Genomic DNA, 56,110 nt, shown 5'->3' on the forward strand with positions numbered 1-56,110 from the left:
ATCAATCGCGTCGACGAACTTACGCCTTGGCGCGTTGCTGATCAGCTCCGCGTAGACCGATAGCTCCAACGTCGCGTCAAGACGTCACCGGCTACACGCTTACGCAAAGTCCGTGAAGTTTGATTCGCTGAAGGCATGCATCACGCCCGACACGTCTGGATAGTTGAACGTCGTCGCTCCTCCCGGAAAGCCCTTGCCAGCGTTCAGGCTGGTCTCAATCGCGACAATGTCGGCTTGGCTCAGCGAATCACAAGCGAACGTGCCATCGAGCGTCGGCGTACTGGTGCTGACGATTTGAATCCCGCTCGCTAGTTGCATTGCTGCCTGCTGCACAAGCGGAATCGCCGCCGGGTTGTGAGCGGCATATACGGCCTCGATTGCACTGATTTGTTCTGTGGTGAGCGTGGCACCGAAAGCGATGTTGCCTTCGCTATCCCATGTAAAGGGAAGTCCGGACACGCCAGCTGCTACGAGCTCATACTGAAAGTCAGGCCCGATTGCTTTTTGAGACATTTGAGATACTCCTTATTTGCGGGGTGCAATATAGACTTTGACGCTAAAGCGCACGCCTTGAGTTGCAGTCCCCGCCCAGGTGGCCGTCCCGCCACCCACCAAACCAACCGCGGTAGCATAGTGAAAGCCCTCCGACAAACCCGTTTTGGGAACGCTAAGCGCGACTGACATGTTGGCGTTTGCTACTGCTGAAGTAGTAGCGCTGGAAGCCTCAGACGGAGCCGTGCCGTCAAATGCAATCGATGTGTTGGTGCCGGCAGATGTTCCGGCTGTATTGGCTACCTGTCCATCCGCCGCTGCGATCGGGATCTCACCGGCCCACAGCAGGAAGCTTGTTCTCAGCGTTGAGCTGATCTCCACAAAGCTCATGCTGGTGGTCGAAATGCTCGACGTCAGTGGCGTCACTGCCGCGAACCCCGGATCATTCATCCACGACCGAAGCGTGCCTTCCCATGTCCCCGAAAGCACCCGACCCATGCCCACCAGAGCCTTGGTGTTGTCACCGGTCATGATTTCGACGCCGGTTGCATCCGTGCTGTGGCCGGTGGTCGACGGCAGCAACGTCAGACTTCCAGCTGCGATAGTCGCGTAGATGTAATACAGCGAGCCGACGGTCAAACCTGCGACCGATAGCGACGCGCCTCCGGCCGGAATGGTTGCGATACCTTGGCCAGGGATAAATAGCAGGTTGCCTTTATAAGGCAACAGCAGCGCATTTCCCCCGGAAAGCGAGAGTCTTCCCTGTTGCCCACTGACTAGCTGCATTGCACGAATTGCGTCGCGCAACTGCGTGTTTTTTGTTCGATCTGGCGTCAAGCTACCGCCGATGATCGCCCCAATCATCTCCTCCTGAAAAGCGTTGTACTGGTACGCGGGCCATTGTGTGGCCAACTGCTGGGATGCTGGGTTGCCATCCGTAGCAAAGCCGGGTGTGCCGCCAGCGGGGGCAGTATCAGCCTGCTCCGCGGCGACAGTTCCAGATGCGATAAGTCGATCCATTATTCTTCGTCCTGCGTTGGCTGCTGGTTGGTGGACGCATCGTTTTTCGTAACACCGAATGCGCTGCCGAATCCGCTCGTTCCGAATTCATACGGCGCGTCGTTGCTCGTCTCGGGCGCTACTGGTTTTGCAGTGTTTTCATTCATCGAATGGATCCTGATTGAACAGCGGCTCAGGGCACGCCTCGAACCTTGCGTATGCTCGAGGCACCCCCCGGTGAGCTGCTCGGTAAGTGAGTGTGACGAATATCAGACGCCGCCCTCATTGGGTCCCAACGCACCTATGCGGCGCCACTCATCGGAAAGCGTCCCGCTTCCGTCGTGCGAGAAACCGCGATCCACCGAGCCAGAGTTAGCAACACTGCGCGCCGCCGGCGAACCGGGTTCTCGGACCAACGACCTTGCCTGATAAGGCTCTCGACCTCTCGCTTCGCGCTGCTCCAGTTCTTCGTCATAGCGCCTCTGCCGTTCTTCGTTCTCACGGACGCGCGCATCGAATCTTCGTTGCTCAACTTCTGTGCGCTTCGACTGCTCGACTGAAGGGACCTTCGGTGGCTGATAAACGCGATGCTGCCGGAGCGCCTTCGCAACGGTGACGATCTCCTGTATCGCTGTTGCAACGCCGACCGGCAATGTCGGCAGCGGCTCATCTGTCGCGAGGAGATCAGTACCGCTCAAGCGAACATGGCCCGATAGATGGTCGGAGCGATAACCAACCGGGCTGATCAGTTTTGCGCAGTCAAGCCAATCGCGCGCAAAGCCGCCGTTGGGCATCTGCGCGTCGATCGCGGTAATCGCTGCAATTATGGGAACGAGTGGCGGGCACGCCGCAATGAGATCCTCATTGAGTGCGGCGAGAATCTGTTTGTCGTAGCTGGTCATTGCCGCCCGAAGCCGCACTTTCAAATCGGGAATCGTTGCGTCGATGGTCTGCGCTTCGGCGTTCAGGTGTTCGACAGCCCTGGTGCGCCGCTCGTGAGCCCGTCGTGCGTCAGCGAGCTCGGCAGCCGCCCTGTCCGACGCTTTCACAGCCTTCGTGACGTCACCTTTCGGGATCTCGTCTGCGGCCGCTCTCGCCTCCGCCTTCACCGCGGCGGCATCAAGCTCTTCCAATGTCGCCTCGAGCTCCGCGATATGGATCTCGCTCGCCGCTAGCGCGTCGCGATTCACGACTGCAGCGCGCTCAGCGCTCGCACGCGAGTCGAGGGTATTCGTGATGTCGTCCAGAACGGCCCTCAATTCAACGGGAAAGCTCTTAGCTGCGTCGAAAATATTCATGACGCGTCCTCCGCTCAGCCACCGCGCACGCGGCGGAATGCAGCGTCCCAGCCCGGATGTAATTTCACCCCGGTGGGCGCCGCGCGCCGCGCGTTGCCCATTGCGCGATCCCAACTGGACGCTACTGCCTGCTGTCGGGTGGCGTCAGCAATGGCCCCATAGTGCGCAGTCCGCTGCTCGCGAATCTTCTTCGTCACGTTGACTGGCTGCTTTTCCGACCGTCGTTCTGTACTCATCGTGCTCTCCGTCCCACACGCTCAACGTCAGGCACGTTGATATCTCAGCGGGTAAGCACAAGGTGCAGCGAGACAGGGGTGGACGGCAAGTGGACGGCGGAAAGACTCTTGAGATGGCCGCTGGGTGGGGCATTGGATTGCAGGTGGACGACGACACGTCCGGTCAGGAGGACGACCCTTTGTATCGAGAACTAGGGAAGACCGATGACGTCGAGACCTTGGGCGCCTTCGAAGCTTTCCTCGCCTTCGTGCAAGCGTCTTTTATCGTGCGCGCCTTGACGTTGTATTTTTTGCCAAGTCGTTTGTTGCAATCCGTCACGCCTGAGCGCTTCACCTCTTCCTGCTCGAGGAGGAGCTCTTCGTCGCTTGGCAGCCCACCCAAGGCTGGATTTCCGAGCGGGGTATCGTCAGGTACGGACGCCGAATCACGCACGCGAACGCCGATACCAATCACGGCAAGCCATTCATTGAGGTCAGCTTCGCTGATGAGGCAACCACTCAATGCGATTGCGCCAGCAAGATTCCGATATCCGATCGGAAGCCTTGTATCCGGATGCGCGATCGGCAGGTGCAAATCCGGGTCTCGACCGACCAGCTGACCGGAACAGAGGGCGTTATAGATAACGGGGCCGAGCCGGTCTACGGCATCCGCGCGCCTCCCTTTCTCATCTGGATAGAGTTGAGTCGCAATCGCGAAGGCCGCTTTCGCTCGAGTGAAAAATCCAGAGGGCGGCAGCGGGGTGAAGCTGCCTTCGATTTCTCGGTTACCCATTCGTTGACGCTCCCGAAGCATCCCGGCCGAGGAACCGCGCCAGCGGGCCCGGGTAGCCCGCGTTTCGCCTGGCCGGGCTAGGCGCGACTCATCGATTATGCGGTGTCGTGCTACCGTTCACCAGCGCACTCTTCGTCAATCCTTGATTTGCTTGACGCATGCCGCGTCAAAGATCGTCGATCCTCCACCAATACCTATGTCACTTGATCCGTCTACAGCTGTCGTGCACCTTCGCATGCGACGAGCAGAGCAAGAACTGTCCGTTGGCAGCGGAGTTCTCTATCGCCGAAATGATCAGGTATTCATCGTTACCGCTTGGCACAACCTCTCGGGACGCCACGCTTTAACGATGAAGCCCATCAGCCGCATGGCGGCCTTCCCTGATAACGTCGTCGCGACAATTTGCTGCTGCAACGAAGTGACCCCGGAAAAGAAGCTCTATACACGGATGCCTTTCCGCGTCGAGCTCGAGGCAAACGGTGCGGCCACGTATCTTGTGCACCCTCAGCCGTTTCCTCGCGTCGATGTCGCGGTTATTCCACTTCGAGTGGATGAGCCTCATGAAATGGTGATACCGCTGTCCGATGGCACGACGCGCACTCCGTCGCTCCCCCCTCGCGATCGGGAAGGCGCCAGCGGCGTCGTCCGAGAGATCGAATGCATTCAAGACATGGAGGCCGCCTTTCTTGAGCATCAGCCGTTGCCAACTACGGAGCTGTGGCTCGGCGATGATCTTTTCATACTGGGTTATCCACGCGCTCTTTCGGACCTGTACGGGCAACCGCTCTGGAAACGAGCGACCGTTGCCTCGTCTCCTGAACTGGGCAAGCGGGTCAGCCAATTTCTCGTCGATTGTGCCTCCCGCGAAGGGATGTCCGGCGCACCGGTTGTCTCCTATAACCGGCTCGGTTTCTCGAAAAGTCAGACCGCTTTCCCGGTGGGAATGCCAACTACCGTCTTTCGTGGCATATATACGAGCCGCGTTGGCAAGACCGATGACTTCGAGGCTCAGATTGGCACAGTCTGGCAGCGGCATGTCGTGGACGAAATTATCGACAGAAATTTGAGGGCTCCGTTGTCAGAGTCAATCTTGGCGACCAACGTTGAGATCGAAGCTGCAATCGAAGACAGCTGGAAAACAGACTCAGACTTTGTGCAACGTCTCACCGAAGGCGCAGCGCCGCTTGATCTTTTCGTACAAATCGTCATGAGGCGATTGGAAGGAAGAGCGGATCCGGCTGAAATTCGACTGACAGTGTTGGAAAAGGCGCGGCGCTCCACTGGGTAGCGCACTACGGATTCACGATTAGGAAACCAACTTTGAAACCTGGTCACCACGTTGCATCAGGCGTGGTGCCGCCATGCAAACACTGCCGCGCCGGCGGCCGGGTGCGACGCTGCGATCACGCACAATATCAACAACGTTGAACCACTACGCTTCCAATTCGCGGTCTGGCCAGTCGCGCGACGGTGGATGTCCTTCACAAGCTCAAGCTGCATAGCACCGCTGGGAAAGGCCTCGAGAATGAGGTGCGCATCGGGAAAATCAAGAGACTTCACGCCATCGAAAAATGCTTTCAGAGTCGGCGCACGCCTGCCGGGAAGGTCTACTGGAAAACCTAAGTCCCGGCGACCGATGCGCGGCGCGCAGTTACGCCGGACCTTTTGTGTGCCGTTCCCGTCAAGCCTTGTCCAAACCGATCCAAGAGCTATGTGGCGCTTGGCTCGTGATGATCGAGTACTTCGACCACACCGATTTGGCAGCATCGACCGCATGGTTGCGGACCTGCTCGGTCGTCTGATTGGATTCGATGAAATATTCCGCTGTCGGCAGCTTGTAAACGATGCCGTCATTGCTCTTGATAGTTCGCGAAAAGTCCTCTGCTTCCATCGCCGCGTGCAGCTTATCGTAGTCCTTCGAGGTAGGTTTGTTGGGGTTTTCGTGTAGTTCAACCCGTGTCATATAGCGCGTCATTTTCAATCCCCTTGCTGATAGGTTAGCGGTGGCAGTTCGGACATCGTTGACGTACGTAATGCTGGTTGCACGATCTTCAATTCGGCGTAAACCCTGATTTTTAGCTTCGCCGCTGCGCCCCTTGTACGTTCCGCGGGAACAGGGAGAACGCAGGGAACAGAACCCAGAATTGTTCCCTCGGTTCCCTTTAACATTTCATGTGTCAGACCAGCATTATTCGGCGCCAGCGAGCGCACCGGGATCGATGTGATATAGCGAAACGGCGCGGCAAGGTTTGCAATCCGCGCGCGCTCACCAGTCGACGGGTCATTCAGTCGATTCGTACACTACGCGCCAGTACCGGCGAATGCCGAGTAGCTCCCTCTCCATCGATGCTCACGCCCGACAACGCGGGCGCATTGTTTTTGTTCATCCTCACGCCCCTTTGCGGATGACTTTGTATCTATATTCATTCCGAGTCGTGTCAGATGTGTCGGACGCGTCAGGCCTTTATCTGGCAAGGGTTTCATGGATGACATAACGCGTGTCTGTCATGTCTGGTGCGTCAGGTGCGATGCTTGCCATGCCTGACATGACTGACATCTGATCCGCAACCCGTGTCAGGAGCAAAAGCGTTGTCACAAAAGGATCTGACATGAATGACATGACCGACACAATAAAAACATTCTCTTGGACTTCTCTAGTCACATAGGAGCTTGGCAGGCACGATACGATAAAGGCGCTTTGAGTCCTTCTCATCGGCAATCCAGATCGTTTTCGGATGGCCCTTGCCGTCAAGATTTAGTACCGCTCCAGACTCCTTGAGCGCACGGACCACACGATTGATGTCGTAGCCCTTGGTCGCCTCACGAAGAGCTCCCGACGTGAAAAGGTACAGTCGGCGCTCGCCATCCTGTTCCCACCAGCCAGCCCGGTCGCGAACGGGATCCGCGCTGCCCTCACGGCTCGAGAAGCGCGCGCTGCCATGGCGGTCGATGAAGTCAGAAATAGCACGCAATATCGCCGCGTGCTCCGCTCCATGCCCGTTGCCGCCGCGCTGCTGACGCCAAAGATTGAACGCATGGCGTGCTGCACCGACTGCATCCCCGGCCTTCCACGGGACGATGCTCCAGCGCATGGCAAGCTCGCCGGCGAGGCCGCAGATCGCGAACGTGCGAGCAGCCCGACGTTCCTGTCCTTCAACGTCAAAACGATCGAGGATGGTCTGCAGCTCGTCGGAGAGCTGCAAGCCCTCACGCTGGGCCTGCACCAATGCCTCGACAAAGCGCGGGCCTGCGTGGCCGTAGTGCCGAGCAGCGAGGTTTCGCACTTCGTCGGACAGGGCTGCACCCGTTGCGCGGCCGCGTAGATCATCAAACAGCCCGTACTTACCTTGCACGGGAACGTCGAGGATCCGGAGTTCCTGTCCAGCCTTCGCTTCGATGCCGCCGGCGCTCATCCGGGCTGAGATCGTCAGTTCGCCAGTCGACAACAGAAATACCCGCCAGCGGCTCGCCTGACGCGCTTCGCCGTGGCGGTTGGCGCGAGTCTTACCGGTGCCATTGATGAGCGCATACGCGGCCTCGTAGAGGGCCTTTGGGTCTATCTCGCCGAGTTCGTCCAGTGCCAGCAGTGTGTCCGAATGCAGTGAGCCCGCCCCCTCTAGGCCGTTCGCTGTCGCTCGCCAGGTGCGCTTGAACTGTGGACCTCCCCAGACACTCACCGCGGCGTGCAGCGCGGTCGTCTTGCCTGATGAAGAGTCTCCGAAAAGGTGTGCGCCGCCGCCCTCGACGTTCATTGGGCCAAGCAGTGGGCCCGCGAGCGCCGCGGAGAATGCCAGCATTAGCAACGGATTGCCGACGGCGAGCGTGGCGAGCTCGCGCCATTCATCGAACGTGCCGGCCGCCGCGTACGGCGCGGTGCGCCCCGATGCCTGAAACCAGATATCGTCTGCGCCAATCACAGCATCCGGCAATACGAATGCATCTCCGCTCCAACCCGTGATGCTTGCCGCGCGCATTTTTGTCCCGGGAACCTGCGCGGCGACGTAGCGAAGAATTGCATTCTTGTCGTTCAGATCGAATACGAGGCCCTCGCTGAGCAACACGCCGCGAGCCTCGCTCCCGTCGCCGGCGAGCATAGACATCGGCATTGCCCACTTCTTCCGGCGTCCGGCCGGCGACAGAATCTCGAGCAGGCGCCCGTACTCCGCGTCTGCGCCATTGCTGGTGGTCGCAAGCACGCGCAGGGGCGTCGATATCCATTTGTCGATAAGCACGGGCGGCGCGTCATGCTTTTCGGCCTTGGTGCCGTGCCAGTACACACCCGGCTTTACCTTCCTACCGGCGATTTCCTGCCAGCCCTCGTACACGCGATAGCACGGCCGCTCCTCGATACTGGGGAACCGAATTTCTTCAGGTTGCCGATCGGCATGCTCTGCGCTCGGATGGATCACCGCAGCGGACTCAATGGCATCCCGCACGACATCCTCGCCGCGCAGCTGGTGGAGGTCATTGAAGTCGGTCGCGTCGGCCGGCCGCTCAGTTCCGAAGTCCGGCAATGCAAAAGCGCCGCCGACCGCCTGGGCCGCGCGGATTGCCTTTTCCTGACCTTTACCGATATCCGCCAGCAAGACGATTTTTGAGTTCGGATATTTGCGACGCATTACCTCGGCAACCTTTCCGAGATTCCCACAGGTAAGCGCAGCGACGGCCGCAGCCGCAGTGCACATGTGTGCGGAAAGCACCGTGGCCATGCCTTCGCCGATCAGGATCAGCTCGGGGGATCCAGCAGGTGCATACGCCACCCAATATCCGGACTCTTTTCGGCCGTGTGACAACGCCGTTTTATGACCCTCTCCGTCGATCATTTCAATCGTCGACACTGATCCTTCAGACTGCACCGGGACAATGAGCACGCGGCCGGTGAGTGCCTGGCCTGAAGAGGATGGTGTGTAGCCAATCAGATCAGCAAGTACGTCGACGTCCATCTCTCGCAGCGTTCTGATCGCTCTTAGCCCCTTACGGGCCAAATAAGGGTGATCGTCACGTGCAGCTGCAGCCTTTTTCCAAACATCGCGCGCAATGTCTGCTGCTCGCGCGGCATCTTTGCGACGCTTACTGGCTTCTGCAGCTGAAGACGCTTTCCGTTGCGCACGCCGCCGCTCGATCTCGGAGCTATCGACCACCGCGGCCTTATGCTGGCCCGGGTCGTAACCGTATTGCTTCGCGATCGCGTACAGCGTGCCAATGCTTACGCCGCCGCCCGATTTCACGGACTTCCATGTAGTGCGTGCCGTCTCGACCGCATAGGTCGATCCTTCCGAGCTCCATGCGTCGAAAATCTCGAAGCCGTGGTTACCGAGCTCGCTTTTAATGGCCATCGCGATACGCACCCATGTGTCGCGATCGATGTCTGGAGGAATGAACGAAAGAGCCGCCTGGATTCGCTGACGCTCGTCGACGACTGCATTCACAGTTCGCCCTCCCTGCACAGGCCTGCGCGCCGCAAGATCTCGACGAAGGTATGTACGTCGCCGACCGCAGCGGTCGCATCAACGGCGAGCCGGTACACGTGCGGTGACTTCGTGCCGTTCGCCATCAGCGTCTCGAGAATGTCGGAATTCGGAAAGCCTCTCGCAGTCGCGCTCCGCAAGACGGCGCTTAAAATGCGCCGAGCGGCGAGGCGTGCCGCCACCGGCGCGAGCGGAGCCTCGTACACGAGAAAACCGGCCATCAGAAGATAATCGGCCGGCGTCGTAAATTCGCCGGCACCAAGGTCGATTCCTGCCCGATGGTCATCCGAAACGGTTTGCGTGCGATTAACCAAGGGCTTCCTCCGCAACTGCGCCAGCCCGACAGTTGGGCGATCGAGTGCGCGCAGCGCCGGCGGCGGTTCCCTCCGTGCTGACATTGGCAACCGACTTATTGCTGAGAGCCGACGCACAGTACTCGTCAGTCCAGTCTGCGGTGTGCTGGATCTCGCACGCCATCAGCTCAGATGCGACGCGGGCGAGCTCGAGCAGGTTGGCCACGCCCCCGTTGCTCAGCGGCGGCTCCACCACTTCCCCGCCGTCACGATCGGCATAGATATCGCTGCGGATCGAATTCAGCTTGTGCATGCGCAGTACAGTTGCAACCCCTTGCGACACCGAAAACGCCCGATCGAGGGCGTCCATCAGAGGCTTTGCATTGAGACCACCGAGTTTGCCAGCCTTGCGCGTGCGGTCGGCGAACAACGAGGCGACACCGTCGCTCTCGAGAAAGTTTTGTGCGTTATCCACGTCGTGCCTCCGTCCCTTCAAGAGCAGTGTCGATGCGCCGAATGATCTCGGCGAGCTGGGCTTCGATTTCGCTCGCGCCGTCTCCAGCCAGATATGAGCTGATACGGGCGAGACGGCACACGAAAGCGCCCTTGTTTTCGGTGAGGCCATTGATTGCCTCACCAAGCGCGGCGAGGTCCGCAAAGCGGTCGAGTACAGCAGGCCGCACCTCTTCGATCAGCGTCCGAAGTTCGAGCAGATTTTTGACGTTAGTGTTCATTGCGCATGCTCCCGTTTTCTGACGATCGTCCGCTTGCCTTCCGAATCCCGGATATCGACGAATGCAAGCAGAAGGACGTCGAGAATCCGATCAGCGTCATACGAGTCGATCTGCCATTCGAAGTGCATATGGCCGTCGGCACCCATCTCAATGCGCAACTCAGAAGCCAGCTCTTCAGCGGCCGAGATCCGCCGACACGAATCGCGCTCGAGGCGGTACGCCTGCAGATCGAAAACAGTGGCCGTGGTGGCCATGGCGATGGGCCTGTTATTCATGGCTCACCTCTGCATTGACGATGGCTTCTGCGATGCGGCGCTCGAACGCTTCATTGAATGCATCGCGGCGTAGCTCATCGCCCGGAAGCGTTGGCATGCCGGCTAGGAGGTTGCGGTAACGAAGATCGCGAAATTCGCCGGCGCTCAGTGGCGCTGCGATGAGCCACAGCTCGGCAGCGCGGCGGCCCGCCAGAACGAATAGGGGAAACTGGCCGGAACGCGTAGTGACTTCAGCCATGGCACGCCTCCGTCCTCGACATGCTGTGAGCAATGCTGGTGAAGGCGGCGTCGAGCACCTCCGACTGGTCACTCACAAGCGAGCGGCCGATCAGCGCGAGTTCATTGACTGGCTCATCGGTATCGCGCGTGAGGCGCTCGATCGCGGCGAAGATGCAAGCCGCGCGCTCGAGCACGCTCAGCGTTTCATCGGCGGTGCGTTGGATGGTGCAGAAAATCTCGCGGACCGATGGCTGTTCGCGCTGGGCCGGATGATCGTCGCGCGCGAGCTGCGCAATGTCGATCAGCGCGGCGCCGGCGACGTCCAGTGCCGCTGCGAGATCGGGGGCGAGCGCTGCAGTGCGCAGAGCCTTGCGAACGATAGTGGAGAGGGATTCGGATTGTTCGGGACGAGCGGTAGCTTGGCGCACCATGATGCGGCCTCCGTATGCGGGTTTGAGAACCCAGCCGCCGACGCCAATCGGGGTGGCCGGGCACATGACGAGGTTGGCGTACCGGCGCATACGGAAACCGGCGTGCGCAAGCGCACCCTCACCAAGGCCCGACCATTGAAGGTGGTGCGCAGTGAGCGGACGAAAAAATACCGCCGGGCGGCGGTTGTCCGCCATATGCAATTCTGGACGCCAATCCAGGTTCCCTGCTGTTTCAGGGACGCTTGCAGGATAGTTCCTGCGGTATACCAGCGTCAAGGAGATTTTCACCGGCATCAACGAGCTCCGGTGGGGTCCGCTGCGCGCGCTGCCAACTCGAGTCCCTGCAATAACTGTGGGATCAAAGATGGCTTGAGAGTCACGCCATTCTTTGACGGCCGGTATTCGCCAGCCGCATCAACAAACCATGTCCGGATGTTGACGTATTCATGCCCCTTGTACTGGTCGACGCTGATTCGCACGCGTTCACGTGCGTTCTTCTGCACCTCGCAAATCAGCGTTCCAGGGCGGTTGTCGTTCGCGGTGTCCGTGTTAGCGTCGGCTCGCAAGCCTGTTTGGCTAGCCTCTGGGCTGGCCATTTTTTTTGTCCGCATTGTCTACCCTTCCGCACGATAGTCAGCTGGGGAAGCGAGAAACGCGTCGATATCGCCAGCTCGCCAGCCGACCGAGCGCGGGCCAAGTCGAATAGCAGGTGGAAATGTCTTGTCGCGAATGCGGGCATAGATTGTGGAGCGACTGAGCCCCGTAACGGCTTCAACCTGCTTGCGACGCAGGATAGAAAGTGCAGTTTGGATTTGTCCGGCCATGTCTCACTCTTGGTGATCGTCCCCGGCCCTTCCGGGAACACATGGCCATATTTGCTCGCACAGTCATGGATTACGAGCCCACGCACTGAGTGCAGTGCGCTATGCAGTGAGCGCCGTACACTCAGCACTCACTGTGGAGTGCGTTCTACTCAGTTGATTGCAAACTGAGCTTGGCTTTCTCGGACTTCCTCTCAGCTCGAATCAGGTCATAGACGCGCCGATACGGAACGCCAATGTCGCCCTGCACCAGCTTTTCCGCGGCGCGCGCGGCCTCCCTCGGCTTAGGATTCATCGCGCGATAGGCCGCGAGCACCTTTTCCGCAGCACGATCAGCATTGCGTCTGTTGGCATCCTGAGTTTTACGGCCACCTTTCCCTGTTTTGTGCTGGGCAAGTCGTAGTTGCCTAAGGTCGGCTTCAGCTATGCCGATCGCGCGCGATGCAGTCACAGTCGAGTTGATCGCCTCTACCAGATCCCCAGCTGCGAGCGCCTTAGTCGCGGCAGTCGAACAAATGGAAACGACCGATAGATCGTTGAGGATCATCTGCTTCGCTGCCTTCGCCCGGTTCCCAGCTTCAATGAGAGCCTTCGCACGCATCTCCCCTTCGACCGAATGTAGCGAACACTCGAGAATCCGGGGCCCTCCCAGCGCGACACTGCATTCGTTCAAAAGAGCCGAAAATGCATGTCCCAGCGCTTTACTCTCTTCCTCCACTTTGCGGCCGAATACCTTCTCGAATATCAGCAATGCCTGTCCATCTATCCACTCGATGTTTCGAAAAATACTCTGTTCGATATCCAAAGTGCCCCCAACGAAGTCCCTGTCAGTCAGACGCCGCGCAGGTTGGGTTAGCAACCTAACTCGCAAATCATCAATATTGCCCGGCGGCGAAATATTCTATTTGATCCGCTGCGGTGCAGGGAAGACCAATATGTTCCTAGAACAACGCCGTCAATTTGGTGGTATTTTTGGTGGTATATACTTTCGCAAAAATCGTCACTCCTTTATCTGAAAAGCGTTTGCTGAAACTATTCCATTCCGGCCCTGGCACCAAATAGTCTCGGAGCAACACCCAATCACACAACAAAGCTCCGCCAAGAAGCGGCCGTGCTCGCGCGAGCAGCTGAGTCATACCGATGATCGCAGCAGCTTCCATCTGGCTCAACTCACGTTGGTCGATCAACTCGTTGAGCTTGAACGCGAGCGCGGCCTTCGCCGACAGTTCTTCAGCGTCGTCGAAACCGAGATCCTGCAGCACGTTATCGGTACCTGGCGGATTGTCTTTGCGAGCCATCACGTTCTCCCGCTCGCCCCATAACGGGCTAGCAATGTTCTCAGCCGCTGTTCGATCAATTCCATGCGCCGCCTCACCCCCGCCGCTTCACCCAATACCCACCCCACATCACCACCAGCCACACCGGCATCAGCACCACCGAAACACTCAACCCCGGCGTCATCGCGAGAATGACCAGAATCACCGCCATGAACGCGAGGCAAATCCAGTTGCTGACCGGAAACCACAGCGACCTGAACACCAGCGTCTGCCCGTCGCGCACCATCGCCGCACGCGACTTCAGATGAGTCAGACTGATCAGCGCCCAGTTCAGCACGAGCGCGGCAACTACCAGCGCCATCAGCACGTCGAGCGCTTGCGCCGGCATCAGATAGTTGACGATCACGCAGCTGAAAGTCGCGAGCGCCGACACGCCGATCGCCATAAACGGCACGCCGCGCCGGTCGACGCGCAGCAGCGCGCGCGGCGCATTGCCCTGCTCCGCAAGACCGTAGAGCATCCGGCTGTTGGCGTAGACGCAACTGTTGTAGACCGACAGCGCGGCGCTCAGCACGACCACGTTGAGCGCATGGGCGGCGACGCTCGAACCGATCTGCGCGAAGATCATCACGAACGGACTCTCGCCCGCCGCCACGCGGCTCCACGGGTATAGCGACAGCAGCACCACCAGCGAGCCAATGTAGAAGATCAGGATCCGATAGATCACCTGATTGACCGCCTTCGGAATGCTCTTGTGCGGCTCGGCCGCTTCCGCCGCGGTGATGCCGATCAGCTCGAGGCCGCCAAAGGAAAACATGATTGCCGCGAGCGTCATGAAGAGCCCGCGAAATCCGTGCGGGAAAAACCCGCCGTCGCGCCACAGATTGGCCACCGACGCTTGCGGCCCGCCGTTACCGCTGACAAGCAGATACGCGCCGAACAGGATCATCCCGATCACCGCCGCGACCTTGACGATCGCAAACCAGAACTCGGTCTCGCCATACGCCTTCACGTTGGCGAGATTGACGGTGTTGATCGCGACGAAACACACCAGTGCCGAGAGCCACGCGGGCACCTGCGGCCACCAGAAATGCAAGTAATGGCCGACCGCGGTCAATTCAGCCATGCCGACCAGCACGTACAGCACCCAATAGTTCCAGCCCGACAGGAAGCCCGGAAAATCGCCCCAGTACTTGAACGCGAAGTGGCTAAACGAGCCCGCCACCGGTTCCTGCGCCACCATTTCGCCGAGCTGGCGCATGATCAGAAACGCGATCAGCCCGCCGATCGCATAACCGACGATCATCGACGGTCCCGCGCGCTGCAGCACGCTTGCCGAACCCAGAAACAGGCCTGTGCCGATCGCGCCGCCGAGTGCGATCAACTGGATGTGACGGTTTTTTAGCCCGCGCTTGAGGCCGGCGTGATCAGTGGGTGCAGTCAAGATATGTTGCTCGATCGTGTGAAACCGGATCGCCGTTCATGCGCGCCGTTCATCCGGATAGGCCGCCGGAAAAGGCGCCATTCTAGCGTTTTGTCCGCCCTCCTACATATTGGGATAGAAAGACAGCCTGGTCCAAAACCGACGCCGCCACCTCACACGGCAGCAGGCTGCTGCGCATGGTGCGCCAGATGGTTGTCAGCGCAGCGTGGGTTCGGTATGTTGCCGTAGTTCCGGCCCGGAAATGGAGACACCATGTCGACGAAACGCCTGCTTTGCGCCGTTTTGCTGTGTCTATCGATGGCCGCCGGTGCGGCTCACGCGCAACGTGCGGCGGCCGCACCGCCCGCCGGCGCAGTGCGCAACATCGTGCTGGTGCACGGCGCGTTCGTCGACGGCTCGAGCTGGAACGGCGTGATCGCCCGGCTGCAGCGCAAGGGCTATCATGTGAGCGCGGTGCAAAACCCGCTGACATCGCTCGCCGACGACGTCGCCGCCACGCGCCGCGTGCTCGCGCAGCAGGACGGTCCGACCGTGCTGGTCGGACACTCGTGGGGCGGCGTGGTGGTCACCGAAGCAGGCGCCGACGATCCGAACGTGGTCGGCCTCGTCTACGTCGCGGCGATCGCGCCCGAGGTCGGTGAGTCGGCGCTCGATATCCTGAAGCGCGGTCCGCAAATGCCGGCCGGCGCGGCCATGAAGCGCGACAACAGCGGCTTTTTGTGGCTCGACCGCGCGCAATATCGCGCAAATTTCGCCGCCGATGTGCCGGAGAATCTGACGCGCGTGTTGTCCGCCGCGCAGCAGCCGGTCGCGGCGTCGGCTTTCGAAGAGAAGGCCACCAAGGCGGCGTGGCAATCGAAGCCGTCGTGGTACGTGGTGACCTCGAAGGATCGCGCGGTATCGCCCGAGATCGAGCGCTGGATGGCGAATCGCATCGGCGCGACGATCGTCGAAGTGCCGTCGAGCCATCTTGTGACCGTCTCGCATGCGGCCGCCACGGCGGATGCGATCGATCGGGCCGCGCGCGAGTTCGGCAAGCAGTGACGCGTGACGGCGGCGCCCGCAACGCTCTATGTTTAGTGCGGCGCCTCCGTGCCTAGCGATAAATTGCCGTGACCGGCTCCGAACCGGTTCGCGCAAAGCCGCGGTACATGCCTTCCGTGTTGAACGGCAACGTCACGTTGCCGTGCGCATCGACTGCAATCAGGCCGCCGCGGCCATCGATGCGCGGCAAGCGGTTCATCACCACATCGGCTGCCGCCTGCTCCAGCGATACACCGCGGTACGCCATCTGTGCGGCGACGTCGTAGGCCGCGGCCATCCGGATGAACATTTCGCCCGAACCGGTCGTCGATACGGCGCAGGTGGCGTCGTCGGCGTAGCAGCCCGAGCCGATCAGCGGCGAATCGCCGACGCGGCCCGGCTGCTTGTTCGTGATGCCACCCGTCGACGTCGCGGCGGCAACGTGACCGTGCGCGTCGCGCGCCACCGCGCCGACCGTGCCGAACTTGCGATTCGGGTCGATCGGTTCATGCGCGAGTGCCGCGCCCGCGCCCGCACTGCGCGCTTCGCCGGCGGCATCGGCCGCGGCCAGCGACGCGCCATCGTGATCGAGCAGCGCCCGCCTGTGTTCACGTGCAAGCAGCCATTGCTGGTAACGCGCATCCGTACGGAAGTACTCAGGCTCGACGAGTTCAAGCCCTTCGGCGGCAGCGAATGCTTCCGCGCCCTCCGCGGTAAACAGCACGTGCTCGCTGCGCTCGAGCACGCGACGCGCCGCCAGCACCGGATTGCGCACGCGTCGCACGCAACATACCGCGCCGGCGTCGAGCGTACGGCCGTCCATGATCGACGCATCGAGTTCATGCGTGCCCGCAGCGGTCAACACCGCCCCGTGGCCGGCATTGAAAAGCGGACAGTCTTCCAGCAGACGCACCGCCTCGGTTACCGCGTCGAGCGCGCTGCCGCCATCGGCCAGCACGCGCTGCCCGGCCAGCAGCACCTCGCGCAGCACGCGGTGATATTGCGCTTCGGCTTCAGACGTCAGCGACGCGCGCACGATCGTGCCCGCGCCCCCGTGGATTGCGATGACGGCGCTCGTATTCATGATGTTCTCTGGTCAGCCGGTTGCTGTTTCGCGGAAGGAGCGGCACGCGGCCTGCCGCGGCGCGCCCGTCCGCCTGTAAAGCCGCATTTTGCACCGGAAACCTGTCGATCCCGCAGCGCCGCTGCACGGGTAGAATGCACGCGTTCGCCGCGCATGCAGTTGCGCGCGCCGGACTTCTGCCTGTCGCTCTACGTCTTTTCATGGATCTCGAAAGCATCCTCTTTTCGCAAGGCTTCGGTTCGCGCCGCCAGTGCCGCGCGCTGATCGCGGACGGCCGGGTCGCCATCGCCGGCGCGCCGCTGACCGACGCCGATGCGCAGCTCGACACCGCCGGCCTCGCATTCGACGTCGACGGCACGCGCTGGCCATACCACGAGCGCGCCTATATCGCGTTGAACAAGCCGGCTGGCTACGAATGCTCGCGCGAGCCGCAGCATCATCTGAGCGTATTCAACCTGCTGCCGCCGCAATTCGCGGCGCGCGGCGTGCAATGCGTCGGGCGGCTCGATCAGGACACGACCGGCCTGCTGCTGCTCTCCGACGACGGCCAGTTCGTGCACGCATTTACATCGCCGAAGCGCAAGGTGCCGAAGCTGTATGTGGCGACCACCCGTCACCCGCTCGACGATGCGCAGCTCGATGCGCTGCGCGGCGGCGTGCTGTTGCACGGCGAGAGCCAACCCAGCGCGGCGCTCGCCGCAGCCGCGCGCGACACGCACACGCTGGAACTCACCGTACTCGAGGGTAAATACCATCAGGTCAAACGGATGGTGGCCGCCGCGAGCAACCGCGTCGAAGCGTTGCATCGCGAGCGCATCGGCGGATTCGCCCTGCCGGCTGGGCTTGCCGAAGGCGCCTGGCAATGGCTCGACGAAGCGGATCTGGCGGCATTGCGCCGCGCTTGAGGCGGCGCTTTCAGGCGCTCGCGGCGCGTTTCGTGAGCTGACTCGATCCGCCCTATCCGTCCTTGGCAAGCCCGCCACACGGCTACGTTAGACGCCGCACCAAACACACGTGAAAGCACGCCGCAGCGCCGCGCCGCAGCGTGCTCTTCATTCATGCGCCCCCTATACTCGCGTCATAAAGATTACAAGCTGCAAGGAGGGCGCCATGATCCACTACGGCAATTTTGCGATTCCCTACGTGATGATTGGTTTTGTCTGTTGTGCGATCTTGATGCTGACGGCCGTCGTCGTCGTGATGCATCTGCGGCACGAATATCGGCCGAATCTGATCGGTGCGTTGATCGGTGCGCTGCTGTGCTTTCTGCTGCTCGAGGCACTGCCGGCGCTTACCTGACAGCAGCCGCTCCTAGCCGCCGTCAGCCTGCCGCGCGCGCACCGTGCGCAGAAACTCATCGACGTCGCGATAGCGCAAGCGCACTTTCAACTCGTCGATCAGACGCACGTTCGCGAGTTGCCGCGACTCACGCATGAACGACAGCATCATCGGCTCCAGTTGCCGCTCCGCCGCTTCGCGCGAAATGCGCGGCGCACGCGCGACGCCATACGCATCGGCGACGCGGTCGAAATACTCGCCCATCTTCAGCGTGCTGTCGTCCGATGCGTGGATCACACGCGACGGCCGGCCGTGCGTCGTCATGCGCAGCAGGATTGCCGCGAGATCGTCCGCGTGAATGTGATTGGTGTAGACGTCGTCGGCATCGACGAGCGCCGGGGTGCGCTTTGCCAGCCGTGCGAGCGGCAGCCGGTTGCCCGCATAAATGCCGGGAATGCGCGCGATGCATGCGCTGAGCGCGCCACGCGCGGCCGCTTGCCGCAGTTGCCGTTCCGCCGACACGCGACGCATCGCGCGCGCATTGGCCGGTGCGACCGTGCGCGTTTCGTCGATCAGCGCGCCGCCGCAGTCGCCGTAGACCCCCGACGTACTCGCATAGACGATGCGCGGCGTCACACGCCGCAGCGCGGCTCGTAACGGGGCGTCGGGTACAATGGCGGTCTGTGCCGCGTGGCGTGGCGGATTGCCGGCGTGGTTGCCCGCGTGGTTGCCGATCCGCGCTGCGGCGCGCAGGCGGCGCTGCCGTCCGACGGGCGCATGCGCGGCCCGCGCGAAACGCGCCGTAGCGCGAACACGAGGCGCAGTAAGCGCGGCAAGCAGCGCGCGCGTGCGGCTATCTTCAGCGCCATCCTTTTGCGGAGGCGCAAGATGCAGCACGACAGGCGCGAGCCCCGCCAGACGTTTGAGGCTGCGCGGCGCGTCCAGATCGCCGACCAGCGGCGTGACGCCCGCCGCGCGCAAAGGTGCGCGACGTTCGGCATGGCTGGTCAGCGCAAAGATATGGGCGCGGTGCTGTAGTTGTTCGACGCAGCGCATGCCGACATCGCCGCAACCGACGATCAGCACGCGCGGCCGGCGCAAGGTTCGTGTCGCATTCATCGTGCACGCATTGTAGCCGCGCGCGGCCGCTGGCACCGGACACCACGCACGGGTTACTACTGACTTTAGAATCGATCAATCTTTATGGCATTTAACGTAACACTGCGGCAGAGCGGCCGGCAGTTTCAGGTAGAACCCGACGAACCGGTCCTGACCGCCGCACTGCGCCAGGGCATCGGCCTGCCGTACGGCTGCAAGAACGGCGCGTGCGGCTCGTGCAAGGGAGCCGTGGTGAGCGGCCAGGTCGAGCAGCGGCCGCATTCTTCGTCGGCGCTGTCGAACGACGAGAAAACCCGCGGCATGGCGCTGTTCTGCTGCTCGACCGCGAGCTCAGACCTCGAGATCGATATTCGCGAAGTGGCGGGCGTCGGCGACGTGCAGGTGAAGAAGCTGCCATGCCGCGTCAATGTGATCGAGCGCAAGGCCGACGACGTCGTCGTGCTGAAGCTGCAATTGCCGGCCAACGAACGCCTGCAGTATCTGGCCGGCCAGTACCTCGAATTCATCCTGAAGGACGGCAAGCGCCGCAGCTATTCGATGGCCACGCCACCGCACAGCGAAGGGCCGCTCGAATTGCACATCCGCCATATGCCGGGCGGCGCATTCACCGACCACGTGTTCAGCGCGATGAAGGAACGCGACATCCTGCGCTTCGAGGCGCCGCTCGGCACGTTCTTCCTGCGCGAGGATTCGGACAAGCCGATCCTCCTGCTCGCATCGGGCACCGGCTTCGCGCCGCTGAAGGCGATCGTCGAGCATGCGGTGTTCAAGAACCTGCAGCGGCCGATCACCCTCTATTGGGGCGCGCGCCGCAAGAAAGACCTGTATCTGCTCGAACTCGCCGAGCAATGGGCGAAAGAGATTCCCAACTTCAAATTCGTACCGGTGCTGTCCGAGCCGGACCCGGGCGACGCATGGACCGGCCGCACCGGCTTCGTTCATCGTGCGGTCATCGAAGATCTGCCAGACTTGTTGGCCTACCAGGTGTACGCATGTGGCGCACCGGTGATGGTCGAATCAGCGCAGCGCGACTTTACGCAGCATCATCGCCTGCCCGAAGACGAGTTCTATGCGGATTCCTTTACCAGCGCAGCCGATCTCGCGCATCCGGTCTGAGCGGTCGGATGCAAATTTCGGGTTTACACCGCCGCCGCCCTTGTCGTATTCTTGCGCGCATGAACCGCATCCACTCCGAACTCCGACGTCGCCGCTCACCGCTCCCCTAGGGGCGCCTGGCTTCGTTACGGATTCGCGTTGTTACAGCGTTCGCTGTTCGAATCATGAAAGCCACGGCATGCCGTGGCTTTTTTTGTTTGTACGTCCGCTTGTGCGTTTGTTTGTGCCGCCGTTCACCGTTACCCGCGCCGTCTTTGTCCGGTCTTTCATCCTTGCTGCCTGGAGCCTGTCGCCATGAATTTCAATGAGTACCCGATCGAGTCGCTGATGTACATCACGAACCGGCCCGAAATCGTCTTTACGCACGGCAAGGGCTCGTGGCTGCACGACAACACCGGCAAGCGCTACCTGGACTTCATTCAGGGGTGGGCGGTCAACGCGCTCGGCCACTGCAACGACGGCATGATCGAGGCACTGAACCAGCAGGCGCGCCAGCTGATCAACCCGTCGCCGGCGTTCTACAACGAGCCGATGGCGAAGCTCGCCGGCCTGCTCACGCAGCACAGCTGCTTCGACAAGGTGTTCTTCGCGAACAGCGGCGCCGAGGCGAACGAAGGCGCGATCAAGCTCGCGCGCAAGTGGGGCAAGAAGTTCAGGAACGGCGCGTACGAGATCATCACGTTCGATCACAGCTTCCACGGCCGCACGCTGGCCACCATGTCGGCCAGCGGCAAGCCGGGCTGGGACACGATCTATGCGCCGCAGGTGCCGGGTTTTCCGAAGGCCGATCTGAACGACATCGCGTCGGTCGAGAAGCTGATCAACGATAAAACCGTCGCCGTGATGCTCGAGCCGATCCAGGGCGAAGGCGGCGTGATTCCGGCCACGCGCGAATTCATGCAGCAACTGCGCGAGCTGACGAAGAAGCACAACATGCTACTGATCGTCGACGAAGTGCAAAGCGGTTGCGGCCGTGCGGGCACGCTGTTCGCGTACGAGCTGTCGGGCGTCGAGCCGGACGTGATGACGCTCGGCAAGGGCATCGGCGGCGGCGTGCCGCTCGCGGCGCTGCTGTGCAAGAGCGAATGCCAGGTGTTCGAAGCCGGCGATCAGGGCGGCACCTATAACGGCAATCCGCTAATGACGGCGGTCGGCTACTCGGTGATCTCGCAACTGACCGCGCCGGGTTTCCTCGAAGGCGTGCGCGAGCGCGGCGAATATCTGCGTGCGCAATTGCTGCAGTTGTCGGAGGAGCGTGGGTTCGAGGGCGAGCGCGGCGAAGGGCTGCTGCGCGCGCTGCTGCTTGGCAAGGACATCGGCAACCAGATCGTCGAGAAGGCGCGCCTGATGCAGCCGGATGGCCTGTTGCTGAATGCCGCGCGGCCGAACCTGCTGCGCTTCATGCCGGCGCTGAACGTCACGAAGGACGAGATCGACCAGATGATGAAGATGCTGCGCACCGTGCTGGATTCGCTGTGAGCAACGGGAGAATATGACGATGAGCGCACCGTCCAAGGTCTCGATCCGCTGCTTCGATGCTGGCGATACCGAGCAGGTGATCGCACTGTGGCGCGACGCGTTTCCCGAGTATCGCGATACGACGAGGCCGCAACGCGACCCGCGTCTGTCTATTGCGAACAAACTGGCGACGCAGCCCGAACTGTTTTTCGTCGCGGTGGACGGTGTGCGGGTGGTTGGCACCGTGATGGCCGGTTACGACGGACATCGCGGCTGGATGTATTCGCTGGCGGTCGATACCGCGCTGCGCCGGCATGGTGTCGGCACACGGCTCGTGCGACAGGTGGAGGCGGTGCTTGCTGAACGCGGGTGCCCGAAGGTCAATCTGCAGGTGCTGAGCGCGAAGGCCGAAGTGAGGTCGTTTTACGAACGGCTCGGGTATCGGATGGATGAAGTGGTTAGCTTGGGCAAGCGGCTCGGCGCGCTGGCCGATGTGGTTGAAGCGCGCCCTGCGTGAGTTGATGGCGTAGCGCCGATGCGACGCGGCGCAAGCAAGCAACCCAGGCGAGCCTCTGCGCACAAATAACAAGGGCCGCGTGCATTGCAGCACGCGGCCCTTGTTTTTGACATCATCGTCAAATAACTTGATCCAGCAAACTGGCGAGTTATATGTCAAACGCCACGATTACTCGCCGAGATACGCCGCCCGCACCTTCGGATCGTCCAGCATCTGCTTCGCGTCGCCGGACATCGTGACCAGACCCGAGTCCATCACGTAGCCACGGTTCGCCGCTTGCAGCGCGAGGCGAGCGTTCTGCTCGACCAGCAGCACGGTCATGCCTTCACCCGAAATCGCGCGCACCACTTCGAAGATCTTCTCGACCATGATCGGCGAAAGACCCATCGACGGTTCATCCAGCAGCAACAGCTTCGGCTTCGAGATGATCGCGCGCGCCATCGCCAGCATCTGCTGTTCGCCGCCGGACAGCGTACCGGCCAGCTGCGTCGCCCGCTCCTTCAGACGCGGGAAGAAACCGAACATCCGGTCGACGTCTTGCTTGATACCGTCGGTGTCCTTGCGCAGATAGGCGCCCATCTGCATGTTCTCGAGAATCGACATGCGCGCGAAAATGCCGCGGCCTTCCGGCACCATCGCGAGGCCGCGCTTGAGCAGCTCATGCGCAGGCAGGCCCTTGATCGACTGGCCCATGTACTCGATGTCGCCCGACGAATACGGCTTGAGGCCGGTAATCGCCTTCATCGTGGTGGTCTTGCCCGCGCCGTTCGCGCCGATCAGCGTGACCAGCTCGCCCTGCGCGACTTCCATGTCGACACCCTTGACCGCCTGGATGCCGCCATAGTTGACCTGCAGGCCCTTGATTTTCAACATTGCCGTAGCCATCAGTGGACCCCCGCGCCGAGATATGCCTCGATCACCTTCGGGTCTTTCTGCACGTCGTGCGGCAGACCCTCGGCGATCACCTTGCCGTAATCGAGCACTGTCATCCGGTTGCACAGGCCCATCACCAGTTTCACGTCGTGCTCGATCAGCAGGATCGTCTTGCCGTCGGCGCGAATCTTGTCGAGCAGCCTGGTCAGCTCGACCTTTTCGGTCGCGTTCATGCCGGCGGCCGGTTCGTCGAGCGCGAGCAGCTTCGGATCGGTCGCGAGCGCGCGAGCGATTTCAAGCCGGCGCTGGTGACCGTACGACAGGTTGCGCGACGTGTAGTCGGCGTATTGCAGCACGCCGACATATTCGAGCAGCTCGAGCGCGCGTTCCTTGATTTCGCGCTCTTCCTTGCGCTCGGCCGGCGTCTGGAACACCGCGCCGATCAGGCCGTGTTTGGTGCGCACGTGACGGCCCACCATCACGTTTTCCAGCGCGGTCATGCCGCCGAACAGACGGATGTTCTGGAAGGTGCGCGCGATGCCCGCCTTCGCGACCTGATACACCGCGGTCGGCGTGTAGTTCTGGCCATCGAGCTTGAACTCGCCCGAATCCGGCGTGTAGAGCCCGGTAATCACGTTGAAGAAGGTCGTCTTGCCGGCGCCGTTCGGGCCGATCAGGCCGTAAATCGTGCCTTCCTCGATCTGCAGTCCCACTTCGGAGAGAGCTTGCAGGCCGCCGAAGCGCTTATTGACGCCCTTGACGGACAGTCGGATGTTTTTGTCGCTCATGGTGGTCTCTCCGATCACGCGCGCACCGGCTTCTTGCCGTTGCGCTTCGACAGTCTGGCAATCTTGTCTTCGTGCTTTGGCGCGGGCCACAAGCCTTCCGAGCGGTACAGCATGATCAGCACCATCGCGAGTGCGTAGACCAGCTGGCGGATCACTTCGGTATCGACGATTTCATGGCCGAACAGGAAGTGTTGCAGCGGACCCATCGTGGAACGCAAGAATTCCGGCAACACGGCGAGCAGCACCGCGCCGAGAATCACGCCCGGAATGTGACCCATACCGCCGAGCACCACGCACGCGAGCACGACGATCGATTCCGGCAGCGTGAACGATTCCGGTGACACAAAGCCCTGGAACGCACCGAACATCGCGCCCGACAAACCGCCGAACGACGCGCCCATCGCGAACGCGAGCAGCTTCACGTTACGGGTGTTGATACCCATCGCCTTGGCGGCGATTTCGTCTTCGCGGATCGCCGCCCATGCGCGGCCGATACGCGAATGCTGCAGGCGCGTGCAGACCCAGATCACGAACAGCGCGCACAGCACGAACAGGTAGTAATACATGTACACGGTCGGGAACTTGAGCCCGAGGAACGTGTGCGTCTGCGACAGGTTGAAGCCGACGACCGTCACCGGATCGATCGCGGTAATGCCCTTCGGACCGTTGGTGATGTTCAGCGGGCGGTCGAGGTTGTTCAGGAAAATCCGGACGATTTCCCCGAAGCCCAATGTGACGATCGCGAGGTAGTCGCCGCGTAGACGCAGTGTTGGCGCACCCAGCAGCACGCCGAACAGCGCCGCCACCGCCATCGCGCACGGCACGATGATGATGAACGGCACGTGCAGCCCGTTCGGCGCGAGCGCCGCGATCCACTCGAACTGCGACGACAGATGCGGCGACGACAGCAGCGCCGCGGTGTATGCGCCCACCGCATAGAACGCGATGTAGCCCAAATCCAGCAGGCCGGCGAAGCCGACCACCACGTTCAGGCCTAGCGCGAGCATCACGTACAGCATCGCGAAGTCGAGCACGCGCACCCAGTAGTTGCCGCCTGCCGCGCCGATGATCATCGGCGCCGCGACCACGAGCACGGCGGTAATGAGGCCGACCACCAGCGTCTTCGTGATGTTCTTCTCGGGGATCAGCGTCGTGGACGGCTCGATCGGTTGAATAGAGGTCATGTTATCTGCTCCTTATCCCTGTATCAGGCGCGATCCGCGACACGCTCGCCGAGCAGACCCGACGGACGAAACACCAGCACGATGATCAGCACGATGAACGCAAACACGTCCTGGTAGTTACTGCCGAAGACGCCGCCGGTCAGGTTGCCGATGTAGCCGGCGCCCAACTGTTCGATCAGACCGAGAATCACACCGCCCACCATCGCGCCGCCGAGGTTGCCGATACCGCCCAGCACCGCCGCGGTGAACGCCTTCAGGCCGGGGATGAAGCCCATATAGAAGTGCGCGTTGCCGTATTCCGACGCAATCATCACGCCCGCCAGCGCGGCCAGAGCCGAGCCGATCATGAAGGTGGCGGAGATCACGAAGTTCGGGTTCACCCCCATCAGCGACGCATTGGCCGGGTTCTCGGCGATCGCGCGCATCGCGCGGCCGAGCTTGGTTTTGTGCACCAGCAGCAGCAGGCCGCCCATCACGAGGAACGCGACCACGATGATGACGATTTCAGTCATCGAGATCACCGCGCCCGGGTTGTTCTCGCCGGCCTTGATCACGTTCAGCGGATCGGTAGGCAGCAGTTGCGGGAACGCCAGTGGGTTGCGCGACCAGATCATCATCGCGAGCGTCTGCAGCAGGATCGACACGCCGATCGCGGTGATCAGCGGCGCGAGCCGAGGCGCGCGGCGCAATGGCCGGTAGGCGACCCGCTCGATCGTGTAGCCGACCGCCGCGCACACGATGGCGGCAATGATCAGTGCGATGATCAGCGTCGGTATGTTGCCGAGGCCGGGGAAATGGTTCTGCAGCACGCCGATCGCGGATAGCGCAACCATCGCGCCCACCATCAACACATCGCCGTGCGCGAAGTTGATGATCCCCAGAATGCCGTAAACCATCGTGTAGCCCAGTGCGATGATGGCGTAGACGCTGCCAAGCACCAGCCCGTTGATGATCTGCTGGATGAAGATATCCATTTAATGCTCCTTAGCCCGTGCGACTGGGATTCACGTTCCTCGCCACGCACCGCCCGGCTGGTGGTGGTGAAGCACGGAATCGCAACGGCACTGCGGGTACTGATGTAAAAGACCGGTAAGGGTTATTCGCGCCGCACGCTATGCCCGCTGGTTCGCAGCGGCGGTCGCGTTCGAGGCGGATGCAAAAACGGCACCGACGGATAGTTCGGTGCCGCCACGCGGTGTTCCCGTCATTACATCTTCACGACGTCGAGGACGTTCTTCTTGCCGTCCTTGAAGTCGTAAAGCGTAATGGCGCCTTCTTTCAAATCACCCTTGTCGTCGAATGCGATGTGTCCGATCACCCCGTTGTAATCGGTGGACGGCATCGCAGCCAGCACCTTGGGCGCGTCGATCGAATTGGCGCGCTTCATTGCGTCGACGATCACGTATACAGCGTCGTACGTGAACGGTGCGTAAATCTGCACCGGCGTGTGGAAGCGGTCCGTGTACTTCTTCTCGAAGTCCGCGCCCCGCTCCATTTTCGAAAGCGCCAATCCCGCTTCCGAGCAAACGAGGTTCTGCACGGCTTGACCCGCCAGTTCCCCAACCTTGTCGGTGCACACACCGTCGCCGCCAAGGATTTTTGCCTTGATACCGAGCGCCGCCGCCTGCTTCGCAAACGGGCCACCCGTCGCGTCCATGCCGCCGAACATGATGGCGTCCGGCGAGGCGCTCTTGATCTTCGTCAGGATCGACCGGAAATCCGTCGCCCGGTCGTTCGTCGCTTCGCGGGCGACGATCGTTGCACCGCCTGCTTCGGCGGTTTTTGCGAATTCGTCGGCAAGTCCCTTGCCGTATGCCGTCGCATCGTCGACTACCGCGATGCGCCGTGCGTTCAGTACCTTGGTCGCGTAGTTGGCCAGCGCCGGACCTTGCTGCGCATCGGTCGCCACTACGCGGTAGGTCGTCTTGAAGCCCTGCTGCGTGTACGCCGGGTTGGTCGACGACGGCGAGATCTGCACGATGCCCGCATCGCTGTAGATCTTCGAAGCCGGAATCGACACCCCCGAATTCAGATGGCCGACCACCCCAACCACGTGGTCGTCGACGAGGCGCTGCGCGACCTGCGTGCCCGTCTTCGGGTCGCCGGCGTCGTCTTGCGCGTCGAGCTCCAGCTGAATCTTGTGGCCGTCGATGGTCAGACCTTGTGTGTTGATTTCTTCGACTGCGAGCCGCGCCCCATTTTCATTGTCCTTGCCCAGATGCGCGATCGCGCCCGTCAGCGGTGCCGCATGGCCGATTTTTACGACAGTTGCTGCGTTTGCGTCGCTGGCCGGAACCGCGGCGGCCGATGCCGCCGATGCACCGATGCCCGCTTCGCCGTCGTTCTTCTTGCTGCACGCGGTGGTCATCACGACCGCGGCCGCGATGGACACGGCGAAAGCAAACTTGAAATGCATTAAAGAGGTCTCCCGCGCCTTGCAAAATCCATTGTTCAGAAGCGCCTGAAGCCTTAAGAACGCGCGCATTGTAACTCCAATTATGGGATGGTCAATATCGTTGAATGCGCAGGGTTTTCCTGCATTGCAACCTGATTTTGGGAGTCATACCCACGGATTGGCGCAACCAGGTTGCGATTCTGCTGCGGTGCATGAGTTGCACCGGCGGCGAGCAAGGGCCTCCTGCACTGCGGCTTGACTGGCGGGCGATTGCGCCAGCCTGCATGGATTTGCGAGCCACGCGGGCATGAGTAAACCAGATGGCAGTGGTGCGTCAATTTGGTGCATCGAACGGCATTTTCTCGCATCGCGATCCCTAATTAAAAAAGGGTACGATTACCGGCTTACGGTCAAAATACCCGTCCAAATTCACAAAGAATGTGCGTCCCGGCACATCTGGGACGACTCATTCTCGTGATGTGGCACTTATATTTTGTCGGCAATCGGAAACCGGAGGCAAAAAAAAGCGCGCCTCGAGGGCGCGCCTTATGTACATCGCCTTGCAATGATGGGGAATGATCCTGCGGCGAAACTTACGCGGTTTCAGCCCGGCAGACCCAGACCGCGCGGCAGCGGGAACGCGATGTTCTCTTCGATGCCTTCGAGCGCACGCACATTGCGCACGCCCATTTCGCGCAGACGCCCGATCACCGCCTGTGCCAGCGCCTCCGGCGCCGACGCGCCGGCGGTCACGCCGATGCGGCGTTTGTCGATTACCCATTGCGGGTCGATCTGATCCGGCGAATCGACCATATAAGCCGGCACACCGAGCTTTTCCGCCAGTTCGCGCAGGCGGTTCGAATTCGAACTATTGGGGCTTCCGACCACGATCACGACGTCGCACTGCGGCGCCATGAACTTCACCGCGTCCTGACGGTTCTGCGTCGCGTAGCAGATGTCCTGCTTTTTCGGCTCACGGATTTCCGGATATTTGGCCTTCAGCGCCGCGATAATTTCGGCCGCGTCGTCGATCGATAGCGTGGTTTGCGTAACGAGCGCAATCCGGTCCGGGTCGGCCAACTCGAGCGTCTGCACGTCTTCGAGGTCTTCGACCAGATACATGCCCTGCTCGGTCTGGCCCATCGTGCCCTCGACTTCCGGGTGGCCCTTGTGGCCGATCATCACGATATCGAAGCCTTCAGCGCGCATCTTCGCGACTTCGATGTGCACCTTGGTGACGAGCGGGCAGGTCGCGTCGTACACCCGCAGGCCACGCGCCTCGGCCTCGGTGCGCACCGCCTTCGACACGCCGTGCGCACTGAAGATCACCGTGCTGCCGGCCGGCACTTCGTCGAGTTGCTCGATGAAGATCGCGCCTTTCTTGCGCAGATCTTCGACGACATACGCGTTGTGGACGATTTCGTGGCGCACGTAGATCGGCGCCCCGTACAGCTTGATCGCGCGTTCGACGATTTCGATCGCACGATCGACGCCGGCACAGAACCCGCGTGGCTGCGCCAGCAGGATTTCCGTTTCGGCGAGAGTCGTATCCATGATGCTCATAATTACAGGATTCCGATGATTTTCACTTCGAACTCGAGCGCCTGGCCGGCGAGCGGGTGATTGAAGTCGAACAGCGCCGACGTTTCTCCCACTTCCTTCAGCACGCCCGCATAACGGCCGCCGCCCGGTGCATTGAATTCGACGAGATCGCCGGGAGAAAAATCCTCGCCGATCATGCTGTTTTCGCGCAGCGTGGCGAGCGACACCCGCTGAATCAGTTCCGGATTGCGCGGCCCAAAGGCCGCATCCGACGTTAGCCGAAAGGTCGAATGGTGGCCGACCTTCAAACCCAGCAAAATATCTTCCAGAGGCGGTGCCAGTTGGCCCGCACCCAGGAGCAACGTGGCCGGCTTGTCGGCGAAGGTGCTGACGATTTCGGCGCCATCGGCAAGCGAAAGCCGGTAATGAAGCGTGACGTGCGACCCGGGTTTCACTTCGGAGATGTCGATGATGCTCATGCAGTTCTCATTCGGTCGGAATGCACGAGGTGCGCGCCGCGGTAGCGCCGGCGGGCTTCGTGGCAACCCGGGCAGCGGCCCGGGCCGCCGGCGCAGCCCGGCGAGCGTTGCGCCGGGGCGCCCCGCGCAAAAGCTCCATTGTAAGTCACATACGCGGTGCCGGCTCAGCTCGCGCACCTGCGGCGGGAAGCCGCGCGGCGGCTGGCTGGGGAGGGCCGCATCATGAGCGACGCCGTATGTATGGCGCCAGAAGCGCGCACCCGCAAGCGCGCGCGGCGGCTGTGCGGGCGCCCGCTGAACGATATGCCACGCGAGCGCCTGCTCAAGAATGGCGCCTCGACCCTGTCCGACACCGATCTGATCGCGTTGATTCTCGGCTCGGGCCTGCCCGGCTTAAACGTATTCGAGATAGCGGCCGCGCTACGCGAGCGCTTCGGCTCGATGCGGGCTATGCTGAACGCCACTGAGAGCGACTTCGACGGCCTGCGCGGCATCAAGCGCGGGAAAATCGCGCAGTTGCTTGCGATTCTCGAAATGGCACGCCGGGCGCTTGGCGAGGAAATGGAGGAACGCTCGCTAATGGATTCGCCCGAGGCCGTACAAGACTACCTGCGCTTGACGATCGGCATGCGGCCGAATGAAGTGTTCGTCAGCTTGTACCTCGATGCGCGCCACCGGCTGATCCTGCCGGAGGAATCCACGCGCGGGTCGCTCACGCGCATGGCGGTCTATCCGCGCGAAATCGCACGCCGCGCCCTGCAACTCAACGCGGCAAGCGTAATCGTCGCGCACAACCATCCGTCCGGCGCGGTCACCCCCAGCGCCAGCGACCGTCAGCTGACGCACGCGCTGCGCGACACACTCGCGCTGATCGACGTGCAACTGGTCGATCATTTCGTGATCGGCGCACGCGAAACCTTCTCCTTTGCGCGCGCCGGCTGGCCGTGACCGTTGTAGCGCATGGTGGCGCGTTGTGCGCTGTAATGGCAGAATCCCGGCGCGGCACGGAACACCGTGCCGCCGTACTTCAGCAGCCCGGATGCCGCAAATAAGTTTGATTTTGCGGGATTTTCTCTGCTAGAATCTCGGTTTGCCTCTTTCCAAACCACCAACCCTGTTCGCAGCGGCCGTCATGGGCCACCGGGAAACGACGGGAATTATCGGTTAAGCGCTATCGGCCTTTTTGATAGCAACTGCCGGCACCTCGTTCCAGGAAACTTATATGTTGCTCGAACGCAGAATTTAAGCGTATTAGGAGTGCTCTCATGGCACGCGTATGCCAAGTAACTGGGAAAGCGCCGATGAGCGGCAACAACGTTTCCCACGCGAACAACAAGACCAAGCGTCGTTTTCTTCCGAACCTGCAAAACCGCCGTTTCTGGGTTGAAAGCGAAAATCGTTGGGTGCGTCTGCGCGTTTCGAACGCCGGCCTGCGCCTGATCGACAAGAACGGCATCGACACCGTGCTCGCCGACCTGCGCGCACGCGGCGAAGCCTAAGGAGCACATCATGGCCAAAGGCGCACGCGACAAGATCAAGCTGGAATCGACTGCCGGCACGGGTCACTTCTACACGACCACGAAGAACAAGCGCAACATGCCGGAAAAGATGGAGATCAAGAAGTTCGATCCCGTCGTCCGCAAGCATGTGGCGTACAAGGAAACCAAGATCAAGTAAGGTCTGGCTCCTGCATGAAAAAGCCCCGCACTCGTGCGGGGCTTTTTGTTTTTGCGCGTCTCACGTTGCGCCGATTCGATGTGCGGGCGCTTCGCCGCCGCCTGGTGCCCGGCCACTTTTGCCGCTTTTTGTTGCTCTGCACCTCCAGGCCCTCGCCGATTTTTCCGCCATTGGCCGTTCGGCCAGCTTTTCCTCACGGTCTGCGGCGCGTATGCTCACTGATTCTTTACCGGTGCGTGACAAAGCACGCGCGAGATCAGCGGGAATATGACGGAGATGCAGCAGATGAATTTCGATGTAGCAATTGTCGGGAGCGGCCTTGCGGGCTTGAGCGTCGCGTTGAACCTCGCGCAAACGCGGCGGGTTGCGGTCATCGCGAAGCGCTCGGTAACGGAAGGCGCGAGCGACTGGGCACAAGGCGGCATCGCTGCCGTACTCGATTCGGCGGACAGCGTCGAAAACCACGTGCGCGATACGCTGGTAGCCGGCGCCGGTCTGTGCGACGAAGCCGCCACGCGTTTTATCGTCGAGCACGGCCGCGAAGCAATCGAATGGCTGATCGAACAAGGCGTGCCGTTCACTAAAGACGACGCCGCCGAGCTAGGCTTCCATCTCACCCGCGAAGGCGGTCACAGCCACCGGCGCATCATCCATGCGGCCGATGCGACCGGCCACGCGGTCGTTGCCACGCTCACCGAGCGCGTGCGCAATCACCCGAACATCACGCTGTTCGAAGACCACTACGCGATCGACCTGATCACGTCGGACCGTCTCGGTCTGCCGGGGCGCCGCTGCCATGGGCTCTATGCGCTCGATCTGGACAGCGGCCGCACCGTCACGATCGAGGCGCCGCACACGGTGCTTGCCACTGGCGGCGCGGGCAAGGTCTATCTGTACACCACCAATCCCGACACGGCGACCGGCGACGGCATTGCAATGGCGTGGCGGGCCGGCTGCCGCGTTGCGAACATGGAGTTCATCCAGTTCCACCCCACGTGCCTGTTCCACCCGTACGCGAAGTCGTTTCTGATTTCGGAAGCAGTACGTGGCGAAGGCGGCCTGCTGAAGCTGCCGGACGGCACCCGCTTCATGCCGGCGCATGACGAGCGCGCCGAACTCGCGCCACGCGACATCGTCGCGCGTGCAATCGACTTCGAGATCAAGAAGCGCGGCATCGACTGTGTGTACCTCGATATCAGCCATCAGCCTGCGGCGTTTTTGCAAGAGCACTTCCCGACCATCCTCGCGCGCTGCCTCGAATTCGGCATCGACATCACGAAGCAGCCGATTCCGGTTGTGCCGGCCGCGCACTATACGTGTGGCGGCGTCGTCACGGACCTCGCAGGGCGCACGGATCTGGCGGGGCTGTACGCAGTAGGCGAGACGTCCTGCACGGGCCTGCACGGCGCAAACCGGCTGGCCAGCAATTCGCTGCTCGAATGTCTCGTGATCGGTCGCTCGGCGGCCGCGGCCATCGAGCAGGAAGGCTTCGGCGCAGCGGTGCACGCACCACTGCCGGACTGGGACGAAAGCCGTGTGTCCGATCCGGACGAAGAAGTGGTGGTCGCGCACAACTGGGACGAACTGCGCCGTCTGATGTGGAATTACGTCGGCATTGTGCGTACCGACAAGCGTCTCGCACGCGCCAGACATCGCATTGCATTGTTGCGCGACGAGATCCACGAGTACTACGCGAACTTCAAGGTAAGCCGCGATCTGCTCGAACTGCGTAACCTGCTCGACGTCGCATCGTTGATCGTCGAAGGCGCAAGGTCGCGGCGCGAAAGCCGCGGGTTGCACTTCAGCCGCGACTGGCCCGCAGCATTGCCGAAAGCGCTGCCCACCGTGCTGTCGCCGGAACGCGTGCCTTGCCGGCAAATCTGATCGGGCCCGGCCACAAGTAGAAAGGCCATCGCGCGCGTAGCGCAGCGATGGCCTTTCAGCGATTCCCCTTCGGTGCTAAACGTGCGAGCAAACGCACGCGGCCTGCGGCCGGATTACCGCATCAAACGATCCGCATCGAGAAATCCGTCGCGCGAACGTCCTTCGTCAACCCACCAACCGAAATGCGGTCTACGCCGGTCTCGGCAATCGTGACGATCGTGTCGAAGTTCACTCCACCGGAGACCTCGAGCACCGCTCGCCCTGCAGTGATCCTCACCGCGTCGCGCATCGCTTCGAATGAGAAGTTGTCGAGCAGGACCGAGCGTGCGCCGTGTGCAAGCGCGGTTTCGAGTTGCTCGAGCGTTTCGACTTCGATCTGAATCGGCACCTTTGCTTCGAGTGCTAACGCAGCATCCATTGCCGCGGCAACACCGCCCGCCGCCGCAATGTGGTTTTCCTTGATCAGCACGCCGTCGTACAGTGCAAGCCGTTGATTCGCGCCACCACCCACCCGCACGGCGTACTTTTGCGCAAGCCGCAAGCCCGGCAGGGTCTTGCGCGTATCGAGCACGCGCGCGTGCGTATGGCTGATCGCATCGGCGAAACGGCGCGTGGCGCTCGCGACACCGGATAGCATCTGCAGAAAGTTCAAGCCGTTGCGCTCGGCCGTCAGCAGCGAACGTGCCGGGCCGCGCAGCGTGCAGACGGTCGTGTCCGCGGTCATCCGGTCGCCCTCGCGATAGCGCCAGCGCACGTCGATACGCGGATCGACGCGGCGCATCACTTCGCCGAACCACATCACGCCGCACAGCACGGCCTCTTCGCGCACGATAATGCGCGCGTCGCGCATTTCATCGGCCGGGACGAGCAGACCCGTCACATCGCCCGTGCCGACGTCTTCAGCCAGCGCATCGGCGACATTGCGCTCCAGCGCAGCATCGAACGCAGCGCCGTACTGCGCGCGAATCTCTTCAAACAACGGCGAAACCACGTCGCCCAGATAGTTTTGCTGCCCGCTTTCGACCATCAGGCGGCTCCCACATTCGAATACAGCGCGCCGTCGCGTGCCAGGTCGCCGCTCGCTTGCACGCGCTTCTTGTGACGCGCCGCGAAATCCAGCATCCGGTCGATCGGCAAACGCGCACGCGCACCGATTGCCGGATCGACGAAAATCTCGTTATGGCCGCGTTCGAGCACGTCGGCCAGATTCGCGAGCCCGTTCATCGCCATCCACGGGCAATGCGCGCAGCTTTTGCACGTTGCGCTGTTGCCTGCTGTCGGCGCTTCGATAAAGGTCTTGCCCGGTGCCGCGAGACGCATCTTGTGCAAGATGCCGAGATCGGTCGCGACGATAAAATGCGTCGCATCGAGTCGCACCGCCGCGTCGATCAGTTGCGTAGTCGAGCCCACCACGTCCGCCTGCGCAACCACGCCCTCCGGCGACTCCGGATGGACCAGCACTTTCGCATCCGGGTACTCGGCTTTCAGCAAGTCGAGTTCGATGCCTTTGAACTCGTCATGCACGAGACACGAGCCCTGCCACAGCAGCATGTCGGCGCCGGTCTTTTTCTGGATGTAGCCACCAAGGTGACGATCCGGCGCCCAGATGATCTTTTCGCCCTTCGCATGCAGATCGGCGACGATCTCGAGACCGATCGACGACGTCACCATCCAGTCCGCGCGCGCCTTCACTGCGGCGCTGGTGTTCGCATAAACCACTACCGTGCGATCGGGGTGCGCATCGCAGAACGCCGAAAACTCGTCCGCAGGGCAGCCCAGATCGAGCGAACAGGTGGCATCGAGATCGGGCATCAGAATGCGTTTGTCCGGGCTCAGGATTTTCGCTGTTTCGCCCATGAATTTGACGCCGGCCACCACCAGAGTCTGCGCGTCGTGATCGCGCCCGAAGCGCGCCATCTCCAGCGAGTCGGCCACGCAGCCGCCGGTCTCGTCAGCGAGTTCCTGCAATTCCGCGTCGACATAGTAGTGCGCGACAAGCACGGCCTTTTCACGCTTGAGCAACGCACGAATGCGCTCTTTCAGCTCGTGCCGCTGCTGCACCGACGGCATGTCCGGCACTTTGGCCCATGCTTCGCCGACCCCACACGTCAAGCCCTGCGGACGGTCGTATTCGACGGTCCTGATTACCTGGTTCATCGTTTCCTCAGCCCGGACAAGCGGCCCCCAATTGCGATTTCGAAGGCCCAGAATGCGCAAAACCCCGCCAAGGCGGGGTTTTGACGTTTCCAAAGTTTAATGGATTTCGCCGGCTAGAGCGCAACGCTGCAAGCAGCTTGGGCGCAGCGCTGCAAAGGGGCAGCTCAGGCGTAACGCCGCAAGCGCAGTGCGAATTCCTGCAGCGCCTTGATACCGCTTTGCTCGGCGCGATGACACCAGTCCTGCAATTGCACGAGCAGTTGTTCGCGCGATGCGTTCGAGCGTTCCCAGATCGACGCCAGCTCATTGCGCAGTTCGATAAACGTGCGCAGCTTCTGGCTGTTCGCGAAGATTTGCGGCAACTGACGCTTCTGCGGCTCGTCCAGCCCGGCCTCTTCCTTGTGGAACCAGTTACGCGCGCCTCGCATCAGTTGATACTTCTCGCGCGCGCCTACTTCCTTCAGATGAGCAAGTTCCTGGCGATACGCCTGCTTCAGCGCCTTGCCGTAACGCGCCATCACTTCGTAGCGGTTGGCGAGCACGGCCTGCAGCGTGTCCTGATCGAGCACGAGCTTGCCGGAGCCGAGACGCGGCGTCGGCGCGACCTTCTTCACTTTGGCGAGCCGCAACGCAGACATGATGCGGATGTACATCCAGCCGATATCGAACTCGAACCACTTGTTCGACAGCTTGGCAGACGTCGCATACGTGTGGTGATTGTTATGCAGTTCTTCGCCGCCGATCAGAATGCCCCACGGGAAGATGTTGGTGGACGCATCGGCGGAATTGAAGTTGCGATAACCCCAGAAGTGCGCAAGACCGTTGACCACACCCGCCGCCCAGAACGGAATCCAGATCATCTGCACGGCCCATACGGAGAGGCCGACGATGCCGAACAGCGCCACGTCGATCACCATCATCACGCTGATGCCGAGAATCGGGAACTGCGTGTAGACGTTGCGCTCGATCCAGTCGTTCGGCGTGCCGTGGCTGAACTTGCGCAGCGTTTCTTCGTTCTTTGCTTCAGTGCGATAGAGCTCGGCGCCTTCGAGCAGCACCTTCCAGATGCCACGCGTTTGCGGGCTATGCGGATCTTCTTCGGTCTCGCATTTGGCGTGGTGCTTGCGATGGATCGCCGCCCACTGGCCAGTCAGCATGCCGGTGGACATCCACAACCAGAAGCGGAAAAAATGACTGGCGATCGGATGCAACTCAAGCGCGCGATGCGCCTGGCAGCGATGCAGATACACGGTCACGCCAACGATGGTCACGTGCGTGACGGCCAGCGTGTACAACACGATTTGCCACCACGAGAAGCGCAGCAGGCCGTTGGCAAGGAAATCAAGCAGGGAATTCAACAAGGCAATTTACCTGTGGAACGGAAGCGACAAGAAACAAACCGAAAACAAACCGAAACGACACGAGTGCAAGCATACACGGGCGTGTCAAACAAACGAAAGCATGTGGCAAAATTCGACCGCCATTTTACTTGAATCGTTCCAAGTCGTTGAGAAAAATAAGAAATTTGTTGTGCCGCATCAATTGAAACGACAGTCACAATGCGCGACGAGCAGCAACGCACTTCGCATTGAAGGCCAATGAAAGCGCTTGAGCCTTGTCAGGCGGCGCTTCCAGGCTCGCTCGCGGCAACACCGGTCAAGCTTACCGGCGGCAAAGCGTCACTGCTACCGACGATGCGGATCTCGCGTTGCGCATAAGGAATCGAGATTCCGTTCGCGGCGAACAGCCGCCACATATTCTGATTGACAGCAGAACGCACGCCTGAGGTTCCGGTGGCCGCATCCGCCACCCAGTAGCCGAGCTCGAAATTGATGCCGTCGGGGCCGAAGCCAACCAGATACGGCGTCGGCGCGGGGTCCTGCAACACCCGCTCGACACCGTTCGCCGCTTGCGCCAACAGGGCCATTACCTTGTCGACGTCGGCAGAAAATGCAACCTGCACGGTCGCCTTGACGTGGCCACGCGTCAGATATGACGACTGGTTCTGCACGACATCCGTGATCAGCCGCTCATTCGGAATCAGCGTCTCGATGCCATCGAGGCCGCGCACCACCGTATAGCGGGTGCGGATCTGCGTGACCTGCCCCTGCAGCCCGCCGACGTTGATCGTGTCGCCGATGCGCAGCGACCGGTCGATCAGGATGATGAAGCCCGACACATAGTTGCTGGCGATCTTCTGCAAACCGAAGCCGAGCCCGACGCCGAGCGCACCGCCAAACACGCCAAGCACGGTGATGTCGATGCCAACCAGCGACAGGCTGATCAGCACCGCAGCAAGCACGAACAACGCGCGGCCGACACGCGCCAGCACGACTTTCAGGTTCGCGTCGAGCGAACCGGCACGCATCACGCGTTCCTCGAACGCCGCGCCAAGCCACATCGCGACCACCATCGTCACGCACACCCACAGCATCCCCGACACCAGCGAAAGCAGCGTGATGTGCGTATTCGCGACCGGAAAGCGCACGCCGGCCATCCACGCGAGCACGTCGCCCTGAATGCCGGCCACGGTGAGCACCATGCCCACCCACACGACGATCGACACCAGCTTCTCGACCAGCGACAGCCACGTGTGCGTGTGCCCGTCGCCGCCGAACACGCGCCGCGCGAAGTAGAACACGATGTAGATGAGCGCGATGCCGGCGAGCGGCACCAGCGCGAGATCGAGCAGCGTCGTGTGGATAAAGCGCGCGACGATGGCGCGCGCGATCCAGACGAACAACGCACCGAGCAACGGGAAGAGCGCGCGGTTCAGCGCCTCGGCACCGAAGCGCAGCGCCTGATAAGCCTGATACCGCGACTCGCGACGCGCGTCGAGCACGCGGCGCAGCACGCGCGCGAGCAGCCACGCCGCCAGCAGCGTGCAGGCCAGCACACCGATCTGCCACAGCACGACCGGTTGCCCGATGTCTCGCAGCAAATCGCCGAGCGTTTCGAAGAGCGGAGAACTTTGCATGATCGCCAGCGTGGTTCGGAGGGCGCCGCTTACCGGTTCGCGCAGCCTGCGTCAGTGGGCAGCCGTCGGTTATCGGCGGTCAGTCGCGCCGCTCGAGCACCGCGGCGAAGAAGCCGTCGGTCGCATGCCGGTGCGGCCACAACGACAGATAGTCGCCCGTATCCAGTTCGATGCGCTGCTCGGCCAGCACGTCACGCGCCGGCACCAGCGCGAAACCCGGATGCTCCGCCAGAAACTGCTCGACGATGCCCTGATTTTCCGCGTCGAGAATGCTGCACGTGGCGTACACCAGCCGGCCGCCCTTCTTCACCAGACGCGCGGCGCTCGCCAGAATCGACGCCTGCTTCGGCGTCAGCTCCTTGATCGACTCGGGCGACTGCCGCCACTTCAGATCCGGATTGCGACGCAGCGTGCCGAGGCCGCTGCACGGCGCATCGACCAGCACGCGATCGATCTTGCCGGCGAGACGCTTGATCTTCGCATCGTGTTCGCTGTCGATCAGCACCGGGTTCACGTTCGACAATCCGCTGCGCGCAAGGCGCGGCTTGAGCTTCGTAAGGCGCCGCTCGGCGACGTCGAACGCGTAGAGCCGACCGGTCGAGCGCATCATCGCGCCGAGCGCGAGCGTCTTGCCGCCCGCGCCCGCGCAGAAATCGACGATCATCTCGCCGCGCCGCGGCGCGACCAGCGAGCACAGCAACTGGCTGCCCTCGTCCTGCACTTCGAGCCAGCCGTCCTGGAACGCGTCGAGCTTGGTGAGCGGCGGCTTGCCCGCGACGCGCACGCCAAACGGTGCGAACGGCATCGCACCGGCTTCGATGCCGGCCTTGCCGAGCGCCTGCAGCACCTCGTCGCGGCTCGCCTTGATCGGATTCGCGCGCAGATCGAGCGGCGCCGGGTAGTTGAGCGATGCCGCGAGCTGCACCAGTTCCTCAGGCTCAAAACGCGTGGCCAGCGCTTCGTAGATCCAGTCCGGCAGATTCATGCGGATCCGCTGCGGCAGGCTGGTCGGGTCGATCTTCGAAACCCGTTCCAGCCAGTCGTTCTCGGCTTCGGAAACGAACGGCTTCAATGCCGTGCGGCCCGCCGTCTGCATCAGGCCGAGCAGCGTCAGCCGGCGCGCCGGGCTGCCGCTGCCGCTTTCGGCCAGGTGCGCAAATTCCATGCGCCGGCGCAGCACCGCGAACACCGCTTCGGCGATCACACCGCGCTCGCTATGGCCGAGTTTCGGATGCGCGCGGAAAAAGCGGCTAGTCGCCGCGTCGGCGGGGCCGGTGAAGGTCAGGACCTCAGCCAGCAATGTCTCGGTCTGGCCGATCAGAAAACCGTGCAACCTCATGCTTCCTCCGCGGCAGCGCCGCTATCAGCCTGTTGTTCGATACTTTCGAAGAAAAACCACTGCGCTTCAGGCGGGGTCAGCCTGACGCGCAAATTGTCCAGTGCCAGCCGCCCTTCGACGAACCAGCGCACCGCGCGCGGATAGATCACGTGCTCGGCGGCGAGCACCCGCGCCGCGAGCGCCGCGGCGTCGTCGCCGTCGCACACCGGCACCGCCGCCTGCGCGACGATCGGCCCGTGGTCGAGCGTCGGCGTGACGAAATGCACGGTCGCGCCGTGCACACGCACACCCGCGTCAAGCGCCTGCTGATGTGTTTTCAGCCCCGCGAAGCTCGGCAGCAACGACGGATGGACGTTGAGCATACGCCCCGCGTAGCGCGCGACGAACGGATCGGTCAATACGCGCATGAAGCCGGCTAGCACCACCAGATCCGGCGCGAAGCCGTCGATCAGGTTGGCGAGCGCCGTATCGAACGACAGACGATCGGGAAAACGGCGGTGATCCACCACCGCTGTAGGAATGCCCAACGACGCTGCGACCTGCAGTCCGGCGGCATCGGGACGGTTGGCAATCACGGCCGCGACCTGCGCCGGCCAGCGCTCGCGCGAACACGCGCGTACGATGGCTTCCATGTTGCTGCCCCGTCCAGAAATCAGAATGACGAGTTTTTTCATCCGTGGATTTTATCATCCGGCACCGGTCGAACCGCGACGCGACGCCGGGCGCGGCTCCGAGCGTTTATAATCGATTGTTTTGCGGGCAGCTGGCCCGCTTCTTTCATCGCCCGCTATCGTGAGAGTTTTTCGGGGTCTTCCCAATGCCGAGAGCCGTGCACCGTGCGCGCTCACCATCGGCAATTTCGACGGTGTCCATCGCGGCCATCAGGCGTTGCTCGCGCACGTGCGCGCGGCGGCCGACGCGCGCGGTCTGCCCGTCTGCGTGATGACCTTCGAGCCGCACCCGCGCGAATTCTTCAACCCGGCCAGCGCGCCGCCGCGTATCGCGATGCTGCGCGACAAGCTCGAGGCATTGCGTACCAACGGCGTCGATCGCGTGGTGGTCGAGCATTTCAATCAGACCTTCGCGAGCCAGTCTCCTGACGCGTTCGTCGAGCGGATCATCGTCAACGGGCTGCACGCGCGCTGGGTGATGATCGGCGACGACTTCCGCTACGGTGCGAAGCGCGCCGGCGATTTCGCTTCGCTGAAAACCGCGGGCGAGCGCTTCGGCTTCGAAGTCGAACAGATGGCAACGGTGGCCGATCCGTCGGGTGCGCGCATTTCCAGCTCGGGCGTGCGCGCCGCGCTGGTGTCGGGCGATCTCGACTCGGCACGCGCCGCGCTCGGCCGCGACTATCTGATCAGCGGGCATGTCGTGCACGGCCAGAAACTCGGCCGCGACCTCGGCTTTCCGACGCTGAACCTGCCGATCGCGCACAAGCGCCCGGCGCTGTCGGGCATTTTCGTGGTCCGCGTGCATGGCCTCGCAGATGAGCCGCTGCCGGGCGTCGCGAGCCTCGGCCTGCGCCCCACCGTCGACGATTCCGGCCGCGTGCTGCTCGAAGTGCACCTGCTCGACTGGCACGGCAACGCGTATGGCAAACTCGTGCGCGTCGAATTTCTGATCAAGCTGCGCGACGAGGAAAAATTCGTCGATATCGAAACGCTGGCCAAAGCCATCGCGCAAGACGTCGCCCACGCGCATGCATGGTTCTCGGCCAACGGCATGGCGGGCGAGGCAGCGCCGGGCAGCCGCACGACCGGCTTCTCGACGTCGGCCACCGACCGAATTAGATGACCGCCGCGGTACGTGCACGCAATGCGGCACGTACCCGCAGGCCGCGCGCCTCGAACGGCCGCCGCGAGTACGCGGTGCAACCCGCCGGGCACCGCCTGCGCCCATCGCGAACCTCGCGCCCACACACCGAATTCACCGCTACGTGACCATGAGCAACAAGAAAGCCGACTCGAAACCCCAAGCCAAGTACCCGGTCAACCTGCTGGATACACCCTTTCCGATGCGCGGCGACTTGCCCAAGCGCGAGCCGCAATGGGTGAAGGAGTGGCAGGAGAACAAGATCTACGAAAAGATCCGCGCCGCCAGCAAGGGCCGCAAGAAGTTCATCCTGCACGACGGCCCGCCGTACGCGAACGGCGACATTCACCTCGGCCACGCGGTCAACAAGATCCTGAAAGACATGATCGTCAAGGCGCGCAATCTGGCGGGCTTCGACGCGGTCTATGTGCCGGGCTGGGACTGCCACGGCATGCCGATCGAAATCCAGATCGAAAAGCAGTTCGGCAAGTCGCTGCCGGCCGCCGAAGTGATGCAGAAGGCGCGCGCCTACGCGACCGAGCAGATCGAACGGCAGAAGGTCGGCTTCCGGCGCCTGGGCGTGCTCGGCGACTGGGACAATCCGTACAAGACGATGAACTTCACGAACGAAGCCGGGGAAATCCGCGCGCTCGCGAAGATCATCGAAAAGGGCTACGTGTTCCGCGGCCTGAAGCCGGTGAACTGGTGCTTCGACTGCGGCTCGGCGCTGGCCGAAGCGGAAGTCGAGTACAAGGACAAGACCGACCCGACGATCGACGTGCTGTTCACCTTCGCCGAACCGGACAAGACCGCGGCCGCGTTCGGCCTCGCGGCGCTGCCGCGCAGTGAAGGCGGCATCGTGATCTGGACCACCACGCCGTGGACCATTCCTGCCAACCAGGCGCTCAACGTGCATCCGGAAGTGGTGTACGCGCTGGTCGATACGCAGCGCGGTCTGCTGATTCTCGCCGAAGAGCGCGTCGAAGCGTGCATGAAAGACTTCGACCTGCAAGGCCGCGTGCTCGCCACCACGCCGGGCGCGAAGCTCGCGAACCTGCGCTTCAACCATCCGCTGTCGAGCGCGCATCCGGGCTACAAGCGCACTGCGCCGGTGTACCTCGGCGATTACGTCACCACCGATACCGGCACCGGCATCGTGCACTCGTCGCCGGCGTATGGCGTCGAAGACTTCGTGTCGTGCAAGGCGCACGGCATGGCCGACTCCGACATCATCAACCCGGTGATGGGCGACGGCCGCTATATCGAATCGCTCGCGCTGTTCGGCGGCCTGTCGATCTGGGCGGCGAACCCGAAGATCATCGAGACCTTGCAAGAGGCCGGTACGCTGTTGCGCAGCGAGAAGTACAAGCACAGCTACATGCATTGCTGGCGCCACAAGACGCCGATCATCTACCGCGCAACTTCGCAGTGGTTCGCCGGCATGGACGTGAAGCCGCACGACGGCGGCAAGACCTTGCGCGAAACCGCGCTCGAAGGCATCGAAGCCACGGCGTTCTATCCGTCGTGGGGCAAGCAGCGCCTGTTCTCGATGATCGCCAATCGCCCGGACTGGACGCTGTCGCGCCAGCGCCAATGGGGCGTGCCGATGGCGTTCTTCGTGCACAAGGAAACCGGCGAGCTGCATCCGCGCACGCTGGAGCTGCTCGAGGAAGTGGCCAAACGCGTCGAAGTGGCCGGCATCGAAGCATGGCAGACGCTCGACCCGCGCGAGCTGCTCGGCGACGACGCGAACCTGTACGAAAAGAACCGCGACACGCTCGACGTGTGGTTCGATTCGGGTACCACGCACTGGCACGTGCTGCGCGGCTCGCACAAGGACGAACTGCAGTTCCCGGCCGACCTGTATCTGGAAGGCTCGGACCAGCACCGCGGCTGGTTCCACTCGTCACTGCTGACCGCTTCGATGCTCGACGGCCGGCCGCCGTACAACGCGCTGCTCACGCACGGCTTCACCGTCGACGGCGAAGGCCGCAAGATGAGCAAATCGCTCGGCAACGGCATCGATCCGCATGACGTCGCCAAGAACCTCGGCGCGGAAATCATCCGCCTGTGGATCGCGTCGACCGACTATTCGGGCGAGCTCGCGATCTCCGACGAGATCCTGAAGCGCGTGACCGAAAGCTATCGCCGCATCCGCAACACGCTGCGCTTCCTGCTCGCGAACCTGTCGGATTTCGACTTCGCGCAGCATGCGCGTCCGGTCGGCGAGTGGCTGGAGATCGACCGCTACGCGGTCGCGCTGAGCGCGAGCCTGCAGGCCGACGTGCTCGCCCACTACGAGAAGTACGAATTCCACCCGGTGGTCGCGAAGCTGCAGACGTTCTGCTCGGAAGACCTCGGCGGTTTCTATCTCGACGTGCTGAAAGACCGCCTCTATACCACCGCGGTCGATTCGGACGCGCGCCGCTCGGCGCAAACCGCGCTGTATCACATCGCGCACGGTCTGCTGCGGATGATGGCGCCGTTCCTGTCGTTCACCGCCGAAGAAGCGTGGAAGGTGTTCCAGCCGGCAAGCGTTACCATCTTCACCGAGACGTATCACGCGTATCCGGACGTATCGGACGCGGCCGCGTTGCTCGACAAATGGACGCTGCTGCGCGCGGTGCGCGGCGACGTCACCAAAGCGCTCGAAGAAGCACGCGTGGCAAACCTGATCGGTTCGTCGCTGCAGGCCGAAGTGAAGATTCGCGCGAGCGGCGCGCGCTTCGATACGCTCGCGAGCCTCGGCGACGACCTGAAGTTCGTGCTGATCACGTCGGCGGCGAACCTCGTACGGGTCGACAGCGAAGCGGATGAAGGCGTCGACGTGGTCGCGTCGACGCATCAGAAGTGCGAGCGCTGCTGGCACTATCGCGCGGACGTCGGCGCGCACGCCGAGCATCCGACGCTGTGCGGCCGCTGCTTCAGCAATCTGTTCGGCAACGGCGAAACGAGGAGCGCGGCATAATGTCCAGAACCCTGTCGAAACCGGCGGGCGGATCGCTCGCGCCATGGCTGGGCGTCGCGCTGGTCGTGATTCTCGCCGACCAGCTGACCAAGATCGCGGTCGCACGGGTGTTTGCGTATGGCGAAGCGCACGTGATTGCGCCGTTCTTCAATCTCGTGCTGGTGTACAACCGCGGCGCCGCGTTCAGCTTCCTCGCGATGGCCGGCGGCTGGCAGCGCTGGGCGTTCACCGCGCTGGGCGTGATCGCGGCACTGGTGATCTGCTACCTGCTCAAGCGTCACGGCGCGCAGAGAATGTTCTGCACGGCGCTCGCGCTGATTCTTGGCGGGGCGCTCGGCAATGTGATCGATCGTCTGATGTACGGCCACGTAATCGACTTTCTCGATTTCCACGTCGGCCGCTGGCATTGGCCCGCGTTCAATCTGGCAGACAGTGCGATTACGATCGGCGCGGTGCTGCTTGTGATCGACGAATTGCGGCGCGTGCGCGGTTCGCGGTAACGGCGCCGCGCCAGCACGCTTCGAAGCCGCGCCTGCGAGCGCTTGCGCGCAGGCTGCTGGCGCTCATGCTTTTGTCGGAGGCATCAGGTGGCACATGAAACGACCCACGGCGCGCCCGCTGCGCCGGCCGGCAACACAACTGGCAACACCGTGAGCAACCGCGCGGCCGACAGCGCGAGTAGCGATGGCGATACCCCCGCCGCTACCGCCGCCGGCGAGCTGGCCGGCAAGCATCTGCTGCTCGGCATGACGGGCGGCATCGCCTGCTACAAGATCGCCGAGCTCACACGTCTGCTGGTGAAGGCCGGTGCGACCGTGCAGATCGCGATGACCGAAGCGGCCACGCAATTCATCACGCCGGTCACGATGCAGGCGCTGTCCGGGCGCCCGGTCTACACCAGCCAATGGGATGCGCGCATCGCGAACAACATGCCGCATATCGATCTGTCGCGCGAAGCCGACGCGATCGTGATCGCCCCCGCCTCCACCGATTTCCTCGCGAAGCTCGCGCACGGCATGGCCGACGACCTGCTGTCGACGCTGTGCATCGCGCGCGACTGCCCGCTGCTGGTGGTGCCGGCGATGAATCGCCAGATGTGGGGAAATCCTGCGACGCAGCGCAACGTTGCGCTGCTGCGCGGCGACGGTATCGAGGTGCTCGGGCCCGATTCCGGCTCGCAGGCGTGCGGCGAAACCGGCGACGGCCGCATGCTCGAGCCACAGGCCACGTACGAAGCAATCGTCTCGTTCTTCCAGCCGAAAATCCTCGCAGGCCGCCGCGTATTGCTGACTGCCGGTCCGACCTTCGAACCGCTCGACCCGGTGCGCGGCATCACGAACCTGTCGAGCGGCAAGATGGGCTTCGCGCTGGCCCGCGCCGCGCAGCAGGCCGGCGCCGACGTGCATCTGGTCGCCGGCCCGGTTGCGCTCGATACGCCGTGGGGCGTGTTTCGCGAAGACGTGCAAACCGCGCAGCAGATGCACACTGCGGTGATGCGCGCGGTGGCCGATTACGACATCTTTATCGGCGTCGCCGCGGTGGCCGACTGGCGCGCCGAGCAGGTGAGCCCGCACAAGATCAAGAAAACAGCGGAGCGCGCCACGCCGACGATCAGCTTCGTCGAAAATCCGGACATCCTGTCGACGGTCGCACATCTGGCGCATCCGCCGTTTTGCGTCGGCTTTGCCGCCGAAAGCGGCAATCTCGACATCAATGGCGAAGAAAAGCGCCTGCGCAAAAAGGTACCGCTGCTGATCGGCAATCTCGGGCCGCAAACCTTCGGCCGCGACGATAATGAAGTGGTGCTGTTCGAAGCGGGCGGCATCACGCGCCTGCCACGCGCCGACAAACACGCGCTCGCGCGCGCGCTGATCGCGGCCATCGCACAGCGTTTGCCGGATGCGAGCCTGATCGGCTAGGCGCGCCGCGCATTGCGCGCGCTGCTTCATACGCGTGCGACGTGACGCGGCACGCCACGTCGGGCCAACTTTCATGCTTTTGCGGAGTGCTGCTGTCATGACGCTTCTTTCCGTACTCGACCAAACGCCTGTGATCGACGGGCATAGCGTGGCCGATGCGATTGCCGCAACGGTCGAACTCGCACAACTGGCCGACGATCTCGGCTACACACGTTACTGGTGTGCCGAGCACCATGGTTTGCGCGGTGTATCGAATCCCTGCCCGGAAGTGATGCTGGCGCGTCTGGGTAGCGTGACGCAACGCATCCGCCTCGGCTCAGGCGGCGTGATGCTGCCGTACTACAGTCCGTTCAAGATCGCCGAGCAGTTTCTGATGCTCGAAGCGCTGTTTCCCGGCCGCATCGATCTCGGCGTCGGGCGCGCGCCCGGCGGCGATATGCGCACCGCACAAGCGGTGGCCGCGGGCGCCTACAATCGCGGCGATATTTTCGCGCAGCAGGTGGCCGATCTGGCCGGGCTGATGAACGGCACGCTACCGTCCGATCATATTGCGCACGGCGTGCTGCTACAGCCGCAAATCGACACGCGCCCGCAACTGTGGGTGCTCGGCTCCAGCGATTTCGGCGGCTTGCTGGCGGCGCAGCTCGGCATGCGTTTCTCGTTTGCGCACTTCATCAACGCGCACTTCGGGAGTGCGGTCGCGCACGCGTATCGCGACCGCTTTCAGGCCGGCTATGAAAACAAGCCCTATCTCGCGGCTGCCGTCTTCGTGATCTGCGCGGATACCGAGCAGGAGGCCGCCGATCTCGAGAAAGCCGTCGACCTGCGCCGCGTGCAAATGGCCTATGGGCTCAACGCGCCGATTCCGTCGATTGCGCAAGGCGTTGCGCAGGAATATGGCCCGCGCGAGCGCCTGGTCATCGATCGGGAACGCCCGCGCAGCACTATCGGCACGCCTGAAACCGTCACTGAACGTCTGCATGAGTTGCAAGAGCAATTCATGGCCGACGAACTGATCGTGCTGACCGTCGCCGGCAGCTATCAGGCCAGATTGCGTTCGTATGAACTGCTGGCCGACGCCTTCGAACTTGCACGCTGAACTCCTTCACCTTCCTCCGAACACAATCCGCATGAAACTCGACCTGAAGATCCTCGATACGCGCATGCGCGACTACCTTCCCGCTTATGCGACGCCGGGCAGCGCCGGGCTCGATCTGCGCGCGTGCCTCGACGCACCGCTGGTGCTGCAACCCGGCGATACCGCGCTGGTGCCGACCGGCCTCGCCGTACACGTCGGCGATGCCGGCTACGCGGCGCTGATTCTGCCGCGCTCTGGCCTCGGCCATAAGCATGGCATCGTGCTCGGCAATCTGGTCGGCCTGATCGACTCGGACTACCAGGGCCAGCTGATGATTTCGACGTGGAATCGCGGACAAACCGCCTTCACGTTGAACCCGATGGAGCGTCTGGCGCAACTGGTGATCGTGCCGGTCGTGCAGGCCGAGTTCAACATCGTTGACGAGTTTGTCACGAGCGAGCGTGGCGAGGGTGGCTTCGGCAGCACCGGCAAGCATTAGAACGCACGCCGCTGCATCACATGCGTGGCCGGGACGTAGTCAGTCCCGGCCTTTTTTTTGCCGTGACATTCGTTATCGATTTGCATTGGATAACAGCAAAGCGCATTTGAATTTCCCCATTTTTACTTTCTATAATTCCCAGCGCCTGATCGTCTGATCGCTTCGCCATCCAAACTATATTTTCCGAACCGGTGCAAGTGGTTAGCCGGAAGGAAGTCGGAGAGCTGTTCGGCCTTCGTCCGCTTGCGGACTGAAGGCTCGCTATCGACTGTTCTTTCCGGAGGCAATATGAAAATCGACTATGAAGCAGCGCTCGGAGCCGGTGCCGGGCAGTGGTATGGGCAGATGATCGTCGCCAGTCTTGAATACGAAGACGGCAGCGACGTGCAGGTCACGCAGTATCTGGCCATGACCTTCAACGCGCCGGCGGCCGTCGCGCCGACCGACGTCAATCCACAGTTCTATTCGTGGGTGGCCACTACGGCGGAGGTGACGTCGATACAGCTGGATGCGAACCTGTTCTCGATCTCGTTGAAGCTGAATTTTTCTGCGCCTCATTTGATGGACCCGCGTGATCAGATCTCGATCGGCGTGAATGGCGACCTGACGGCCGATCCCGATGCGTGGCTCGATTCGTTTGTGATTGCGGCGGACCAGTCGCCCGATATCAACGGCACGGTTGCGCTCGCGTGCGCGGCGGCACCCGATGCCGCGTTGAGCGGCGTGGCGCCGACTGTCAGATTCGTGCGCGGCAGCCAGATCACACCGGTCGCACTCGCGTACGGCAAAACCACCAACGTGACACTCGCGCAAGGCGACTACACGATCCAGGCGGACAACGTCGCCACCAGCGACAAGACCGTGATCGCACCCGTCACCGTCTCGCCCGGTCAGTTGACCGTCAGCACGGGCGCCACGACAGCAGTGAACGTCTCGTTCGGTACGGTACAGCGCTCGGCCGCGCTCGACATCGCGATCGGCGCATTGACCGGTCTGGAGTCGGAGACGCTCAACATAACGATCGTCGACAACTCGAGTGGCAAGACTCTCGCTGCGTTTACGAGTGGCATCAACACAACCACGCAGTTACGCCTGCTGCCGGCCTCCGGCACCGCGCAGATCTGCATTGACGATGTCGCGCTCAACAATGTCGGATATCGCTTCGCCGTGCCTGATGTGAGGCTCGCCAACACGCTGCAGACCGTGCAGGTGACCGACTCTGAGGTCAAGCAAACGCCCGTCGATACGACCGGCTTCGTCGAGTTGCCGATCGACGTCAGCGCGGATGCCACACTGTCGCGACAAATCACCGTGCGCCTGAGCAGTGACGGCATGAGCTACGCGCAGAGCGTCGCGGTGAAGACGCAAGAAACCGCGTTCAGCGCACCGGTGAAACCAGGCACCTATAGCGTTTCCGCCAAAGCGTTTCTATTGGGCGGCGCCGTCTACGCGGTCGACGTACCCGCGCAACTGGTTGTCGCCAGCGATGGCTCCACCACGCTGAACCTGTCGATCGGCAAGTCAGCCGATCTGAACGTGCCGGGGTTTCCTCCGTACCTGTCGTTCGGAGGTTGTGCGGACCTCACGCCCGGCAATCAGGCCGATTTTGCCAGTGCGCGTGCGTCATCCGTTTTCAAGTACGCGGGCAACGATGGCGCCGGCGACGCTAACACTTATCTGACTCAAGATACGGCGACGTCCAGCACAATCGACCTCGCGCACAACGTCGAGACGCAGCTCGGCGGACAACCCGTGCTGCCGGTGATGATTTCGTACACCTGCAACCTCTCGCTTGGCGATACGCCGACCATGCTTGCCAATGCTGATCAACATGCGCATAGCTTCGCCAACCTGATCCTGTCGCTGAATACCGCCAACCAGCACATCGACAGCGCGCACCCGGTGCCGGCGGCCTTTATCGTGAACCCGGACTTCCTCGGCGCGTGCCAGCAGGGCGGCTACGCGCCCGCCTATCCGATGCCGGTGCGAGCGCCATTGCAGACCGCGCTGAACCACTGGCAGATCTCCGCGACAATTCCAGCAAGCATCACCGAAGACATCCAAGGCTACGTGGCCGCCGTCAACTGGCTAATGACTACCGTAGCGCCGAAGATCACGTTCGGCTGGCAGATCAACTTGTGGGGCGTCGGCAGGTCCGAGTGGATTTACGAGGATGCCGATCCGCTAATGGTTGCCCAGCAGGTCGCGACCTACATCGACAACCTGGGCGTGTACAGCAGCACATGGAAGCCGCACTTTCTCGCAATCGACCGCTACGAAGCCGACGACTTCACGCAACGCGCCTATGCGAACGGCTACTGCTATGGCCCACGCGAATGGGGGCGCTACTTCGATTTCTGCGAGGGTGTGAGCCGCGCGCTGAAGCTACCGGTGATGCCCTGGCAAATCCCCGCGAGCCGCACGCCGAACACGAGCGACCTCGTCAACGGCGACTTCGACAGCCAGCATTGGGGCACGGGCGGCAGCTATCTGATGGGCGATCCGGCGATCGGCTCCGACTACCACAACGTGCATCCGACGATTCTCGCGCTGCAGTTTCCACAGGCGTTTCAGGCGGATATGGGCGCCACCGCCGAAGATATGTTTATCCGCTCACAACCGTTCGATATCGGCAATCCGGCATACGGAGATTTTCCGTTGCGAGGCATCTTCGCCGTGTTGCTGGGCGGCGGATCGACCACCGGCATCATCTCGACAGTCGGCAATCCCGAGCCGTGGACGCGCAACAAGCTGAACGCGTATATGGACAGTCCGATCGCGTTCGACACGCCGCCGGCCGCAAAGCGCCGCAAGTGATCGACCCGGCGGCTGGCGGCCGATCGTCAGCACCGGCCGGCTAAGGGCACACAAAAAAACGGCGTGGGCTCACGCCCACGCCGTTTTTTGCTTCGAAGACTTACTTCGCTTCCGCGCTCAGTCCACTTCCACCGCTTCCGGATTCGGATTACGCGGCGGCAGCGATTGCTCGTCGAAGGTCAGCTGCACCTTGTCGTCCTGATCGACGTCGACCGTCACGCGGCCGCCGTTAGTCAGCTTACCGAACAGCAACTCGTCGGCCAACGCACGGCGGATCGTGTCCTGGATCAAACGCTGCATCGGACGCGCACCCATCAGCGGATCGAAACCATGTTTCGCAAGATGCTTGCGCAACGCATCGGTGAACGCCGCATCGACCTTCTTCTCGTGCAACTGATCTTCCAGCTGCATCAGGAACTTGTCGACCACACGCATGATGATTTCTTCATCGAGCGAGCGGAAGCTGATCGTCGAATCCAGACGGTTGCGGAACTCCGGCGTGAACATCCGCTTGATGTCGGCCATTTCGTCGCCGGTTTCGCGGCGCGACGTAAAGCCCATCGTCGACTTCTGCATCGCTTCGGCGCCCGCGTTCGTCGTCATGATGATGATGACGTTACGGAAATCCGCCTTGCGACCGTTGTTGTCGGTCAGCGTGCCGTGGTCCATCACCTGCAGCAGCACGTTGTAGATGTCCGGATGCGCCTTCTCGATTTCGTCGAGCAGCAGCACGCAGTGCGGCTTCTTCGTGACGGCTTCGGTCAGCAGGCCGCCCTGGTCGAACCCGACGTATCCCGGCGGCGCACCGATCAAACGGCTCACCGCGTGACGCTCCATATACTCCGACATGTCGAAGCGGATCAGCTCGATGCCGAGCGTGAACGCGAGTTGCCGCGCCACTTCGGTCTTGCCGACGCCGGTCGGACCGGAGAACAGGAACGCGCCAATTGGCTTGTCCGTCTTGCCCAGACCCGCGCGCGCCATCTTGATCGAAGCCGACAGCGCGTCGATCGCCGGATCCTGGCCGAACACGACTGCCTTCAGATCGCGATCGAGCGTCTGCAGCTTGCTGCGGTCGTCTTGCGACACGCTTTGAGCCGGCACGCGCGCGATCTTCGAAATGATCTCTTCGATCTCGCCCTTGCCGATCGTCTTCTTCTGCTTCGACTTCGGCAGGATGCGTTGCGCTGCGCCCGCTTCGTCGATCACGTCGATCGCCTTGTCCGGCAGATGACGATCGGTGATGAAGCGCGCCGACAACTCAGCTGCCGCCGACAGCGCACCCGACGAATACTTCACGCCGTGATGCTCTTCGAAGCGCGACTTCAGACCACGCAAGATAGCTACCGTCTGCTCGACGGTCGGCTCGGTCACGTCGATCTTCTGGAAGCGGCGCGACAGTGCCGCGTCTTTCTCGAAGATGCCGCGATATTCGGTGAAGGTCGTCGCGCCAATGCACTTGAGCGTGCCCGACGACAACGCCGGCTTCAGCAGATTCGATGCGTCGAGCGTACCGCCCGAAGCCGCGCCTGCGCCGATCAGCGTATGAATTTCGTCGATGAACAGAATCGCATGCGGACGCTCTTTCAGCTCTTTCAGCTCTTTCAGCACCGTTTTCAGACGTTGCTCGAAATCGCCGCGATACTTCGTACCGGCCAGCAGCGCGCCCATGTCCAGCGAATAAACCTGCGCATCCGCGAGAATGTCCGGCACTTCGCCGCGCGTAATGCGCCACGCAAGGCCTTCCGCGATCGCCGTCTTGCCGACACCGGCCTCACCGACCAGCAGCGGATTGTTCTTGCGCCGGCGACACAGCACCTGCACCACGCGCTCGACTTCCGCTTCGCGTCCGATCAACGGATCGATGCGCCCGTCTTTGGCCATCTGGTTCAGGTTCTGCGTGAACTGCGCGAGCGGCGTTTCCTTCTGTGCAGCGGCTTCGTCGCTCTCGGCGTTCGCATCGCTTGCCTTCGCGGCATCCGCGCTATTCGTCTTCGCGATGCCATGCGAGATGAAGTTCACCACGTCGAGTCGCGTCACGCCCTGCTGCTGCAGGTAGTACACCGCGTGCGAATCCTTCTCGCCGAAGATCGCCACCAGCACATTCGCGCCGGTCACTTCCTTCTTGCCGTTCGAGGTGGACTGCACGTGCATGATCGCGCGCTGGATCACACGCTGGAAACCCAGCGTGGGTTGCGTATCGACGTCGTCCGTGCCTGGCACGGTCGGCGTGTTGTCGTGAATGAAGTTGCGCAGGTTCTGACGCAGGTCTTCGATGTTGGCCGCGCAGGCGCGCAGCACTTCGGCAGCAGTCGGATTATCCAACAGCGCCAGCAAGAGGTGTTCGACCGTGATGAACTCATGCCGCGCCTGGCGTGCTTCCATAAACGCCATGTGCAGACTGACTTCCAGTTCCTGGGCAATCATGCTTCCTCCATCACACACTGCAGCGGATGCCCGGCCTGCCGTGCGTGGGTAACGACTTGCTCGACTTTGGTCGACGCGATGTCCCGCGTGTAGACCCCACAAACTCCCCTGCCCTCGCGATGCACCTTCAGCATAATCTGCGTTGCGGTCTCACGATCTTTATTGAAGTATTCCTGCACGACCATCACGACGAATTCCATCGGCGTGAAGTCGTCATTCAACAGCACCACCTTGTACATGGCCGGCGGTTTCAGCTTTTCATCCTGCCGCTCCAGTACCGTGTTGTCCTGCTTGTCCGGGATAATCGCCATACACCCATTCTAAACATCTCGGACAGGCCCGCAATCCTGTCAAAACCCGACCGGCGTTCCAGCCAACCAGCCGGCATGCCCTCGGCCCAAATACTGGCGCGGCCCGCCGCCGTTGTGCGATGCCCGGGCCGACTGCGGAACCAGCCCTTGTTGCACATTCAGTCGCGGCGTTTACCGCCGCGTTCGAAACGAGTATCGCACAACCTGCGCCAGCCGGTTCGAAGCTCATCGCGAGTTGACTCGAACATACTTGCTGCTCTGCGGCTACCGTCGGCATGTGAGTCGATTATGCGACTTTTCAAGATGGGGTGCTTGGGCGAGCGCACATAAGAAAAGAAGGAAAAACCCTGAAATGGGCTCTTTACAACGCCCAACATAGCGTCTCAAAATTTTCTTGACACTCGAATAAAGAGCCTCAACAATCAAGCTGGCACTTTTTTCAACGTGCGGTCTATACGAAAAAATGCCGTTGGTGAGCTTGTGAGGAGGGACGATCGCATCCCGCGGTCGTTGGGCTTTTCGAGGGCTCGTGTGATTGAGTTACAGGGGATGTAGGTATGGCAACTGGTACGGTCAAATGGTTCAATGACGCGAAAGGTTTCGGATTCATTACGCCCGACGAAGGCGGTGAGGATCTGTTTGCACACTTTTCGGCTATCCAGATGAACGGGTTCAAGACCCTGAAGGAAGGCCAAAAGGTGAGCTTCGAGGTCGTGCAGGGCCCGAAGGGCAAACAGGCATCGAACATCCAGGCTGCAGCCTGAATCCGTTCGATTCCCGTACCTTAAAAGAACCCGGCTTTATGCCGGGTTCCTCATTTTAAAACCCGGCTGTCAGCCGGGTTTTTCGCTTATCGCTTCGGCTGTCGCTACTAAGGTCGCAACTCAGTCTTCTGCTATAGCCGGAAGCCATCCGCTCAAACCACCTTCAACGTCGCCATCATGCCGAGATCTTCATGCTCGAGAATGTGGCAATGAAACATTCGCTCGCCAGCCATTTTCTGCATAGTGGCAATGCGCACTGTTTCAGCCGGCTGGATATTGACAGTATCGCGCCACGCGAGATAAGGCTCGGGTGTCTTCTTGCCATTGCGCTCCCGTTCGATCACCTGAAACTGCGTGCCGTGCAAATGGAACGGGTGATCCATGTCGGTACGATTTTCAATCGACCATAGTTCGACTTCGCCGCGGCGGCTGGTCAGCGTAATGCGCGCTGGGTCGAATGGCTCTCCGTTGATCAGGAAGTTCATGCCGGCCGGCATCTCGTGCATGCTGGCCCCCGGCCGGTGCATCGCGGCCATATCCATCTGTTCGGAAAACACGACGGATTTGCGCGGGACTGCAGCGTCCGGCGCGGGCAGCAGCGCTGCGATCGGCCGCAACGGCGACGCTATCGGCCGCTGCCGCGGCGGCTCGCCCTTGCCCGACGGTGCGAAGCGGACGTCGGCCAGCACTCGCGCCGGCTCGGGCGGCAGACTGCTGCCTTCGGTCATCGTCATCTTGCGGCGATCGTAGACGGTGGCGGTGAGCGCCGACTGCGACGGCCACTGGCCGGCGCGCACAATGATTTCCGCGCGCTCGGCCGGCGCCAGCAGCAGTTCGGTCATGCCGTCGCGCGCGTCGCCGAGCAGGCCGCCGTCGGTACCGACCAGTGCAAACGCATGGCCGACACCCAGCGACAATCTCAAATAGCGGGCATTGCTCGCATTCCAGACCCGCCAGCGCTCATCCTGGGCGATCACGATGTTCGGCCGCCGCGCGCCGTTGACGAGCACGAACTGTCCTTCACGGCCGTTCATCCAGTCCATCATGTCGTTCGGCGCGAGCGAGCCGTCGGCAGCAAGTTTCAGGTCCGTGAAAAACAGATGACGCTCCGGCCAGCCGGCCAGCGGATCGTCGGCGGCGCGCACGATCAGCGGGCCGGCGAGACCGTGGGCAACCTGCCCGCTCGACAACATGTGTGGATGCGGGTGATACCAATAGGTACCCGCACTGCCGCGCGGCAGCGTGAAACGATAGACGCGCGCTTCGCCCGGCGCGACCGGATCGCTGGGATTGCCATCCTGATCGGGCGGCACCGGCAGCCCGTGCCAGTGAATCGTCGACGGTTGCGGCAAGCGATTGACGAAGCGGATCTCCACTGTGTCCTCTTCGTGAACTTCGATCAGCGGTCCGGGCAGCGGGCCTTGCGCCGCATCGCCATATAACCAGAGCTGGGTCTGTTTGCCGCGCATCAACTGACGCCGCACCGGTTGCGCGACCAGCGTCGCGCGGAACGTCCCCGGATCGCTGCTTTCGTTCGCGAGCTTGCGCAGCGTCGCGAGCGGCGCGCCGGACGGCAGCGCGTCGGCCGGTGCGAGCGTGGCGCCGGCCTGTTTCGCGGCGGACGACGAGGCCATGCCCGCCATATCGTGCATGCCATGCATGTCGCCCATGCCGGACATCCCTTCCATGCCGTCCATCCCCGACATGCCTTGCATGCCGTGCTGCGCAAATGCACTGCCACCCCACAGCGACGCGAGTGCGGCGCCAAGCGCGCGGGTCAGAAATTCCCTGCGAATCATCGGTTGTTTCCTCATTCATCGGACCGCGGCAACCTGATGCGGCGCCGCGGACGCGAAAGATCGT

Annotated in this window: 56 protein-coding genes; 19 read left to right on the top strand and 37 right to left on the bottom strand. The window is 62.2% G+C overall.

Translation table 11 applies throughout. From position 1 onward, the window contains the following. Positions 1–99 precede the first annotated feature (99 nt). The 6 genes from ACYVNQ_RS05610 to ACYVNQ_RS05635 all read right to left on the bottom strand — a co-directional run bounded on the left by ACYVNQ_RS05610 (position 100) and on the right by ACYVNQ_RS05635 (position 3,797). A complete protein-coding gene (locus ACYVNQ_RS05610; protein ID WP_460901293.1) occupies positions 100–513 on the bottom strand; it encodes a hypothetical protein in 414 nt (137 codons plus the stop codon). Positions 514–525: 12 nt separating this feature from the next. Continuing rightward, complete coding sequence (locus ACYVNQ_RS05615; protein ID WP_460901295.1) at positions 526–1,512, bottom strand: hypothetical protein; 987 nt, start codon at positions 1,510–1,512, stop codon at positions 526–528. Continuing rightward, on the bottom strand, positions 1,512–1,658 hold the full coding sequence (locus tag ACYVNQ_RS05620) for a hypothetical protein (protein WP_460901297.1): 147 nt from the start codon (positions 1,656–1,658) through the stop codon (positions 1,512–1,514). Before ACYVNQ_RS05620 ends, ACYVNQ_RS05615 begins: the two co-directional genes overlap by 1 nt. A gap of 102 nt (positions 1,659–1,760) precedes the next feature. Further along, positions 1,761–2,789 (bottom strand): hypothetical protein, encoded by a 1,029-nt coding sequence (locus tag ACYVNQ_RS05625; protein WP_460901299.1) that lies wholly within the window; start codon positions 2,787–2,789, stop codon positions 1,761–1,763. Positions 2,790–2,803: 14 nt separating this feature from the next. Then, positions 2,804–3,025, bottom strand: a complete 222-nt coding sequence (locus ACYVNQ_RS05630) for a hypothetical protein (protein WP_460901300.1) — start codon at positions 3,023–3,025, stop codon at positions 2,804–2,806. Positions 3,026–3,188: 163 nt separating this feature from the next. Further along, positions 3,189–3,797: a hypothetical protein gene (locus tag ACYVNQ_RS05635; RefSeq protein ID WP_460901302.1), complete on the bottom strand. Its 609-nt coding sequence runs from the start codon at positions 3,795–3,797 to the stop codon at positions 3,189–3,191. 196 nt (positions 3,798–3,993) lie between these two features. On the opposite strand from ACYVNQ_RS05635, the gene ACYVNQ_RS05640 reads away from it, so the two are divergent. Beyond that, positions 3,994–5,085, top strand: a complete 1,092-nt coding sequence (locus tag ACYVNQ_RS05640) for a hypothetical protein (protein ID WP_460901303.1) — start codon at positions 3,994–3,996, stop codon at positions 5,083–5,085. A 393-nt stretch (positions 5,086–5,478) separates the two neighbouring features. Here ACYVNQ_RS05640 and ACYVNQ_RS05645 read toward each other — a convergent pair whose 3' ends face one another. The 13 genes from ACYVNQ_RS05645 to ACYVNQ_RS05705 form a co-directional block, all read right to left on the bottom strand. Next, entirely contained in the window at positions 5,479–5,772 is a 294-nt protein-coding gene (locus tag ACYVNQ_RS05645) for a hypothetical protein (RefSeq protein WP_460901304.1), read from the bottom strand. 679 nt (positions 5,773–6,451) lie between these two features. Next, entirely contained in the window at positions 6,452–9,226 is a 2,775-nt protein-coding gene (locus ACYVNQ_RS05650) for a DUF927 domain-containing protein (RefSeq protein WP_460901305.1), read from the bottom strand. Next, positions 9,223–9,579 (bottom strand): hypothetical protein, encoded by a 357-nt coding sequence (locus tag ACYVNQ_RS05655; RefSeq protein WP_460901306.1) that lies wholly within the window; start codon positions 9,577–9,579, stop codon positions 9,223–9,225. Before ACYVNQ_RS05655 ends, ACYVNQ_RS05650 begins: the two co-directional genes overlap by 4 nt. After that, a complete protein-coding gene (locus tag ACYVNQ_RS05660) occupies positions 9,572–10,033 on the bottom strand; it encodes a hypothetical protein (RefSeq protein ID WP_460901307.1) in 462 nt (153 codons plus the stop codon). Before ACYVNQ_RS05660 ends, ACYVNQ_RS05655 begins: the two co-directional genes overlap by 8 nt. Further along, positions 10,026–10,292 carry a hypothetical protein gene (locus ACYVNQ_RS05665; RefSeq protein WP_460901308.1) on the bottom strand — a complete coding sequence of 89 codons (267 nt, stop codon included), beginning with the start codon at positions 10,290–10,292 and terminating at the stop codon, positions 10,026–10,028. The genes ACYVNQ_RS05660 and ACYVNQ_RS05665 overlap by 8 nt, the downstream gene beginning before the upstream one ends. After that, positions 10,289–10,546, bottom strand: a complete 258-nt coding sequence (locus ACYVNQ_RS05670) for a hypothetical protein (RefSeq protein WP_460901309.1) — start codon at positions 10,544–10,546, stop codon at positions 10,289–10,291. The genes ACYVNQ_RS05665 and ACYVNQ_RS05670 overlap by 4 nt, the downstream gene beginning before the upstream one ends. Positions 10,547–10,559: 13 nt before the next feature. Then, positions 10,560–10,805 carry a hypothetical protein gene (locus ACYVNQ_RS05675; RefSeq protein ID WP_460901311.1) on the bottom strand — a complete coding sequence of 82 codons (246 nt, stop codon included), beginning with the start codon at positions 10,803–10,805 and terminating at the stop codon, positions 10,560–10,562. Continuing rightward, complete coding sequence (locus ACYVNQ_RS05680; protein WP_460901312.1) at positions 10,798–11,511, bottom strand: hypothetical protein; 714 nt, start codon at positions 11,509–11,511, stop codon at positions 10,798–10,800. The genes ACYVNQ_RS05675 and ACYVNQ_RS05680 overlap by 8 nt, the downstream gene beginning before the upstream one ends. Continuing rightward, entirely contained in the window at positions 11,511–11,813 is a 303-nt protein-coding gene (locus ACYVNQ_RS05685; RefSeq protein WP_460901313.1) for a transcriptional coactivator p15/PC4 family protein, read from the bottom strand. The genes ACYVNQ_RS05680 and ACYVNQ_RS05685 overlap by 1 nt, the downstream gene beginning before the upstream one ends. A gap of 18 nt (positions 11,814–11,831) precedes the next feature. Then, positions 11,832–12,041 carry a helix-turn-helix transcriptional regulator gene (locus tag ACYVNQ_RS05690; protein ID WP_460901314.1) on the bottom strand — a complete coding sequence of 70 codons (210 nt, stop codon included), beginning with the start codon at positions 12,039–12,041 and terminating at the stop codon, positions 11,832–11,834. Positions 12,042–12,186: 145 nt separating this feature from the next. Beyond that, the gene (locus tag ACYVNQ_RS05695; RefSeq protein WP_460901315.1) at positions 12,187–12,843 is read right to left on the bottom strand and encodes a hypothetical protein; all 657 of its coding nucleotides are present in this window, start codon (positions 12,841–12,843) and stop codon (positions 12,187–12,189) included. 136 nt (positions 12,844–12,979) lie between these two features. Next, the gene (locus tag ACYVNQ_RS05700) at positions 12,980–13,336 is read right to left on the bottom strand and encodes an XRE family transcriptional regulator (RefSeq protein ID WP_460901317.1); all 357 of its coding nucleotides are present in this window, start codon (positions 13,334–13,336) and stop codon (positions 12,980–12,982) included. Between the two features lie 73 nt (positions 13,337–13,409). After that, positions 13,410–14,759, bottom strand: a complete 1,350-nt coding sequence (locus tag ACYVNQ_RS05705) for an amino acid permease (RefSeq protein WP_460901319.1) — start codon at positions 14,757–14,759, stop codon at positions 13,410–13,412. A gap of 252 nt (positions 14,760–15,011) precedes the next feature. Here ACYVNQ_RS05705 and ACYVNQ_RS05710 point away from each other — a divergent pair, with 252 nt between their 5' ends. Beyond that, complete coding sequence (locus tag ACYVNQ_RS05710) at positions 15,012–15,803, top strand: alpha/beta fold hydrolase (RefSeq protein ID WP_460901320.1); 792 nt, start codon at positions 15,012–15,014, stop codon at positions 15,801–15,803. 52 nt (positions 15,804–15,855) lie between these two features. On the opposite strand, the gene ACYVNQ_RS05715 is transcribed toward ACYVNQ_RS05710, so the two are convergent. Then, the gene (locus ACYVNQ_RS05715) at positions 15,856–16,866 is read right to left on the bottom strand and encodes an isoaspartyl peptidase/L-asparaginase family protein (RefSeq protein WP_460901321.1); all 1,011 of its coding nucleotides are present in this window, start codon (positions 16,864–16,866) and stop codon (positions 15,856–15,858) included. 200 nt (positions 16,867–17,066) lie between these two features. Here ACYVNQ_RS05715 and ACYVNQ_RS05720 point away from each other — a divergent pair, with 200 nt between their 5' ends. Both ACYVNQ_RS05720 and ACYVNQ_RS05725 read left to right on the top strand, forming a co-directional pair. Next, a complete protein-coding gene (locus ACYVNQ_RS05720) occupies positions 17,067–17,771 on the top strand; it encodes a pseudouridine synthase (protein ID WP_460901322.1) in 705 nt (234 codons plus the stop codon). A gap of 205 nt (positions 17,772–17,976) precedes the next feature. Further along, positions 17,977–18,165, top strand: a complete 189-nt coding sequence (locus tag ACYVNQ_RS05725; RefSeq protein WP_460901324.1) for a hypothetical protein — start codon at positions 17,977–17,979, stop codon at positions 18,163–18,165. Between the two features lie 12 nt (positions 18,166–18,177). Here the strand turns inward: ACYVNQ_RS05725 and ACYVNQ_RS05730 are convergent, their stop codons facing one another. Continuing rightward, a complete protein-coding gene (locus tag ACYVNQ_RS05730) occupies positions 18,178–19,263 on the bottom strand; it encodes an NAD-dependent epimerase/dehydratase family protein (protein WP_460901326.1) in 1,086 nt (361 codons plus the stop codon). An 84-nt stretch (positions 19,264–19,347) separates the two neighbouring features. On the opposite strand from ACYVNQ_RS05730, the gene ACYVNQ_RS05735 reads away from it, so the two are divergent. The 3 genes from ACYVNQ_RS05735 to ACYVNQ_RS05745 all read left to right on the top strand — a co-directional run bounded on the left by ACYVNQ_RS05735 (position 19,348) and on the right by ACYVNQ_RS05745 (position 22,354). Next, complete coding sequence (locus ACYVNQ_RS05735) at positions 19,348–20,379, top strand: CDP-6-deoxy-delta-3,4-glucoseen reductase (protein WP_460901327.1); 1,032 nt, start codon at positions 19,348–19,350, stop codon at positions 20,377–20,379. A 294-nt stretch (positions 20,380–20,673) separates the two neighbouring features. Continuing rightward, positions 20,674–21,858, top strand: a complete 1,185-nt coding sequence (locus ACYVNQ_RS05740) for an acetylornithine transaminase (protein WP_460901328.1) — start codon at positions 20,674–20,676, stop codon at positions 21,856–21,858. Positions 21,859–21,877: 19 nt separating this feature from the next. Beyond that, entirely contained in the window at positions 21,878–22,354 is a 477-nt protein-coding gene (locus ACYVNQ_RS05745) for a GNAT family acetyltransferase (RefSeq protein WP_460901329.1), read from the top strand. A 168-nt stretch (positions 22,355–22,522) separates the two neighbouring features. Here ACYVNQ_RS05745 and ACYVNQ_RS05750 read toward each other — a convergent pair whose 3' ends face one another. From ACYVNQ_RS05750 to ACYVNQ_RS05780, 7 genes are all read right to left on the bottom strand, one after another. Next, the gene (locus tag ACYVNQ_RS05750) at positions 22,523–23,239 is read right to left on the bottom strand and encodes an ABC transporter ATP-binding protein (protein ID WP_460901331.1); all 717 of its coding nucleotides are present in this window, start codon (positions 23,237–23,239) and stop codon (positions 22,523–22,525) included. Further along, entirely contained in the window at positions 23,239–24,015 is a 777-nt protein-coding gene (locus ACYVNQ_RS05755) for an ABC transporter ATP-binding protein (RefSeq protein ID WP_460901333.1), read from the bottom strand. The genes ACYVNQ_RS05750 and ACYVNQ_RS05755 overlap by 1 nt, the downstream gene beginning before the upstream one ends. A gap of 14 nt (positions 24,016–24,029) precedes the next feature. Then, positions 24,030–25,199, bottom strand: a complete 1,170-nt coding sequence (locus tag ACYVNQ_RS05760; protein ID WP_460901334.1) for an ABC transporter permease subunit — start codon at positions 25,197–25,199, stop codon at positions 24,030–24,032. A gap of 23 nt (positions 25,200–25,222) precedes the next feature. Then, entirely contained in the window at positions 25,223–26,173 is a 951-nt protein-coding gene (locus ACYVNQ_RS05765; RefSeq protein ID WP_460901336.1) for a branched-chain amino acid ABC transporter permease, read from the bottom strand. A 233-nt stretch (positions 26,174–26,406) separates the two neighbouring features. Then, entirely contained in the window at positions 26,407–27,615 is a 1,209-nt protein-coding gene (locus tag ACYVNQ_RS05770; RefSeq protein ID WP_460901338.1) for a branched-chain amino acid ABC transporter substrate-binding protein, read from the bottom strand. 582 nt (positions 27,616–28,197) lie between these two features. Then, complete coding sequence (gene ispH / locus ACYVNQ_RS05775) at positions 28,198–29,157, bottom strand: 4-hydroxy-3-methylbut-2-enyl diphosphate reductase (protein WP_460901339.1); 960 nt, start codon at positions 29,155–29,157, stop codon at positions 28,198–28,200. A gap of 2 nt (positions 29,158–29,159) precedes the next feature. Beyond that, on the bottom strand, positions 29,160–29,615 hold the full coding sequence (locus ACYVNQ_RS05780; RefSeq protein WP_460901340.1) for an FKBP-type peptidyl-prolyl cis-trans isomerase: 456 nt from the start codon (positions 29,613–29,615) through the stop codon (positions 29,160–29,162). 240 nt (positions 29,616–29,855) lie between these two features. Here ACYVNQ_RS05780 and radC point away from each other — a divergent pair, with 240 nt between their 5' ends. From radC to nadB, 4 genes are all read left to right on the top strand, one after another. Next, positions 29,856–30,563 carry a RadC family protein gene (gene radC, locus ACYVNQ_RS05785; protein ID WP_460901388.1) on the top strand — a complete coding sequence of 236 codons (708 nt, stop codon included), beginning with the start codon at positions 29,856–29,858 and terminating at the stop codon, positions 30,561–30,563. A gap of 317 nt (positions 30,564–30,880) precedes the next feature. Then, positions 30,881–31,114 carry a 50S ribosomal protein L28 gene (gene rpmB, locus ACYVNQ_RS05790; protein WP_007586227.1) on the top strand — a complete coding sequence of 78 codons (234 nt, stop codon included), beginning with the start codon at positions 30,881–30,883 and terminating at the stop codon, positions 31,112–31,114. 10 nt (positions 31,115–31,124) lie between these two features. Continuing rightward, positions 31,125–31,292 (top strand): 50S ribosomal protein L33, encoded by a 168-nt coding sequence (rpmG, locus tag ACYVNQ_RS05795; RefSeq protein ID WP_087733803.1) that lies wholly within the window; start codon positions 31,125–31,127, stop codon positions 31,290–31,292. A gap of 276 nt (positions 31,293–31,568) precedes the next feature. After that, the gene (nadB, locus tag ACYVNQ_RS05800) at positions 31,569–33,176 is read left to right on the top strand and encodes an L-aspartate oxidase (RefSeq protein WP_460901390.1); all 1,608 of its coding nucleotides are present in this window, start codon (positions 31,569–31,571) and stop codon (positions 33,174–33,176) included. A 121-nt stretch (positions 33,177–33,297) separates the two neighbouring features. Here the strand turns inward: nadB and nadC are convergent, their stop codons facing one another. The 6 genes from nadC to purN all read right to left on the bottom strand — a co-directional run bounded on the left by nadC (position 33,298) and on the right by purN (position 40,323). Further along, positions 33,298–34,203, bottom strand: a complete 906-nt coding sequence (gene nadC, locus ACYVNQ_RS05805) for a carboxylating nicotinate-nucleotide diphosphorylase (RefSeq protein ID WP_460901341.1) — start codon at positions 34,201–34,203, stop codon at positions 33,298–33,300. Further along, complete coding sequence (nadA, locus tag ACYVNQ_RS05810) at positions 34,203–35,333, bottom strand: quinolinate synthase NadA (protein ID WP_460901343.1); 1,131 nt, start codon at positions 35,331–35,333, stop codon at positions 34,203–34,205. Before nadA ends, nadC begins: the two co-directional genes overlap by 1 nt. A gap of 164 nt (positions 35,334–35,497) precedes the next feature. Continuing rightward, positions 35,498–36,694: a DesA family fatty acid desaturase gene (locus ACYVNQ_RS05815; protein WP_460901345.1), complete on the bottom strand. Its 1,197-nt coding sequence runs from the start codon at positions 36,692–36,694 to the stop codon at positions 35,498–35,500. Between the two features lie 257 nt (positions 36,695–36,951). Beyond that, entirely contained in the window at positions 36,952–38,310 is a 1,359-nt protein-coding gene (locus ACYVNQ_RS05820; RefSeq protein ID WP_460901346.1) for a mechanosensitive ion channel family protein, read from the bottom strand. Between the two features lie 79 nt (positions 38,311–38,389). Continuing rightward, complete coding sequence (locus ACYVNQ_RS05825) at positions 38,390–39,649, bottom strand: RsmB/NOP family class I SAM-dependent RNA methyltransferase (RefSeq protein ID WP_460901347.1); 1,260 nt, start codon at positions 39,647–39,649, stop codon at positions 38,390–38,392. After that, positions 39,646–40,323, bottom strand: coding sequence for a phosphoribosylglycinamide formyltransferase (gene purN / locus ACYVNQ_RS05830; RefSeq protein WP_460901348.1), 678 nt, complete (start codon positions 40,321–40,323; stop codon positions 39,646–39,648). Before purN ends, ACYVNQ_RS05825 begins: the two co-directional genes overlap by 4 nt. 118 nt (positions 40,324–40,441) lie before the next feature. On the opposite strand from purN, the gene ACYVNQ_RS05835 reads away from it, so the two are divergent. From ACYVNQ_RS05835 to ACYVNQ_RS05865, 7 genes are all read left to right on the top strand, one after another. Continuing rightward, the gene (locus tag ACYVNQ_RS05835) at positions 40,442–41,446 is read left to right on the top strand and encodes a bifunctional riboflavin kinase/FAD synthetase (protein ID WP_460901349.1); all 1,005 of its coding nucleotides are present in this window, start codon (positions 40,442–40,444) and stop codon (positions 41,444–41,446) included. Between the two features lie 148 nt (positions 41,447–41,594). After that, positions 41,595–44,432, top strand: coding sequence for an isoleucine--tRNA ligase (gene ileS / locus ACYVNQ_RS05840; RefSeq protein ID WP_460901350.1), 2,838 nt, complete (start codon positions 41,595–41,597; stop codon positions 44,430–44,432). After that, positions 44,432–44,932: a signal peptidase II gene (lspA, locus tag ACYVNQ_RS05845; protein WP_460901352.1), complete on the top strand. Its 501-nt coding sequence runs from the start codon at positions 44,432–44,434 to the stop codon at positions 44,930–44,932. The genes ileS and lspA overlap by 1 nt, the downstream gene beginning before the upstream one ends. A 150-nt stretch (positions 44,933–45,082) precedes the next feature. Beyond that, a complete protein-coding gene (coaBC, locus tag ACYVNQ_RS05850; protein WP_460901392.1) occupies positions 45,083–46,351 on the top strand; it encodes a bifunctional phosphopantothenoylcysteine decarboxylase/phosphopantothenate--cysteine ligase CoaBC in 1,269 nt (422 codons plus the stop codon). 97 nt (positions 46,352–46,448) lie between these two features. Next, positions 46,449–47,450 (top strand): LLM class flavin-dependent oxidoreductase, encoded by a 1,002-nt coding sequence (locus tag ACYVNQ_RS05855; RefSeq protein WP_460901354.1) that lies wholly within the window; start codon positions 46,449–46,451, stop codon positions 47,448–47,450. 31 nt (positions 47,451–47,481) lie between these two features. Then, the gene (gene dut / locus ACYVNQ_RS05860; protein WP_460901356.1) at positions 47,482–47,928 is read left to right on the top strand and encodes a dUTP diphosphatase; all 447 of its coding nucleotides are present in this window, start codon (positions 47,482–47,484) and stop codon (positions 47,926–47,928) included. A gap of 288 nt (positions 47,929–48,216) precedes the next feature. Next, positions 48,217–50,745 carry a hypothetical protein gene (locus ACYVNQ_RS05865; RefSeq protein ID WP_460901357.1) on the top strand — a complete coding sequence of 843 codons (2,529 nt, stop codon included), beginning with the start codon at positions 48,217–48,219 and terminating at the stop codon, positions 50,743–50,745. Positions 50,746–50,862: 117 nt separating this feature from the next. Here ACYVNQ_RS05865 and clpA read toward each other — a convergent pair whose 3' ends face one another. Both clpA and clpS read right to left on the bottom strand, forming a co-directional pair. Further along, positions 50,863–53,172, bottom strand: coding sequence for an ATP-dependent Clp protease ATP-binding subunit ClpA (gene clpA / locus ACYVNQ_RS05870; protein WP_460901359.1), 2,310 nt, complete (start codon positions 53,170–53,172; stop codon positions 50,863–50,865). Continuing rightward, positions 53,169–53,483, bottom strand: coding sequence for an ATP-dependent Clp protease adapter ClpS (gene clpS / locus ACYVNQ_RS05875; RefSeq protein ID WP_460901361.1), 315 nt, complete (start codon positions 53,481–53,483; stop codon positions 53,169–53,171). Before clpS ends, clpA begins: the two co-directional genes overlap by 4 nt. A 557-nt stretch (positions 53,484–54,040) precedes the next feature. On the opposite strand from clpS, the gene cspD reads away from it, so the two are divergent. Next, positions 54,041–54,247, top strand: coding sequence for a cold shock domain-containing protein CspD (gene cspD, locus ACYVNQ_RS05880; RefSeq protein WP_017776809.1), 207 nt, complete (start codon positions 54,041–54,043; stop codon positions 54,245–54,247). Between the two features lie 152 nt (positions 54,248–54,399). On the opposite strand, the gene ACYVNQ_RS05885 is transcribed toward cspD, so the two are convergent. Beyond that, complete coding sequence (locus tag ACYVNQ_RS05885; RefSeq protein WP_460901363.1) at positions 54,400–56,046, bottom strand: multicopper oxidase family protein; 1,647 nt, start codon at positions 56,044–56,046, stop codon at positions 54,400–54,402. Positions 56,047–56,110 lie beyond the last annotated feature (64 nt).

The organism is Paraburkholderia jirisanensis, from assembly GCF_054782355.1.

Excerpts from the sequence above, each read along its gene's own strand:
- ACYVNQ_RS05710 (WP_460901320.1), top strand. The coding sequence starts at position 15,012 with ATGTCGACGAAACGCCTGCTTTGCGCCGTTTTGCTGTGTCTATCGATG.
- ACYVNQ_RS05750 (WP_460901331.1), bottom strand. The coding sequence starts at position 23,239 with ATGGCTACGGCAATGTTGAAAATCAAGGGCCTGCAGGTCAACTATGGC.
- ACYVNQ_RS05690 (WP_460901314.1), bottom strand. The coding sequence starts at position 12,041 with ATGGCCGGACAAATCCAAACTGCACTTTCTATCCTGCGTCGCAAGCAG.
- ACYVNQ_RS05700 (WP_460901317.1), bottom strand. The coding sequence starts at position 13,336 with ATGGCTCGCAAAGACAATCCGCCAGGTACCGATAACGTGCTGCAGGAT.
- ACYVNQ_RS05625 (WP_460901299.1), bottom strand. The coding sequence starts at position 2,789 with ATGAATATTTTCGACGCAGCTAAGAGCTTTCCCGTTGAATTGAGGGCC.
- rpmB (WP_007586227.1), top strand. The coding sequence starts at position 30,881 with ATGGCACGCGTATGCCAAGTAACTGGGAAAGCGCCGATGAGCGGCAAC.
- ACYVNQ_RS05755 (WP_460901333.1), bottom strand. The coding sequence starts at position 24,015 with ATGAGCGACAAAAACATCCGACTGTCCGTCAAGGGCGTCAATAAGCGC.
- ileS (WP_460901350.1), top strand. The coding sequence starts at position 41,595 with ATGAGCAACAAGAAAGCCGACTCGAAACCCCAAGCCAAGTACCCGGTC.
- ACYVNQ_RS05740 (WP_460901328.1), top strand. The coding sequence starts at position 20,674 with ATGAATTTCAATGAGTACCCGATCGAGTCGCTGATGTACATCACGAAC.
- ACYVNQ_RS05680 (WP_460901312.1), bottom strand. The coding sequence starts at position 11,511 with ATGCCGGTGAAAATCTCCTTGACGCTGGTATACCGCAGGAACTATCCT.
- ACYVNQ_RS05820 (WP_460901346.1), bottom strand. The coding sequence starts at position 38,310 with ATGCAAAGTTCTCCGCTCTTCGAAACGCTCGGCGATTTGCTGCGAGAC.
- purN (WP_460901348.1), bottom strand. The coding sequence starts at position 40,323 with ATGAAAAAACTCGTCATTCTGATTTCTGGACGGGGCAGCAACATGGAA.
- ACYVNQ_RS05770 (WP_460901338.1), bottom strand. The coding sequence starts at position 27,615 with ATGCATTTCAAGTTTGCTTTCGCCGTGTCCATCGCGGCCGCGGTCGTG.
- ACYVNQ_RS05730 (WP_460901326.1), bottom strand. The coding sequence starts at position 19,263 with ATGAATGCGACACGAACCTTGCGCCGGCCGCGCGTGCTGATCGTCGGT.
- cspD (WP_017776809.1), top strand. The coding sequence starts at position 54,041 with ATGGCAACTGGTACGGTCAAATGGTTCAATGACGCGAAAGGTTTCGGA.
- ACYVNQ_RS05865 (WP_460901357.1), top strand. The coding sequence starts at position 48,217 with ATGAAAATCGACTATGAAGCAGCGCTCGGAGCCGGTGCCGGGCAGTGG.
- ACYVNQ_RS05715 (WP_460901321.1), bottom strand. The coding sequence starts at position 16,866 with ATGAATACGAGCGCCGTCATCGCAATCCACGGGGGCGCGGGCACGATC.
- ACYVNQ_RS05640 (WP_460901303.1), top strand. The coding sequence starts at position 3,994 with ATGTCACTTGATCCGTCTACAGCTGTCGTGCACCTTCGCATGCGACGA.
- ACYVNQ_RS05610 (WP_460901293.1), bottom strand. The coding sequence starts at position 513 with ATGTCTCAAAAAGCAATCGGGCCTGACTTTCAGTATGAGCTCGTAGCA.
- lspA (WP_460901352.1), top strand. The coding sequence starts at position 44,432 with ATGTCCAGAACCCTGTCGAAACCGGCGGGCGGATCGCTCGCGCCATGG.
- ACYVNQ_RS05665 (WP_460901308.1), bottom strand. The coding sequence starts at position 10,292 with ATGAACACTAACGTCAAAAATCTGCTCGAACTTCGGACGCTGATCGAA.
- ACYVNQ_RS05675 (WP_460901311.1), bottom strand. The coding sequence starts at position 10,805 with ATGGCTGAAGTCACTACGCGTTCCGGCCAGTTTCCCCTATTCGTTCTG.
- nadB (WP_460901390.1), top strand. The coding sequence starts at position 31,569 with ATGCAGCAGATGAATTTCGATGTAGCAATTGTCGGGAGCGGCCTTGCG.
- ACYVNQ_RS05825 (WP_460901347.1), bottom strand. The coding sequence starts at position 39,649 with ATGAGGTTGCACGGTTTTCTGATCGGCCAGACCGAGACATTGCTGGCT.
- nadA (WP_460901343.1), bottom strand. The coding sequence starts at position 35,333 with ATGAACCAGGTAATCAGGACCGTCGAATACGACCGTCCGCAGGGCTTG.
- radC (WP_460901388.1), top strand. The coding sequence starts at position 29,856 with ATGGCGCCAGAAGCGCGCACCCGCAAGCGCGCGCGGCGGCTGTGCGGG.
- ACYVNQ_RS05725 (WP_460901324.1), top strand. The coding sequence starts at position 17,977 with ATGATCCACTACGGCAATTTTGCGATTCCCTACGTGATGATTGGTTTT.
- ACYVNQ_RS05620 (WP_460901297.1), bottom strand. The coding sequence starts at position 1,658 with ATGAATGAAAACACTGCAAAACCAGTAGCGCCCGAGACGAGCAACGAC.
- ACYVNQ_RS05745 (WP_460901329.1), top strand. The coding sequence starts at position 21,878 with ATGAGCGCACCGTCCAAGGTCTCGATCCGCTGCTTCGATGCTGGCGAT.
- ACYVNQ_RS05635 (WP_460901302.1), bottom strand. The coding sequence starts at position 3,797 with ATGGGTAACCGAGAAATCGAAGGCAGCTTCACCCCGCTGCCGCCCTCT.
- ACYVNQ_RS05720 (WP_460901322.1), top strand. The coding sequence starts at position 17,067 with ATGGATCTCGAAAGCATCCTCTTTTCGCAAGGCTTCGGTTCGCGCCGC.
- ispH (WP_460901339.1), bottom strand. The coding sequence starts at position 29,157 with ATGAGCATCATGGATACGACTCTCGCCGAAACGGAAATCCTGCTGGCG.
- rpmG (WP_087733803.1), top strand. The coding sequence starts at position 31,125 with ATGGCCAAAGGCGCACGCGACAAGATCAAGCTGGAATCGACTGCCGGC.
- ACYVNQ_RS05780 (WP_460901340.1), bottom strand. The coding sequence starts at position 29,615 with ATGAGCATCATCGACATCTCCGAAGTGAAACCCGGGTCGCACGTCACG.
- clpS (WP_460901361.1), bottom strand. The coding sequence starts at position 53,483 with ATGGCGATTATCCCGGACAAGCAGGACAACACGGTACTGGAGCGGCAG.
- nadC (WP_460901341.1), bottom strand. The coding sequence starts at position 34,203 with ATGGTCGAAAGCGGGCAGCAAAACTATCTGGGCGACGTGGTTTCGCCG.
- ACYVNQ_RS05760 (WP_460901334.1), bottom strand. The coding sequence starts at position 25,199 with ATGACCTCTATTCAACCGATCGAGCCGTCCACGACGCTGATCCCCGAG.
- ACYVNQ_RS05765 (WP_460901336.1), bottom strand. The coding sequence starts at position 26,173 with ATGGATATCTTCATCCAGCAGATCATCAACGGGCTGGTGCTTGGCAGC.
- ACYVNQ_RS05885 (WP_460901363.1), bottom strand. The coding sequence starts at position 56,046 with ATGATTCGCAGGGAATTTCTGACCCGCGCGCTTGGCGCCGCACTCGCG.
- ACYVNQ_RS05645 (WP_460901304.1), bottom strand. The coding sequence starts at position 5,772 with ATGACGCGCTATATGACACGGGTTGAACTACACGAAAACCCCAACAAA.
- ACYVNQ_RS05685 (WP_460901313.1), bottom strand. The coding sequence starts at position 11,813 with ATGGCCAGCCCAGAGGCTAGCCAAACAGGCTTGCGAGCCGACGCTAAC.
- ACYVNQ_RS05630 (WP_460901300.1), bottom strand. The coding sequence starts at position 3,025 with ATGAGTACAGAACGACGGTCGGAAAAGCAGCCAGTCAACGTGACGAAG.
- clpA (WP_460901359.1), bottom strand. The coding sequence starts at position 53,172 with ATGATTGCCCAGGAACTGGAAGTCAGTCTGCACATGGCGTTTATGGAA.
- ACYVNQ_RS05670 (WP_460901309.1), bottom strand. The coding sequence starts at position 10,546 with ATGGCCACCACGGCCACTGTTTTCGATCTGCAGGCGTACCGCCTCGAG.
- ACYVNQ_RS05855 (WP_460901354.1), top strand. The coding sequence starts at position 46,449 with ATGACGCTTCTTTCCGTACTCGACCAAACGCCTGTGATCGACGGGCAT.
- dut (WP_460901356.1), top strand. The coding sequence starts at position 47,482 with ATGAAACTCGACCTGAAGATCCTCGATACGCGCATGCGCGACTACCTT.
- ACYVNQ_RS05615 (WP_460901295.1), bottom strand. The coding sequence starts at position 1,512 with ATGGATCGACTTATCGCATCTGGAACTGTCGCCGCGGAGCAGGCTGAT.
- ACYVNQ_RS05735 (WP_460901327.1), top strand. The coding sequence starts at position 19,348 with ATGGCATTTAACGTAACACTGCGGCAGAGCGGCCGGCAGTTTCAGGTA.